Here is a 55,656-nt window from a genome sequence, read left to right on the forward strand (position 1 = left end):
AACGCATCAGCGGCGAACCTACTGGAGGGGTGACCCTCCGGAAAAATAGCTCGGTGCCAGACTCCACCACGCCCCCTGCTGGGGTTTTTGCTGGAAGAGAGGAGGCAGTTGCTGTCTCGTTAGGTAGAGGAGAGAGTCTATTCGGTTTCTACTCTACTGGACTCAAAAGCCGCACTTTGACTCAACCAAGCTTTAAGGCGATAGGTAGCTCGGCAATCGTCTTCGTTGTAGATGAGTGACTGCTCCAAGTAGCGGCGATCTCGTGTTTCCAGCCACTGGCTATACCAGTAGATGGAGTGAGCCCCATTGGCCTCGGGTAGTTGCCACTTGAACCCCAGCCAGCGGGCGATGTTTTTTAGGGAGTAGCTCTCAACGGGCAGCACTACCGACCGCCGAACCCAGGTGTGTAAATCCACAAAGCGCTCCAGCAGTTGCTGCACCTCTCGGGGATTTGTTTGGTACTGCTCGCCTAGTTGCCGGCAAGTCCGTACTTCAAAGCCATGGAAATGATAGATAGGCGCCTCAGGGTAACGTTGAACCAGCTCTAGAAACTGTTGCCAGGCCTGTCCTTCCTCCTGGGGCTCTGCAGCTAGGCAGCTGTAGTAGTTGACAACCTTGTTCCCTTCTGCTTGTTCTACCACGAGCAGGCCCAGCAGGTAAGCAACGTTGTGGCGGGGATCCGCCTCGATGTCGAAGTACAGCTCCACGGGCGCTGTCGGCAGAGCTGGGGGTGGGGATTGCAGCCAGAGGGGCTGGCGGCTGAGGGTGGCGCGGGCTTGGAGCTGTAGTTGCAGGGCCACGCGGGCTCCCAGCTGGGGAATGGCCTGCAGCGTTTCCAGGGGGGCGTTGGCTAAGGCTTCAATTGAGTCAATCCCCGCCTTTTGCAGAAGGGGATAGCGGGATCTAGTTACACCCGGTAGCAGGCTGAGGGGCTGGGTGGTGGCGCTTAGCTGCCGACAGTAGTTCCGCCAGTGGCAGAGATGACAGCGGCTGCGGGCCATTAACACCTGGGGCGGCTCGGGTCGACTAAGGGAGCGCAGGTAATCTTGCAGCAGGCGGCGCACCTGAGCACGTCGTCGATCTAGCTCGACGGGGTACCATTCCTTGTCTTTCAAAATTAGAAAGCCGTGCTTGGGCACCTGCCCCTGCAGGGATCCAAGCAACTCGGCCTGCAAAGCCAACAACAATTCGTACTCCGGCTTGGGGCGCTTGCCGAGGCGAATGTGCACCGGCAGGTAAACGGGCCGGCCTTGGCTGCGAAGGGCGGGATCCCGAATCAGGAGGTCCAGCGAGCTGCTTACCCAAACGGAACGAAACTCTGGAACAGCCTTAGTGGAGTCGTCCTCAGGGAGCTCAACCTCTGTCTCAGGGGAAGGATCGAGGGCAACTTCAGAGCTGGCAAGCTCCGCCTCAGCTTCCCAAAACAGCTCCGCTACAATCTGCCCGCCGTAGATCCGCTCCGCCCCTGCTGCCATAGCTGCCAGAAGGGCTTCATTGCCCGGCGCAACTTCTTCTCCCGGGAATTGCTCCAGCACAGCAGCTTGCAGAGTTTGGCGATCCCGACGCCATTGCTCCAGCAGGTTTTCCGTCGGCAGCTTGGCTTCTTGAGGCCCAAAGCGATCCAAGTAGGGCAGGCGACGACAGCGAAAAAAGGCCAGCAAATCTTCTGCGTCAACAGAACCCTGCTGGGCTGCTGCAACCTGGAACTCCAAGGGCGGATGACCTCAGCTCTGCTGTCATTGTGACATGCCTTAAGCCTTGGGCTGCTGAGCTAGCAAGAAGTGGGCAATGAGGCGCTCAACCGTTGCGGCCTGGCGCTGGGCGGTTTCAGCTTGCTGCTGGCAGACGGCCTTGAACTCCTCCAGCCACGCGCTGTGCTCTTGCGTCATCCGCGCCTGCTGCTGAACGATGTCTTTTAACTGGGACAAGTCGTCTTTGATAGAGCTGACGGCTTCAACTAGGGTCAACACAGCGCCGACTAGGCGATCCAGGCGGAAGTCAATCTGATCAAATCGGTCTCTAGTCTGCATAGCGCCTCGCCTGAATGGTTATAGCTTGGTGCTTCGGGTAGAGCTTTGGCCTAGCCCCGCTCCTCAGCTGGATGTCAATTATTTTACAAGGGCGAGGTGAAAGCTCCGAGTAAGGAGGATCACAGCCGCCCAGGAGAGAAGGCCAACCCAACTGGCGTATGCTAGGGAAGAAAGACTTCTTTACACTGCAGATGGAGCTGATTGCAACCCCTCTTTCGATGGCCCCGACTCTGCCCCAGACCCAGCCGGCGGCAGTGGAAATGCAGGGGGTGTGGAAGCGCTTTGGGCAGCAGGTGGCTGTTCAGGACTTGAGCCTGCGGATCTTTCAGGGGGAGGTATTTGCCCTGCTGGGGCCCAACGGCGCCGGCAAATCCACCACCATCCGCATGCTCACTAGCCTCACGCGACCCAGCCAGGGATCCATCCAAGTGGGGGGCTACGACGTGGTGCGGGATCCCTTAGCAGTGCGGCGGCAGATTGGGGTGGTGTTGCAGCCTATTACCCTAGAGGCGGAGCTGACGGTTTGGGAAAACCTGGAGTTCCACGGCCGCATGCACCACATTCCCAACCCGGAGCGGCAGCGGCGCATTGACGAGTGGCTGGAGTACGTGAAGCTGGCCGACCGGCGGCACGACAAGGTGAAGACCCTCTCCGGCGGCATGAAGCGGCGCCTGCAAGTGGCCAGAGCCCTGCTGCACCGGCCCCAAATCTTGTTCCTGGACGAGCCGACGGTTGGATTGGATCCCCAAGCGCGGCGGCTGTTGTGGGAGATCCTGCGGGATCTGAATCGACAGGGGATGACCTTGCTGATTACCACCCACTACATGGAGGAGGCCGAAGAGCTATGCGACCGCATCGGCATCATGGACGGCGGCAAGCTGATCGAGCTGGGCAGCCCTAGTCAGTTGCGGGCCAAGTACGGGGAAGCTCTGCTGGTGCGCTCCCGACCTGGACAGGAGGTGAGCTACACCTTTTTCCCCAGCTTGGCGGAGGCCCAGCGGCAGTTGGAAGCTGAATCCGACAAAACCGGCCTGATGGTGCGCCCTGCCAACCTAGAAGATATCTTTGTGCGCTTGACAGGCCGTCGTCTGGATTAGCGCGCTTTTACTCTCAACCTCTCTCTCTTTTATGGCTACTTGAATTCCTCTCCTCCCTCCTTTGGAGTGGGTGGCTCAAACTTGTAGCCAACGCCGCGCACGGTGCGGATTAGCTCTGGCTGACTGGCATCAGTCTTTAACTTCTTGCGAATTTGGCCAATGTGGACATCAACGACTCGCTCATCTCCTTCATAGTTAAAGTCCCACACCTCTCGGATCAGCTCAGCGCGTCGCCAAACCCGTCCAGGGTAGCGGGCCATGGTGTAGAGCAAGTCAAACTCCAGAGCCGTTAGGCTAATGGGGCGCTGGTCGCGAGTGACTTCCCGGGTTTCTGGGTTAATCACCAAGGAGGCAAAGGTTAGAACGGGGGCGCTCCCTCCCTGGGCTTTCGTCCGCCCCCGGCGCAGGATAGCCTGCACCCGTGCTTGTAGCTCCGGTAGGGTGAAGGGTTTGGTCAGGTAGTCATCTGCGCCTAGCTGAAATCCTTGCAGCTTGTCGGCAGGATTCACTCGGCTGGTTAGCATCAATACATACACGCCAGTCTCCTTTTGCATCTGCCGGCAGAGGCTGTAGCCGCTGACATCTGGCAAGTTCAAATCCAAAATCACCAAGTCCGGCTGAAAAGTACGTAACTGCTGCAGGCCCTCGGCACCGGTTGCAGCCACCTCGACCGTGTACCCTTGGCGCTGCAAATACCGCTTGAGCAGCGTGCAAATGCTGGGATCGTCGTCGACAATAAGGATGCGGAACATAGCGGGTTGACTAGGAGGGGGCAGGGCTGCAGAAGAGCTCTGCCAGCAGGACGTATCCGGGCTGCAGAAAGCGGCAAACCCAGGTAGTCTTTATTTATACAACAGACTGCTTCAGACTCTTATTGAATTGGCTGTTTGGCTTTCCTCGAGCCTCTGTCTCTGGGCAAATGAGTGGCAACCACTCGTTAGGCTGTCTGCAAAGGAGGGGAGTAACAACTTGCCGGCCAGGCCTTAGAGTGGCATGGTGGGGGTTCTTCCCAGAGGCTTATGTACTACGATCCCAACGCCGTCTTTCGCAAGGATATCCAGGTGGCCCTCTTCACCTGGGGAGTGCTAGAGCTGGTCTGTTTCGTCATCATGCCGTTCACGCGGGCCTACGAGTATGCGCAGGTAGCGGATTGGCTGTGGCCATCGCTGGTGCTGGGGCCAGCGGGGGCGGTGGTGGTAGCCTTTTGCTCAAAGCTCACGGTAGCTGCTAGTAACATCCCCGACCCGAAAAGGAAAAGGGCGCAGCGGCAAATTGCTCAGGTAATCAGTTTCTTCGGCTTCTTGGGTTTGGCCTTGCCCTTGCTCCTAGCCGGCTGGACCTTTGGCCACGAAATTCTCACCACTGACTGGGAGAATATGTTCACCAAGTAGAGGCTAAACGTGCTGCTGAGCTTGCCCCTTGGGAGATAGCTTCCCAAGCCAGCACCCAGAGGCGAAACTAGAAGTACTAGAGATGCTCTGGGGCTTGCAAGCGTTGGCAAGGCTCTTACTCTCAGCTTTTGGGAGCTGAGTTTTGGATGGCTAACTACCCGGTGCGAGGCCGTTCTTCTCCGGCGGTGGGGAGTTTTCCCTTCGGCACCCTAATGGCCCTGAGCCTCTCGGTTGGGGCCTTGGCTGCTCTGGGTTGGCAGGCGTGGCAGTTCATTGCTCCCCTGCTGGCTCCCCCTGCAGTGCCGCAGTTTCCTCGAGCGGTGCGGGTGGAGCCTTTGCCTAGACCGACAAGCTTGCCCTTTTCCCCCTCGGCTCGCCCTACTCAGAGGGAGTCTCCGCCGGCTGTAGGCAGCCTTGATTCCACTGCCTTTCCGCCTGGCAGCCGGGGGCGGGTGATCGAGCCTCTGGGTCTAGCCATCCGCAGCAAGCCCTCGGTGGAGGGAGCTTACCAAGGGGGAATTGGGGCGGGGGAAATAGTGACGGTGCTGGAGTACAGCGCCGATGGTCGCTGGCAACGGGTACGGCGAGAGCTGAACGGCCAGGAAGGCTGGGTACGCGCTGGCAACCTGGGCCCCGCGGAAGGAGCAGCAGTTGCCTCGGCTCCACTTTCTGCAACTTCTAGGGTTGAATCTACGCCTAACTCTACCCCCTCGCCAATTCGGCCACCGCTAGAAACCAGCCTTGCTCCAGGGGAACGGGGACGGGTAATTGAGCCGAGGGGCTTGGCCCTGCGGGCCACTCCTGACCGGGAAGGGGCTTACATCGGTGGTGTGCCCATGAACGAGGTGGTGGAAGTGCTGGAATACAGCGCTGATGGCCGCTGGCAGCGCATCCGGCGGCAGAACGGGCAGGAAGGTTGGGTGCGGGCCGGAAACTTGGCGCAGGAGTAGTTTCTGGGGGATGCCCCAGCAGGGGATTGTAAGGGTGAAGAAATCTGTGGTTCGGTAGAGCAGGACTGCCTGGGCCAAGCGACAAATGCCGGCGCTGGAGGGTCCGTCGAAGGGCTACTCTCTCTGGATCAAGGGTAGAGCCTGAACAGCAAAAAGGGAGGCGGAGGGGATCCCATGTGTGCTCAAGTTCAGTCCTGAGCTGGCCCTCGTCTGTGGCGAGTAGGTGGGAGAAGAGCACAAGGGTCTTGTCCGGGAGGCCAGGTGGCGGACTGGGAAGCCGCCTTCCACTTCGACCACCTGTTTGGGAATGACAGGCTGCCCTTCAAGGACGGCCTCAAAGGCAGCGCTGGGGTTCGCCTGATTGCCTCGGCAGGACAGGGTTCTTGACGTAGGTCTTTGCCCTCAAGTCCCGTTGGCTTTTGTTGTCCTCTATCCTTTGCTTAGCGATGAACCCAGTCTGGCCAAGTCGCGCCCCTTTCCACCCTTGCTGGCAATTGAGCTGGCTGGCTTTTGGCTTGCTTCTGGCTGCCCCGGCTTGGGGACACGGGGTGGAGGCCTCTTGGCGAGCAGTTCCCACGTTCGAGATCCAGGCCCGCTACGATTCGGGCGAGCCGATGCGTTCGGCGCAGGTAACGGTGTTTGCACCTAGCAATCCCAGCACTCCTTGGCAGGAGGGGCAGACGGACGCCCAGGGCCGGTTTTGGCTGCAGCCGGATCCGGAGCTCAAGGGCCTGTGGCAGGTGCACATTCGCCAGGCGGGGCACGGCGTAGTGGTGAAGGTGCCGGTTGGAGAGGGGCTAGGGATCCCCAGCCCCCCCTCTCCTGGCTTTGGGCCTCTGCAGCGGGGGGTCATGGCTGCCTGCGTTATCTGGGGCTGCTTAGGCACAGCGCTGTTTTTCTTGCGGCCCCCCCCTGCCGCCTCTGTGGGTGGAGAACGGCCAAGCTCCGAAGTCGGCGCTGCTACTCTAAAGCAGGACTAGCCATGCACATCAGTGAGGGCCTTTTGCCAGCGCCCCTGTGGTTGGGAGGCTATGGCCTCACCGCCTTGATCACCGGCTACAGCCTGGGCCGCCTGCAGCGGCTGGAAAGGGATCCCCGCCGCCCGCTCCCCAAGGCAGCGCTGCTGACAGCGGCTTTTTTTGTCGCCTCCTCCATTCACCTGCCCTTTCCTCCAGCCAGCCTGCACCTGCTGCTCAATGGCCTAATGGGCGTGCTCTTGGGGGTCTTGGCCTACCCGGCCATCCTGGTGGGCCTGTTCTTTCAGGCCGTGGCTTTCGGGCATGGAGGGCTGACCACCCTGGGGATCAACGCCGCCATCTTGGGGATCCCGGCGCTTCTGGCAGGAGGGATCTTTCAAGCCAGCCGGCGGCGGCTGGGAACGGGCTGGGCTGCCTTTTGGGCAGGAGCTGCAGGGGTGGTGCTGGCAGCGCTGCTATTTTACGGCGTGGTGCTGGCGGCGCTGTACAGCGAGGGGATCCCTTCCACGTCCGCAGAGCGCTTGGCCCTGGCCGGCTTGATGGCAGCTCATCTGCCGCTGGCAGGGGTGGAGGGGCTGTTTACCCGTTGGGTGGTGCTGTTCTTGCAGCGGGTACAGCCGCAGCTTTTGGGGGAGGATGAAAAGCTCTAAGGCTAATCTGCCCTGCCCGCCTCTCGCCTCCAGGAGTTTTTCCTCCCCTTGGCTCCACCGCTGGCGGCCTCTGCCCAAGGTGGTTGGCCTACTGGCATTGATGGCGGCTTTTGCCCAGGTGCAGCGCTTGGCCTTGCTACCCCTAGTTTGGGTGTTGGTGGCTCTTCTTTGGGCGCTCTCCGGCTTGCCCCTGCGCCGAGGGCTAAGACGGCTGGCCGCCCCAGGAGTTTTGTTGATAGCCTTCGTCCTCTTCTTGCCTTTTGCCGTTGGGGAGACCTTCCTCTGGCAGTGGGGCTCCTTGGCTTTGCGCTGGGAGGGGCTGGAGAGGGCCCTTTGCCTTGGCGGGCGCAGCCTGGCGCTGTTGGCCCTGGCAATGCTGCTGGGGGAGACCACCCCTCTGCCGGCCCTGTTGGCAGCCCTGCGGGCTTTGGGGATCCCCGACCTACTCCTGGAACTGGCTTGGCTAACCCAGCGCTATTTGCAGGAGGTGGCTACCCAGTGGCAGCGGATGCAGCGGGCAGCTCGGCTGAGGGGCTGGCGACCGCGGGGATCCCTGTGGCGTCCGGGCCCGGCCTTGCGACAAGACCTGCCCTTCCTGGCTGCGGCGGTGGGCACTCTCCTGGTGCGCAGCTACGAGCGCTCCGAGCGCGTCTATCAGGCGCTGCGCCTACGGGGCTATGGAAGAGCGCTTCTGCTCCCAGAAGAGAGGGCAGGAGATCCCTGGAGCTGGGCGGCCACTGGGCTGGCGGTGGCTGTGGCTCTCGGCTTGGTGTGGGTTCAATTTGGGGGTTATCCCGATTGAGCTGGTTGGCAGGGGAGTTAGACAAGGTGGACAGTCCTCCTCCCCGCCTTTAGAAGCGAAACCCAACTAGAACTAGAATAGGAAGGCCTCAATTTTCCCAATTCATTTGTTGTCTATTGTTGCCATTCTCTCGGCCTCTCCTGTGGCTATGAACCGGTTGGAAACCGCTCTGCCTACGCCCTCTCGCAGCCCTGCCGCCTCCCCAAAGGAAGCGCCGGCTGTTGCCGTTGTGCATCTGGGCTGTGAGAAAAACCGCGTGGACACGGAACACATGATGGGCCTGCTGGCCCAGGCGGGCTACCGGGTGGAGGGGGATGAAGAAAGCGCCGACTACGTCATCGTCAACACCTGCAGCTTCATCGAAGCGGCGCGGCGGGAGTCGGTCAGCACCTTGATGGAGCTGGCAGTGCAGGGCAAGAAGCTCATCATCGCTGGCTGCTTGGCGCAGCACTTCCAGGAGGAGCTGCTGCGGGAGATCCCAGAGGCGGTGGCCATTGTGGGCACGGGCGACTACCACCAAATCGTCCAAGTTATGGAGCGGGTGGAGCGGGGAGAGCGGGTTAATGCCGTCACCTCCAGCTTGGACTACATTGCTGATGAGACTGTCCCCCGCTATCGCACTACCCACGCGCCAGTGGCCTACCTGCGGGTGGCAGAGGGGTGTGACTATCGCTGCTCTTTCTGCATCATCCCCCACCTGCGGGGCAAGCAACGCTCTCGCCCCATCGAGTCCATCTTGCGGGAGGCCGAACAACTGGCTGCAGAAGGGGTGCAGGAGCTGATTCTCATTTCCCAGATCACCACCAACTACGGGATCGACCTCTACGGGGAGCCGCGGCTGGCTGAGCTCATCCGTGCTCTGGGCAAGATCCCTATTCCCTGGGTCCGCATGCTCTATGCCTACCCTACGGGCATTACTCCGGCAGTGGTAGAGGCCATTCAGGAGACCCCCAATTTCTTGCTCTATCTGGATCTGCCGCTGCAGCACAGCCACCCCGAGATCCTCAAGGCCATGAACCGCCCCTGGCAGGACCAGGTCAACGACCGGTTGATCGAGCGGCTGCGTCAGGCCCTACCCAAGGCCGTGCTGCGCACCAGCTTCATCGTCGGCTTTCCTGGCGAGACAGAGGAGCACTTCCAGCATCTGTTGGACTTTGTGCAGCGCCACCAATTTGACCATGTGGGGGTGTTTACCTTTTCTCCCGAAGAAGGCACGCCTGCCTACCACCTTCCTCACCAAGTGCCTGAGCGCGTCAAAAAAGAGCGCCGCGCCCGCCTGATGCAGCTGCAGCAGGAGATCGCCTTCCGCCGCAACCGCGAGCAGGTGGGGCAGGTGGTGCCTGTGCTCCTGGAGCAGGAAAACCCCCGCACGGGCGAGTGGATTGGCCGCTCCCCCCGCTTTGCCCCTGAGGTGGACGGGGTGGTGTATGTGCGCGGGCCGGGATCTCTGGGATCCCTGGTGCCGGTCCAGATTACGCGGGCCGAGCCCTACGATCTCTTCGGCCAGGTGGTGGAGGCGCCGCAGGGCTTTAGCTGGAGTGGGCGGTAGAATAGCAAGTTGGACTCCAGCGGGAATAGGATGACTAGTTCTGAGGAGCTGAAACAGGCGGCAGCCCAGGCAGCAGCCCAGCGGGTACAGTCAGGCATGGTGGTGGGCCTGGGGACGGGCTCCACAGCCGCCTTTGCAGTGAGCGCCCTAGCCCAGCGCATGCGAAAGGAGGGGCTGCAGTTCATCGGGGTGCCCACTTCCGAGCGCACGGCAGAACAGGCCCGCTCTCTAGGGATCCCGCTGGCCACGCTGGAAGAGCAGCCCCGCTTGGATCTGGCCATCGATGGAGCTGATGAAATTGAGGTGGGATCCCTCAATCTCATCAAGGGGGCAGGGGGAGCCCTGCTGCGGGAGAAACTGGTGGAGGCCAGCGCCGCCGAGCTAATCATCATTGCCGACGCCTCCAAGAAGGTGGCGCAGCTAGGCACGCGCTTCCCAGTGCCGGTGGAGGTGGTGCGCTTTGGCTGGAAGACTACCCTGGCGCGGGTGGAAGCCCTGGGCTGCCAGGCGGTGCTGCGGCGCACGGCCGACGGGGATCCCTACCTCACCGACGAGCAGCACTACATCCTCGACTGCCAGTTTGGCCCCATTGCCGATCCAGCCAAGCTAGCTGAGCAACTCAAAGCAACGGTGGGGGTAGTGGAGCACGGCCTGTTTATCGGCATGGCCACCGAGGCCATTATTGCTGGCCCTGGAGGGATCGAGACGCTGCGGCGGCCGTAGGGGCTAGTTCGGCTGCCAGCAGGATTGCCTGCTTGAGGCTCTCGGCGCGGGCCACCCCCTGTCCAGCTATGTCAAAGGCAGTGCCGTGGTCGGGGGAGGTGCGAATAAAGGGCAGCCGCAGGGTTAGGTTGACGGCTCGGTCAAACGCCAGCAGCTTCACCGGGATCAGGCCTTGGTCGTGGTAGAGGGCCAGGTAGGCATCGGCCACGGCGGGAGACCCTTGACCATACCAGGCTTGGGCGGGAGCTAGCCACATCGTATCGGGGGGGAGCGGCCCCCAGATTCTGGCGTGGGGATAGGTACCTAGCAGCTCCGCCAGCCACTCCTGTTCTTCTGAACCCAGTTGCCCCCGTTCGCCGGCATGGGGGTTGAGGCCAGCCACGGCAATTACGGGATCGCCAATCCCAAAGAGCTCGCGCAGGGATCCCGCCAGCAAGTCCAACTTCCTACGCACCAGCTCTGGGGTGAGGGTGAGGGGCACCTGGCTCAAGGGGATGTGGGTGGTGGCCAGTAGAACCCGCATCTGCCAGCCGCTGTGGGGAGAACGGGCCACAAACAGCATGCCGTAGTGCTCGCGCCCGCTGAGCTGGGCCAGTACCTCTGTTTGGCCGGGGAAGGGGTAGCCCGCTTGGTGCCAGAGGTATTTGGCAATGGGGGCGGTCACGATCCCCTGGAACTGGCCTTGCAGCGCCCCTTCAACAGCCGTTTTCAGGTAGACAAAGCTGGCCGCTCCGCTCTGGGCATCCCCCCGGCCCACACGAGAGAACTCTAGGTGGAAGCCGCTGCCGCACTCTAGGACGGGGATCCCTGCCGGGTCAGCTAAGGGATCTGCCACCCCTTTTGCCTTCAAGAGACGGTAGGTAGCCTGCAAAACCTGCCGCTCGCCCACCACCGTTATCTGGGCGCAGGCCTGCACCTGGGGATCCGCCAGCGCCTTGAGCACAATCTCCGGCCCAATCCCCGCTGGATCTCCCAACGTCAGGGCGAGCTTTGGCAGCACCAAGCTCACAGGGACGTTTCCGATTCCTTTCCAATTTTCATCCGCCCGAAGGGGGAGCTACAGCCAAGCCCCGCGCTTTGCCGGTACAACTTCTAGGGATCCTCCCGAAGGGAGAACGCGAGGCGGCCAAATGGCCGACCGGATCATTATCGAGTAGTTTCCAATTTCTAGGAATCCCCCCGAAGGGAGAACAGCCCTAGCTTTCGGGGCAGAGCCCCTAGCCAGCAGAGCCAGCACTAGGACTGCTCCTCGATTGAAGCCAAGCAGGGCAAGGGGTACAAGACCCATTTGCGAGGGGGTCGGTCAAAAGGGCAAAAAGTGGCCTTGGAGAGGGGCGGTGAGAGCCTGAAAGCCTTGTAGCGCAAGGCATCGAGCGGGTAACGAAAAAAATGGGCCTTTGCGGGATTTTTGGAGGCGCTCGCAAAGGCGTTGATACCGTTGTTTTGCAAACATCCCAAGCACAGGGATACGTAGGTCTGGGGGTTAGCCGCGCAGGCGACCGGAGCGGAGGATGCTCAGGATAAGCCACAGGCCCAACAGGCTGGCGGCGCTAAAAAGCAGCTCGCTCAGCCAGAAGACCTGAAAGCGGTGGGTTTGCGCCAAGAGGATGGCGGCACCGATAATCAGGGATCCAACCACGAGGAGAGGCAGTTGGCTGACTGATCCAGGCTGCTGCGCAGGCCTTCCAGATCCTGCACCGTCAGGTTCCAGCGTTGGGTTTCCGAAGTGTGATGCGGCTAAGCAGCACTTCCAATTGCCGCGGAGATTGCAGGGAGAGGTTTTTCAGATCCAGGGCCCTGCGCAGCAACGAAGGTAGGGGAGCTTTCCCCAGAACTGCTGCCGAAATACGTCTGCCATCAGGGCCCGCAAGCTGCCCCTGGGACTTTCCGGCAGGGCCAGTTCCAGAGTCAGCTCGGCACAGCGCTGGGCATCCAAGCTGACGATGGCCAAAATCAGCTCCAGCACAATCTGCTGTGTGCAGGGATCCAGCCGCCCGACCATGCCACAGTTCAAGAGAGCAACGCGACCAGAGCCCAACCGGATGGCTCGGCAAAATTCGTTGGCCAAGGCACCACGTCGGTCAGCCGGCCAAACTCTGTTTGCGCCACCAGCTCGGCAATGCTGCCGCTGGATCTTGAGGGCCACTGCTTCGCCGCTCACGAGGCGGGCGCGATGGACTTGGGCGATGGATCCCGCTGCCACCGCTTCCGTGTCAAGGCTGCTGAAGACCCGCTCCAGCGGCTGGCGCAGCAGGATCTCCACCGCGTTCCAGGGCACGGGGGGCACATTGCTCTGCAGGCTGCTGAGGGCTCGATGTACTCCCGCGGCAGCAGATCGAGGCGGGTGCTCAGCAACTGGCCTAGCTTCACGTAAACCGGCCCCAAATCCACTAGGATGTTGCGCAGCACCAGAGGCGGCGGCAGTTGCGGCTCTTCCGCCTTGCCCAAGGAGAGCAAGCGCCGCATGTAGTCCCAGGCATGGCGCAGGACTACTTCCAGGGCCTCCGCTTGCCGGGCGCTGTTCCGGGCCAGCCGCGCAAAGACCACCCCTTTTCCACCCTCTTCCAGGCTTGCCTAGAAACAGCAGCTTAGAAAAAGGGCACAGGAGCCACGCGACGAGTCCCGTCCCAGCCGCTGGTCAGCCCCTCCTGCAAGACCCGCAGCACTTCGTCGGTGCTGGCGTTGGGCTCGGCAAAGGAGAAGAGATGCTTATAGCGCAGCCTCCCCTCGCGATCGACAACAAACTGGCCCGGCAGGGGCGCCCCTAGGGCTTGGCCAACGCCGTAGAGCCGAAAAGTTTTGCACTCTGGATCCACCAACAGCGGATAGGGCAGTTGCAGGTCGGCTTGGATCTGTTGGCTTTGCACCGGGTCGGTGCTGGTAACCATCAGCAGCTCTGCTCCCAGCGCCCGGATCTCTTCGTAGCGGGCCTTCAGCTCCTGGATGTGGGGGTAGCAGAAGGGGCAGAAGAGCTTTTCCGTAAAGATGCGGGTAAAGGCCAGAACCACCGGCTTGTGGCCGCGGTAGTCTGACAGGCGCACGGGATCCCCTTGCACGTTAGGCAGCTCAAAGTCGGGGGCCAGCTCGCCAATCTGCAGAGAGTTGTTGGCTGGCTGGGGGATGAAGTTTTCGAAGAAGCGACGGTTGAACAAGCCGCTGTTGCTGGTCATAGCAGTTTTTTACGTTTCTTTACTCCCTGCCACCAGCCTAACCCAAAGCCTCGGCCACTGCCTTTAGCCGCCGCAGTTGCGCCCGCATGTCGTGCCGGGTCAGCTCTGCTGCCACGAGATGAAACCCTGCCGCTACCCAGGGGTTGGGGATGCAAAACTCAAAGCGGTTGACCAAGAGCGTCCCCGACGCTTGGGGGTGGCACTCCCAGCGGTCAGTGCCCTGAAAAAAACCCTCGAACTGCCACTCCACCAGGCCCTCGGCGCGCTCGACAATCACGCAGTCCAAGCTGGGGGAGACTAGAGGCAGGCGTAGGAAAAAGCGGTAGCGGCTACCCAATTGTCCCGTGGGGGATCCCAGGGCTTCACATCCCAAAAGGGGGTTAAGCCAGCGCCGCATCAGCTCGGGGTCGACTAGGCAGCGCTCCACCTGGGCCACGCCAGCGGCAATTTCAATTGCTTGGGTATAGACGGGCATGCTCTAAGGAGCAGCAGGCGGCGCTTCGCCAACAGGGGCAATGGTACTCAGCAAAATCAAGATATCGCGGTACTCCACCTGATCCGGCCCGCGGCGAGGGGATCCCAGCTGGATGACTGCCTGCTGGAGTGGTCTGTCGGGGCGGGCGGGAGACTCGAACACCAGCGTGCGGATGCCGTTGGCCTGCTCAACATCGGAGAGGAGATCCCAGCCCCGGCCCCAGAGGGTGCGGCGGTAGTAGGCGGCAATCTCCTCCAGAGGCTGAGAGGTCTCCAGGATCAAGGAAGCCAATCCCCCCTCCTGATCCCAAATCTGCCCGGAAGAGACGACGGTGGCGTTGGGCAGGCGCAACTGCTGCGGGAAGTGGGGAGGAAGGGCGCGGGTATCGCCCACAGAAGCCTCAAAGTGGGTGCCATCTTCACCGATGTGGCGCAGCACTGGATCCGGCTGGGCAGCGGCAGGAGGTTCTGTAGACGGCAGGAGTCGACAGGCGGTCAGCAACACCGGCGCCAGCCAAGCTAGAAGTTGCACCTGGGCTGGGCAAAAGTGTCCTCTCATCGGTCAGCCAGGGATCCCTCAGGTGGGTTATAGCGGATCCCTGTTCTTGCTCACAAGTTGTTGTCAGGGGGGTGGCTCCCCGGCTGCACAAAGGCAATTGCAGAGCCTAAGATAGGTAAGGCTGCAGATCCTTGCCAGGGATAGGGTGGAGAGGTGTCCGAGTGGTTTAAGGAAGCAGTCTTGAAAACTGCCGTGGCGCAAGCCACCGTGGGTTCGAATCCCACCCTCTCCGTTACCACGTAGTCCGATGACATCCACCCAGATCCAGCCAGCCCTTGTCTAGAAGGGCTTCCGGGCTTTTCAGTGTCCAAGATAGACTGACAGAATCCACTGTAATCCGGGCTGAAGTGGGACATGACCAGGGACACAAAAGCCAGGGCGGGACATTGCTCTTTCGGAGGTAGTCATCAGGAATGCCAAACCCAAGGACAAGCCCTACCAGTTGCCGGACAAAAGAAGGCTGTACTTGGAGGTGAAGCCCAACGGGTCGAAGCTCTAGCGGTTTCGCTACCGCTTCCGAGGCCAGGAAAGACGGCTCAGCCTTGGCGAATATCCGTACATCCCTCTGAGAGAGGGCCGCAGTACGCACGGGGGGCCCAGCAGTTGGCTGCTACCAACACGTTCACAAGCCTTTCGGGTTCCAGCTTCCTACTGCTCCAGGCTTTGCAACAAAATGTCCCGTATCTCGCCTGGGTGACGGGCCACCTTCCACTGCCAGCGACCGAACGCGCCATGCGTATTGACGGCTTGCACCCACTCCTCGAGATAGCGCCGCTTCACCCGGTCTAGTTCAGTGTCCTGTCCCTTCGTTTCCAGAATGAGCATGTCGCCATTGGCAAGCCGCACAAGAAAATCTGGCCGATACTTCCGCACCACGCCACGATAGACGTAAGGCACCTCGAAGCCCAGATGGTCGTTTTTTGCCCAGGCGCTCACGGCACTGCTATTGTCCAGGACGAAAGCGTCCGACGCCTCCCAGGTGCTGTCGTAGACACAGACGTTGATGTGTGACTTGCGCGTGCGTTGGCAGGGTTTGCTCGTGTACCAGGTACGCATTTGGCCCGTCGAGCGGATAGGGTGATCGCGGTCGAAGATTGGAGTAAGCCGCTCTGTGTTTTCCTGCCGCACCGCCTCGCACACATGTTGCACAATCCGTGACATGTTGAGGGTGATGATCAACCGACGGCGCAGTTCGTCCTGATAAAAAAGAGGTGGGGAGATCAGGATGCGGTCAGAGCGAATGAACTGCTCCACAATCCGCACCAACTGCGCCAGCAAGATTTCGCGACTGCCTTTCCAGCTTTGCTTGATTTGATCGAACACGTTCCGGGCAGTTTCGAAGATGATGCGCTGGGTGCGAAACTCCCGGGCCAACTGCTCCAGTTCGATGCGGCTGATTTGAGTTACGTCTGGCTTGCCTTCGAGAATTGGTGCCAGTTCGGCCACCTGCGGTGTCTGGGCCGCGTTCAGCTCCAAGGGCTGCACCTTCGACCAATCAAGAGTCAATACTGGCTGAAGTACGCGCTCGATACGCACCACATTCGGCCAGCGGATCTCAAACTCCGCTTTGGCTGGATCCGGCTCTACCGCAGTCTTGGGCGTTGGCGGCGGTGGCGGGCCATCTCCGCTACTCTCATGCGGCAAGAACGTGAAAGGCACGCCGAAGATGTTGACGTACTCGGGCTCAAGCAGCCCGGTCTGTGGGTTGATCTCGTAGGATGTGCGGCGCAGGCCCCGGCCTACAACCTGCTCGCACAGCAGTTGCGAGGTAAAGGCCCGCAGCCCCATAATGTGCGTCACCGTCTTGGCGTCCCAGCCCTCGCTCAGCATCCCGACGGAAATGACGTTTTGGATCTTCTCGCCTGGCTGCCCCACCTTGCCAACCGTATCTACGATCTTCCGCAAAAGTTCTGCCTGCTCTGCCTTGGTTAGCCTGCGCTCGACGGGTGCCTCTTCCTCCTCCCCCTCCTCGGTCTCGTTCGACGCCTCTACTGTTACCGCGGACTCTTCCTTTGCCTCAGCCTCTTCTAGCACCTTCGAGTCGATATGCAGGATTCGCTCCGGGTCGCATAGCTCGTCGATGTGAATGCTCCGCGAATCGAAGGCGTGCTTGACCCGCGCTGCTGTCTCAGTTCGGTTACAGACGGTGATCATCACAGGCGGCGTGGGCAGGCCAGCCGCTTTCCAGGCTCTCCATGTCTCACGCCAGTCGTAGCCCAGCAGGTAATAGGCGTTCAGCACCAGATCCGGCAGCGGCTCGTGGGGTTCGGCGCGGCGGTTGAGGTCGTCTTTGACTTCTGGGTCGTTGTAGATGTGGTAGAGACGGGATTTGTAGGTTTTGGCGTCCGGCACGGCGTCGTCGCGCACCACCACACGCGGCGTCTTGACTAAGCCGGATTCGATTGCGTCGTTGAGGCCAAAATCACTGACAATCCAGCCGAACAGGGTCTCCTCGCTGCTCTTTTTTCCCGATGGTGCAAAAGGGGTGGCGGAAAAGTCGTAGCAGGTCAGAATGCCTCGTGAGCGATGCAGACGATCCAGCCCGCCTACCCAGACTGTGGCTTCCGCAGCGCTGTCTTTCAGGTCGCGAGCGCGCAAGGACTTCCCTTCAGCTTCCTGGTTGACGCGCCAGGCATGGTGCGCCTCATCGTTGATGACTAGCAGATTGGAAGCATTTGCCATCTCGCCCAAAACTTCACGGGCATAGGCTTCGTCACTTTTGACGCCGCGCTTGTCCACGCTTTTGCGCGCCTTGATTTGCTCTTCGCTCTCCCAAGCCAGGGCGTGCCAGTTGCGCACCAATACCTTCCCTTGGCGAAGCTTATCGAGGAAGGCGGGGGGCACGATGGAAAACACCTCATAGTAGTTGCCCTCGGCGGCTGGCTCGAGGACAGCCAGTCTCTGCTTCACCGTCAGTCCCGGCGCGATGACCAGCACGTTTTTCGAAAAGCGCGCATCTTGGGGATTGGCCACCTTGTTGAGGATGTGCCAGGCAATCACCATCGCCATCACGATGGTCTTGCCCGTACCCGTTGCCATCTTGCAGCACCGACGCAAGAAGGCCCCGCCGTCACCTGGGATCTCAATGCCCACCCGCTCGGCAGGCGGCGCCTCGGTCAGCCAAATGAGCGTCTCTGCCGCCTCCAACTGGCAAAAGAAAAAGCGACGTCTGTCGAACTCCTCGGGGTCGTGCCAGTACTCCAAGAGCCGCCTGGTGATGGCGGTAACGCCGGGATAGCCCGCCTCGCGCCAGGCTTTGACGCGGGGTCGAATTTGGTTGACAAGCGGGATCTCGACGAAGATGCCCGGATCGTCGAAAGATTTTGAACCGGGAGTCGCCACCACGTAGCCCGCCGGGCGGCGGCCCTCCACCAGCTCGAAGGTGCGCGTCTGGCGGTCGTAGTGCCAGTGGTATTTCGGCTCTTCGTAGGGCGAGTTGATAATCAAGCGGTCAACCGTAGTCCGGGCCATCGCCTTTCTCCCGTTCCGTTGCTGCACTGACTTCTTCCGCTGCCCAACAGCGAATCTCTGTCAGCAGACTTGCCACCTCTTGTTGGGGAATAGGCGCAAATTCTGTGTCGTCGTAGCGAAAGGCAACAGCAAAGGGGTTGAGTTGACGGAGTTGATCTTCCCCAACCGGCAACGAAATGCCCCGGTCGTTGAGCAGACGCGCTAGCTTGACCAGGTCATGGGTGCGTGTGAATTCAATCTGTTGGGCAAACAAGACTGCCTTGAGAGATTTCTCTACCGCTTGCTGGGCATGGAAATAGAGGATAGCAGGGTGAACCTCGGGGTCTTTTTTCAACACTTCAAATGCCTTGAGGTCGCGATCCGCCAAGCGCAGGGATCGCCAGGCCTCTTCAAGATGGGGCTTCATAGAGGGCTCTTCCCTCCTTGCGTGCCCAGTACAGCACCGTGCCCGGCACCTGACTGCGCCGTTGGTATTCGGCCTCAGAATAAACCAGCAGATCGATCCCTGGGCCAAGCGAGCCTACAGCTTTGTGCAAGCGGATCATTTCGCTATACGGGTCGGGCACTTCTGGTTCGACCACTATGAGATCCACGTCAGAGCCAGCGTCGGCATCGCCACGGCCATAGGAACCAAACAAAAGTATGCGGCTGGGCTGCGCTACTGCCACGATTCGTTGAACAATTTCTTGCAGAGCTTGCTCGTCCATCATGGATCCACTTTTACGACCTTCAGGCTCTCAATGCCCCGGTCATCCACAATTTTGACGGCAATGCGTCGGTGCTCACCGAGCGCAAACGGCAGCGACACCGTGCCTCGGTAAGCTTCGATCCGCTCCTCATCGATTTCTGCCCTGAGATTGCGAGCCAGTTTTGCCCAGCCCTCCTTCTCGCCTGCCATCGGGAAGAACACCTGGCGCGGGTAGAGGCTGCGCCCGTCGTAGTCGGTGTCGAGCATCCAGAGGGCAATTCTATCTGCCCCGCCCGATTCAATCTGGCCGGTCTTGGTGTTGTAGTAATCGAAGCCGAGAACTGAAACGCGATACTTTCCCTTGTCCTCGCCGTCGGCAATGCGTTCCAGGTACACATCCGGTTGCCCAATAAGCCAGAAGGACTCGTTGCTGGCGCGCTTTTTCTTCAGGTCGTCGGTCAAAAGGTCAGCGTTCATTTGCACTTTGAGGAACTGCATTCCAGCCAGCTCCGGCTTCATCTCGTCAATGTCTTTCGCCGCTTCCGGGTCAAACTGAAAGGCGGCAAAGATCAGCAGTTTTGGCCGTGGGACGAGCATCCGCGCTTCTTCCCAGGCCTGCTCCACTTGCCGTTGCTCGAGCGGGCCATATTCCGGGCCAAAGGAGACCACCACGCGCAGGGGGTCGTAGGCAGGCGCCGACTCGCGCACGGTATTTGCCCCTTCGTCGCTGGGCCGCGTTTCCCCCACGGCATGGAGCCAACGACAGGCGGGCAGCGGTTCCAGCCGGGCAAAGCGGATGTATTGCCCGTTCTTCCCGCGGATACCCGTCTTGAGCAGCTCGTCGCGCCATTCCTCCTGACGCAGTGTTTCGCCGGAGCGGGCAATCGAGGCATCTGCCGGCTCGGGCTTGGGCTCCACAATCTCATCCACCGATTTCACCGCTGGGGCTGGCACTGCTTCCACGGTGAACGGGCCTGTCACCCGCACCTTCTTCCTGTCCACGAAGGGCTGGTCGTAAAGCGTCTCCTGCGGCGCGTGGCGGGCAATGGCCTCATCGATGGCTGCTCGCAGGGCACGGCGGGCTTGATGGAATCGCTCGAATGGCGTCCGGGCAGCTTCCGGCCAGTCGGCGGGAAACTCAAAGGGCACCTCCCATTCCACCAGCTCGTTGACCTTAACCACCTGGCCAGCGGGCATGGTGAAGGTTTCTGTGTCGGGCGCAGCAAAGTCCACAAAGTGGCCAGCCCGGCCACCTTGGGTCACCTTAAACTTCACCGCCTGGCCCTTTAGCGCCGCGTTGAGCTCAGCCAGGGCCTCCTCCACCGCCGGGTGCAGGCGCGCGTAGATGTCGTCGATTTCCGGATTATTGGCGATGGACTTGAGCGTGATGTGCGGCACCGTCTTGTACTTAAAGCCGCTGCCGACGCCCTCCTGCGGGTGCGCGAGTTCATAGTAATCGAAGACGGCGGTCATCAGCCGCTGACGGGCAAGGGTAATCGCCACGCGCGAGGTGTCGCAGGTGATCCAGCGTCTGCCCCACTTCTCAGCCACATAGGCCGTAGTGCCGCTGCCGCAAGTGGGGTCGAAGACCAGATCACCCGGATCGGTGGTCATGAGGAGGCAGCGTTGAACCACCTTCACCGAGGTTTGTACGACGAAGAGCTTCTCATCGCCAAAGCTAGATAAACGTGTGTCCCGCCAGTTATTGGTGAATTCAGATACGGCATAGTCGTCCAGATAGTGAACAAATCGAGGCCTATTACCAGCCTTCACGATTCGCCCGGCTATGACAAGTCTTTGGAGACCTTCTAGGCCAGTTTTCCAGTGTTGTCCTGCACCAGGGCGGAAAGTCTCCCCCATGAGTTCGAAGACCTCCCCATCGGCTGTGGCTTCGCCAGCAGAAATCAGCGAGGTAAGCTCGAATATCTTGCTGTCTTTAGGTAGCGATTGGGGGCTTGCTTGCTCCTCTGGCCGTAGGAGGCGACGTTCGCCGGATGGTAGCTCTACGTGAGTGTAACCTACTGCTCCAGTTAGGCCAGGCTCCTTCTCGAAGAAAAGCGGTCTACGTTTTACCCTTTCTTTGTCCCTTGCATACCAAAGGAGCAAGTCGAAGGTCTTTTGGATAATCTCGGAAGTCTTGAACGAAGTCTTTTCAAACACAATCGTGGCTACGTAGTTTTGGTTTCCGAAGACTTCATCCATCACTGCCCTAACTAAGTGAGCATTCTCATCCCCAATCTGCACAAAGATGCTGCCGCTCTCAGTGAGGAGTTCCCGCGCCAAGAGCAGCCGGTCGCGCAGGTAGGTGAGGTAAGAGTGGATGCCCAGCTCCCAGGTGTCGCGGAAGGCTTTGATCTGCTCCGGCTCTGAGGTCAAATCCTCGTCCTCGCCGTCTTTGACGTCGCGCTTATTCACAAAGGGCTGGAAGTTGGAGCCGTACTTGATGCCGTAGGGCGGGTCAAAGTAGATCATCTGCACCTTGCCGGCCATGCCCTCTTTTTCCAGGAGCGAGTTCATCACCAGGAGCGAATCGCCGGCAATTAGGCGGTTCGTCCAGCCATGCTTGTGCTGGTAAAATTCGATGGCCTGGCGCAGGGGCTCCTTGCGTTCTTCCTCAAACAACCCCAGTTGTACCGGGCCAGCTTGGTCGTTTTTCTTGCGCACAGCCTCGATGATGGTGCGCGGGTCAATCCGCTCGTGGACGTGGAGCGAAACCGTGGGCACCTCGAACGAAGTGTGCTCGGCCTTGCCAGCCCAGACAAGCTGCGGATCCAGGTGCGGGTCGTAGGCGTAGGTCTTCTTCTTCTGCCCCGCGTCCCGGTCGTTCTCAGGCGTCACCAGTCCCACAGGCGGGTTGTTGAGCCGCTGTTTGTCCCGGTGCTCGTAGGATTCGATTGAGCGTTGGGTGTTGGTCTTCTTGCCTGCCATCCAGTCCTGCCTGTTGGTTGCGTCGTGGGCTTACTAGGAAGGCTAGCTTGAGACCAAACCGCTCTGAAAGACCTACAAGAGGCTAACAAACACTCCTACTTGTGGGTAGCGCAGCGTCTGTCGGGTTTCTGCTCTCTTCCTGCTAAGGTCTACGGCCCGCTAGCGCCCCTCTCCAGAGGCATGCCGTTGTTAGCCCCTGAATCACAAACTCAAAAATTCTGCTAAGGGGAGCTAGCCCCGCCCCCGATCCTGTTCCCGTATCCCCTTTCCGTTTATTTGCCTAATAGGCGGGTCAAAGCTGTTTCCATGTCGGGGACTGGGAAGCGAACCCAGTCGGGATCCTGAGGCTTTGAGTGTCCACAGCTACCTCCCCTCCCTCAGAATCAACAGCAAAGTACCAGCAATGACCGTAACAGCAGCGCTGGCGATGAGCGTGTTGGCGCGGTTGGCGGTGTCTTTGGCGAACTCGAAGAAGCGCTCATCCCACCGTCGCACCTCATCCCTCAGTTCTTGCCGGGTGGCAGCGAGGTCTGAGCGGATCTCTTGCAGCTCCTTATCAAGCCGCTCCACCGCTGCCAAAACGTCGGCCAGAGTTGGCTGTTGGTTGTTGCTCTCACTCATAGCTGAGTCCACCTACCAAAACTGAGCCAGGCCGGCTTCTATTTGCTTCCAGGGGACAAGGACTAGCCACTCCCCGCTGAAGGGATCCTGCAGCAGCACTACCTCTTCCGGATCTAGCCCCAGCTTGCGGGCTTCCTCCTGCTGCAGCCGCAAACACTCCTCTGCGTCTTCGCGGCTGGCGTGGCGAATGTCGTGGTAGTTGGGCGGCTCAATCTTGCCAGCTACCAGATCCTCTATCCAGCGCTCAAAGTCTTCAACTGAGTCGAAGTGCATATTGGCTACTACGCGCAAGTGGACGGACTTGACTGGGTGGAGGCTAGGCAGCCATCGCGCTCAGCCTGTTTGATACAGGTGCTCATCGGAGGGGAGAGGCTAGCTGGATTCTAGCCTGCCACTGGGAAGAGGCCATTCGCTTAGGCCTTAACCCGGACAGGGTGGTAGTGAAAGTCACTGCCGCGCAAGGGCTTATGATCCCACCCTCGCCAAAGTGCTGCTAGATCAGCTCGCTCACCGGGAAGCGATCCAGCATTTTTTGGGCTTCGCGGGCATTTTCCCGCAGCTCCGCTGGCAAATGAGGAATGTGGGGGATCTGAGAGAGCAAATCCAAGGTGCGGCGAATCAGGCGCACAATATCCCCAGCATCCAGGTTGGTGCTGGCCTCCAGCTTTTCCCAGGGGATCCCTTGGGCCCAGTGTTCCACGATCCCGGCCAGATCGGGCTCAAACCCAATTGGCACATGAAACACCTGGTGTTGACGTTGGCTGCGGAACAGTTGCCGCCGCAGGCCTCGCAAGCCATGCAGCACATCCTCAACTAGCCCAGAAGTCCGCAGCCGGCTGTAGGTACCTGAACGGGGAGGCTCGGCCACCAGAGCAGCAATGACCCCAGCCAAGTGATGGGGGGCACAGCCTAGACATTCGCCAGAGAGCAGAGCTAGACCCAGCCAGAGCTCGTTATCTCCTCGCAGAGCAGCCACCACTTCCCCACTAACTGTTGGCTGATACCCTTGCAGACAGTCGAACTCCTGCAGCACGCCCACCAGGGCCATAAATTGCTGCCAGCGCAACTCCTGCACAGACTCACTCTGGCGCTCCAAGTGCTGGAGGCGCTTGAGCAGGCGCTGGCGCTTTTCCTGTAAACCCAGCAGCTTTTTCCCGACCCTGTGGGCAGGGTTGGCGCGGATGCGGGCTTCTAGGGCGCGGATTTTCTCCTCTTGGGCTTGGATGTGGGGAAAGGCCAATAGGCGCAGGGTGGGATCCGGTTCTGCTTCCTGCTGTTTGAGCAGATAGCGCAAAAGGCGCCGCTCTTCCCGCCGTTGCGCCTGCATTTTCTCGTAGCGGGCGATATCTTCGTCGGAAATCCCCTCCAGGAGGCGGTCAATTTCCTCCAGCTCGGCGCGAGTGCGCTGGAGCTCCTGTTGTTCGGGCAACCTTTGCAGCGAGAGCAAATACTGGCCAAAGCTGCGGTTGATGAGATCCCGGGCCGCCTCCAGAGAGTGCTTCTGCAGCAAGTTCAGCACCATGCCATAGGTGGGGGTAAACTGGCTCACCAGGGGATCCGCTCCTGCCGTGGCCAGCCGCGCTGCCTCCTGCGCCCCCTCAAAGGGAGATTGCAAGGTCACCACATGCCCAATCACATCTTTGCCCCGCCGTCCAGCCCGCCCTGACATTTGCATAAACTCAGAGGCAGTGAGAAGGCGATGGCCGTTGTCGGTGCGCTTGGAGAGGGAGGAAATCACCGTCGTGCGGGCGGGCATGTTGATCCCGGCAGCCAGCGTCTCGGTGGCAAAAACTAGCTTCACCAGCCCCTGCTGAAACAGGTGCTCGACCAGGCCCTTCCAGGCGGGCAACAGGCCGGCATGGTGGGCGGCAATGCCCCGGTAGAGGGCATCCAGTTGATCCCGGCGCACTGCCTCTGGCATTTCCTGGCAGAAACGGTCGATCTGCTCGGCCAACTGCCGCCGCTCTTCTTCAGAGCTAATTAAGTCCAAGTTTCCCAAACTGGCCACCGCCAGGTCACAGCCCTTGCGGCTGAAGATGAAATAGATGGCCGGCAGCATATCCCGTCGGCGCAGGTTTTCCACCACCTGGGCCATATCCGGTACTTCTCCGTAGGGAGCCTGGCCTGACTTGGAGGGCTTGCTTCTCAGGCGGCGATTGCAAACCCACTGGCCTGACTCGGTTTGCTCCAGCAGGGGGAACAGCCCTTTGCGATTGGCAAAGTGAAATTGCAGCGGCACTGGGCGATGGCTGGAATCGACAAGTCGCGTGGGGCCATGCACCTGGTTCATCCAGTCGGTAAGCTGGTCGCTGTTGGCCAGGGTGGCCGAGAGGGCAACAAGCTGGATGTGGGCAGGGCAGTAGATAATTGCCTCTTCCCAGACAGTGCCCCGCTGTTGGTCGTTCATGTAGTGGCATTCGTCCAGGATCACCGCCTGCACGTCCCGCAAGGGATCCCGGCTTAGAGCCTCCGCCTCTTCCCACGCATCCCTCTCGCTGCCGTAGGGCCCGCGCTGGACAGCCAGAGAGAGCGGCGTGCCGTAGAGCATATTGCGGAAGATCTCGGTGGTCATCACCAAGATCGGCGCTTCCCGGTTGATGGAGATGTCGCCGGTGAGGAGGCCAACCCGCTCCGGGCCGAATTGCTGGCTGAAATCGCGAAACTTTTGGTTGGAAAGAGCCTTCAGAGGGGTTGTGTAGAAAACCCGCTTGCCTTGGGACAAGGCCCGGTGGATGGCATACTCTCCAATCAGGGTCTTGCCGGATCCTGTAGGCGCACAGACCACCACCGATTCCCCAGCGGCCAGAGCTTGAATCGCTTGGATCTGAAACTCATCCAGCTCAAAAGGGAAAAGCCTGCGCAACTCGTCCAGCAGGTCGGTCGCCGGAGAGAGAAGCAAGTTCATGGGATCTGAAAAATCAAAAACAACCTAAAAGCTAGCCACCTTGCTGCTGCTTGTGTGCTATACCTCCCAGGATACAAGCTGGATTTGGGTGTTGGCTCCGGGTTGCGGGCCCTGAAGCCTGGGCAATGCTAAAATGGGGTGCCGTTGCCGGGTGCCATCGTGCTGGTTGTTATCGACAACTACGACAGCTTCACCTACAACCTGGTGCAATACCTGGGGGAGCTAGGCGCAGGGGTACGAGTTTTTCGCAATGACGAGATTTCAGTGGCCCAGCTGCGCCAGATGCGTCCCCAGGCGGTTGTCATTTCTCCAGGGCCAGGACGGCCCGAAGATGCCGGCATCTCGCTGGAGTTGATCCGCGAGCTGGGGCCGGAGCTGCCGATTTTGGGCGTCTGTCTGGGTCACCAGTGCATTGGACAGGTCTACGGCGGTCGGATCGTGCGCGCACCTGAGCTGATGCACGGCAAGACTTCCCTCATCTATCATCGAGGGGTGGGAGTGTTTGAGGGGCTGAGCCAGCCTTTTGTTGCAACCCGCTACCACAGCTTGGTGATTGAGGCTTCCACCTGTCCTGACGAACTAGAGGTGACGGCCCAAACTCAGGACGGCATCATTATGGGGATCCGCCACCGCCGCTATCTTCATGTGCAGGGCGTGCAGTTCCACCCGGAGAGCATTTTGACCGCGGAGGGCAAACGCCTGCTGAGCAACTTCCTGCGCTTGGCCCAGATCCCTACCTCGGGATTGCTCCAGCCGGCGGCTGCCGGGGTTGTGTCAAGGATCCCCACCCGATGAAGCGTCGCCAACTTTTGCAAGCCAGCGCCAGCTTGCTGGGATCCCTTGCCGCAGGGGGTCAGTGGGCAAGGGCGCAAACTGATCCTTCTCCAGGGGGATCCCTGGAGTTTACCCCCGGCTCCAGCGCCCAGGGCCTGCAGCTGACCTGGCTGCACCACAGTTGCGTTTTGTTTGAGGGGGAGGGCAAGCGCTTTCTGGTTAACCCCTTTCGGCCAGCCGGTTGTACAGCCGGCTACCCTCCCCCCCGCGTCGCTGCCGATCTGGTGCTCCTCAGCAGCCGCCTTTTGGACGAGGGAGCTTTGGACGTGGTGCCCGGCAACCCCAAAGTGCTGTTTCAGCCAGGCGACTACCTCATCGACGGGATCCGCGTGCAGGGGGTGCGCATGCCACGTGGCCCCCGCTTTGGCCTCAACGTAGGCTGGCGCTGGCGCATGGGCGGGATCGACATTGTCCACCTGGGAGGGGCACTGCAGCCCATTGGCCGGGAGCAGTCCATCTTGCTCTCTCGCCCTGACCTGTTGTTGGTGCCGGTGGGAGGTGGGCCGAAGAATTACGATCCCAAGGCAGCCAAGGCAGCCATCGAAGCGCTGCAGCCCAAGTTGGTCATCCCCACCATGTATCGCACCGCCGCCGCCGAGGAGTCCCAATGCGAGCTGTTGCCTCTGGAGGCGTTTTTGCGCCTATTTCCCCCCGCTGCCGCGCAACCTGCCCTCAGCAACCCATTGCTACTTTCGGCTCAAGCCCTGCCCAGGCAAGGGATGGCCATCCTGTACTTTGAGCAGTAGGGCCACGCAGCGCAGGCGATGGGCTGTAGGCGTCAGCCTGGGAGTTTTACCACCCCAACACCCAGGCAAAGATTAAAGGCGCCACGATGGTGGCATCCGACTCGATGACGAACTTGGGTGTGTCGACCCCCAACTTGCCCCAGGTGATCTTCTCGTTGGGCGCCGCCCCCGAGTAGGAGCCGTAGCTGGTGGTAGAGTCGCTGATCTGGCAGAAATAGCCCCACAGGGGGATCCCCTTGCGGCCTAGGTCTTGGTGCAGCATGGGCACTACACAGATGGGAAAATCTCCGGCAATGCCACCGCCAATCTGGAAGAAGCCGACGGAGCACTCCGCTGAGGTGCGTGTGTACCAATCGGCCAGGTGGATCATGTACTCAATGCCCGTGCGGACGGTGTGGACATTGCGGATCTCGCCGGTGATGCAGTGGGCAGCGTACATGTTGCCGGTGGTGGAGTCCTCCCAGCCCGGCACGTAGAGGGGCAAGTCAGCCTCCATGGCCGCGTAAACCCAGGAATCCCGGGGATTAATTTGGTAGTAGGGCTCCAGCCTGCCGCTGCGCAGGATGCGGTAGATGAACTCGTGCGGGAAGTAGCGCTCCCCCGCCTGGTCGGCAGCTATCCACTCTTCCAGCAGAGCTTTTTCTAGGCGCCGCATCGCCTCCTCTTCCGGGATGCAGGTATCCGTTACCCGGTTCAGGTGCCGCTCCAGCAGCTCCTGCTCCTGCTGCGGGCTGAGATCCCGGTAGTTGGGCACCCGCTCGTAGAAGTCGTGGGCAATGAGGTTAAAGATGTCTTCCTCAAGGTTGGCGCCAGTGCAGGAGATGGCGTGCACCTTGCCCTGCCGAATCATCTCCGCCAGGGAAAGGCCCAGCTCCGCCGTGCTCATGGCACCCGCCAAGGTCACCATCATCTTGCCGCCCTTTTCCAAGTGGGCAGAGTAGCCCTTGGCCGCTTCTACCAGGGCGGCGGCGTTGAAGTGGCGAAAGTGATGCTCGATAAATTGGCTGACAGGGCCGCGGGTCACGGTTTGAGTTTCCGGCAATCTGGATTTGCTTTTGCAAAGCACAATCTCTAATTTTACCAACTCTTGCTGCCGGTGAAACGGTGCGTCGGCAACACCACTGCGAGCAACCTCCCCAGGCGTCACTTCTCCGCGAGCCGACGGAAGAGGCATAGTTCTTTGCACTTGGGCTCGGGATTCTTTGCGGAAGATTTAGCCTTCTCTCAGCCCTGGTCGGAACCCATGTCAGAATGGTGGCGACAGTGTTCTCCAGGGTTGCTATTGGATCCATGCCTCCTGTCAGCACTGCCGAGCCGGCTGAGCCGGTTGCCGCAACTGCTGAGGCCGCTTCTCCAGAGCCAGTGCCTCCTGCCCCGGCCACCTCAGAGCCAGCCCAAGTGGAATCTCCCCTGGGATCCCTGCGGCGCTGGTGGGCGCGCTGGAAATACAAGCTGCGCTTGGAGACCCAGTTGCTCTTTGTGGCCACGCTGGTGGTCTCGCTGGTGGTGAGCAGCTTCACCTTCTGGGCCGTCAGCACCGTGCAGCAAGATGCCCGCTTTAACGAGGCCCGCTTTGGCCGGGATCTAGGGTTGCTATTGGCAGCCAATGTTGCTCCCCTCATTGCTGAAGAGCGCCTTGGTGAAGTGGCCCAACTGTCGCGGCAATACTTTGAGAGCACCAGCAGCATCCGCTATTTGCTCTACGCCGACCCCGAGGGGAACATCTACTACGGGATCCCGTTTTCCAACCAGGAGGTGAAAACCTCTCTCAGCCTTACCCGTCGCATGCAACTGCCGGGCAACCGTCCGCCTGCTGAGGGCCAGCCCCTGGTGCGCGCCCACCTCACCCCTGCCGGGCGGGTGACGGACATTTTTGTTGGCATCTACCATCAGGGCCGCTTTTTGGGCACCCTGGCCCTGGGCATCAACCCCAACCCTGCCCTGGTGCGCTCTACGCAACTGGCGCGCGAGGTCTCGATTGGGGTGTTTTTGGCGGTGTGGGTTCTGGCCATCCTGGGAGCCGTGGTCAACGCTCTCACCATCACCTACCCCATCAAGGAGCTGGTCAAAGGCGTCCAGGAAATCACCAAGGGTAACTTCAAACAGCGCATCGACCTGCCCTTTGGGGGGGAGCTGGCCCAACTCATCGACAGCTTTAACAAGATGGCAGAGCGGCTGCAGAGCTACGAGGAGCAGAACATTGAGGAACTGGCTGCTGCCAAGGCTAAGCTGGAGACGCTGGTGTTTTCCATCGTCGATGCGGCCATCTTGCTGGATGCCGAGTTTCGGGTCCTGCTGATCAACCCAGCTGCCTCGCGCATGTTTGGCTGGGAAGGCGAGCCTGTCCTGGGCAAACCCTTGCTGGAGCTCTTGCCCGAGGATCTGCGGCAGCAACTGGCCCGCCCGCTCACGCAAATTGCCCGCGGGGATCAAGAGGCAGAGGAAATTCGCGTCAACCTCACCAGCCCTACCAAGCGGGTTATCCGCATCCTGCTTTCGCCAGTGTCCGACCCGCGGCGGCAAAACCTCAAGGGGATTGTCATCACCGTGCAGGATATTACCCGCGAGGCAGAGCTCAACGAGGCCAAAGCCCAGTTCATCAGCAACATCAGCCACGAACTGCGCACTCCTCTATTTAGCATCAAGTCCTTCATCGAGACCCTCTACGAGTATGGCGAGCAAATGTCGCCGCAGGAGCGGCTGGACTACCTGGAAATTGCCAACCGCGAAACAGATCGCCTCACTCGTTTGGTCAATGACGTATTGGATTTGTCGCGCCTAGAGTCGGGCAAGCAGTATCACTTTGAGGCTGTTGACATCTCCGCCGTTATCGAGCAAACCCTGCGCACCCATCACCTGCAAGCCCGCGACAAGGGGATCCTGCTGCGCCAGTTTCTCGATCCGGATCTGCCGCCGGTGTGGGGCAACTACGATCTCCTCTTGCAGGTCATGACCAACCTCTTGAGCAATGCCATCAAGTTCACCCCCTCCGGAGGCACAGTGACGGTGCATGCCCACCTGGTGGTTCGGCCGGATGGAGCCCCACAGGCAGTGCGGGTGGCGGTGGCCGACACTGGCATTGGCATCGCCCCGGAGGATCAGGAGCGGATTTTCGAGCGCTTTTTCCGAGTGGAGAACCGGGTACATACCCTGGAGGGCACTGGCCTGGGCCTAGCCATCGTGCGCAACATCCTGGAGAAGCACCGAACCCGCATCTGCCTAGAAAGCAAGCTGGAACAGGGCTCCACCTTTTGGTTTGACCTGCACCTGTACACTGAGGAGGGCCCCTTGGAGTTTGAGGACCAGCCAGCCGAGACGGATCCCCCCAGTTGCCGCTGGCGGCAGTGACCTTGAGGAGCAAAAGGCTGGGGTTGGGATGTTCTACACTGGAGAAAGTTTTAACTAGACGGTTTTGCCATGCCGCCGCGCTGGCCCCGCAAACCCTCCCGTCGGGATCCCGAGTTTCGCAAGCTGGATGACCGCTACACCTACGCAACTCATCTGGCTGTTTTTCTCTGCAGCGCCTCGGGGCTAGTGTTTTTCCAACAGCTGTATCGGGCCGATTGGCCGTGGCTGCTACCTCTACTAGGCTGGTGGGGCCTAGGCTTGGGGATCCACAGCTTTTGGCTCTTTTTTGTGGCCCGCTACCCCGACGACCCAAGCTTTCGGGATCCCGCCAACGAAGACTCTGCAAGTTAGCTAGAGGCGGAGCGCTGCCGTTGTTGCCGCCGCGAAAGCAGGGGAGAGAGGTCGCTCTCGTCGTAGATCTCCCCCACCAGCTCCTCCAAGATGTCCTCCAGCGTGATGAGGCCACTGGTGCCGCCAAATTCATCCACCACAATCCCCAGGTGTTGGCGGGAGCGCAGCATCTCTTTAAGCAGTAGGCTGACGCGCTTGGTCTCGGGGACAAAAAAGGGCGGCGACATCGCCTTGGTTACCTCGACATTGCCTTCTTGCTCCAGGTGGCGCAGGGCCTGCTTGAGGTGGATGACGCCCACAATCTCGTCTTTGGATTCCCCTTGGACGGGGATGCGGGAGTAGCCTGTCTCCAGGCAGAGTTTCACCACATCCTGCAGCGTTTTATCGTGGGAGATGGTTTCCATTTTTACTCTAGGCTTGGCCACATCCCGGGCCCGCAGCCCATCTAAAGCTAGGGCACCGCGGAACAGACGCCGCTTCTGCCAGTCCAGCAGCCCCCGCTGCCCCAACACATCAATCAACAGTTCCAAATCCTTGAGAGAAGTAGTGGACGTCAAGGGAGAAAGCTCCAGGAGATGAGAAAGTCTGCCAACAAGCCACTCAAAGGCATGGGTCAAAGGGCGCAGCAGCACCGCTAGGGCATAGACAGGCCGCACCACCCAGCGGAAAACTGCCAGCGGATGGCTGACCGCCAAGGACTTGGGAGCCACTTCGCCTATCAAGAGCACCAGGATCGTGGTGGGCAGGGTGGCAACCAAGCCCCCCAGCGGGGATCCCAGCAGCTCGATGGAGATGGTTGTAGCCAGGGCAGCAATGCCAATGTTGACAAAGTTGTTCACCAGCAGCAAGCTCGTGATGAGTTGTGACCGCTGCTGTTGAACCAGCCGGTAGAACCCCTGCGGATCCCCCTCGTCCTCGATGAGGGACTCCAGGCGCAGGTTGTCCATGGCGGTAATGGCTGTCTCCGCACCGGAGCAAAACGCTGAGACAAGGAGTAAAACGGCAAGGAGAAGCAGACTACCCATAGCGTTCCCGACTACCCAGAGCCGGAGAGAAGGCGTTTGCGTTGGGGAGGCACTTCCCTTATCCCGCTACCTCACTTCGCGGCTTAGCCTTTTGCATCGGGCTGCTCTGAGCCGGCCTTCTCCAAAAGCTGCCGGTACAACGTCACAATTTTGTTCTCCACCTCGGCCTGGCTTAGGTGATCCGTATCGATCAAAATGGCATCGGGAGCAGGCCGCAAGGGCGCAATCTGACGCTCACTGTCGTAGCGATCCCGCTGCTCGAGCTGGGCTTTTAGTTCTTCCAAGGACACTACCTGCCCTTGCGCCTGCAGCTGATGTTGCCGACGCTGCGCCCGCTCTCCCAGCGAGGCCGTTAAGAAGACTTTTAGCTCAGCATCGGGAAAGACATGGGTACCAATATCGCGTCCTTCCAGAACGGCCCCTCCATCTCGACCTAGGAGGCGCTGCTGCTTCACCAACTCCTGTCGCACCCCTGGCACTGCCGCCACTTGGGAAACCCAGCGGGTTACTTCAGGAGAGCGAATGGCCTGGGTAATTTCTTGGCCATTGGCCCAGATGCGGGTTGGTTCGTCAGGGGAGGGGCCGCTTTGCAGCCTCAGTTGAGTTTGGGCAGCCAGTTGGGTGAGCTGCTCGGCGTCGTCCAACGGGATCCCCCGCTGCAGGGCTAGCCAGGTAATAGCCCGATACATGGCCCCTGTGTCCAGGTACAGCAACTGCAGCTGAGCGGCCACCGCTCGGGCTACACTGGACTTACCCGCTCCTGCAGGGCCATCAATGGCAATCAGGGGACGGCGCCCTCTCTTTGGAGAAGGCAGCAGGGCCCCCTCTTCCTTTGGAGGCAGCAAATCGCTTTTCTCCCTTGCCAAAAGTAAGTTGTCGATGAGGCGCGTTTGCCCGACGTAGGCTGCAATAGCTAGGAGCCCCTTGTCTTTTACTTCCGAGAGGGGCTGGAGGCTTTGCGGATCCACCAGCTCCAAGTATTGCAGGCGCAGCTCAGGGGTGTGCTCCAGCTCGGCACGCGCCGCCGCTAGGATCCCTTCAGCAGAGGAATCTCCGGCCTGCCAGTGCTCATAGCCCCGGCGCAAAGCGCGGTAGAGGCCCGCTGCCACCTGCCGTTCCTCTGCCGAGAGGTAGCGGTTGCGGGAACTGTAGGCCAGGCCATCCGCCTCTCGAACGGTGGGGCAGGGGACAATGGTGGTGGGAATCTTCAGGTCTTGAACCAGCCGCTGGATGATGGCCAGTTGCTGGGCATCCTTTTGGCCAAAGTAAGCCCGCTGGGGCTGGACCAGGTTTAGCAGTTGTACCACAATGGTGGCTACACCGCGGAAGTGGCCTGGCCGGTGGGGAGCACAGAGGGTTTGCAAGAGGGAGGGCGGGGGATCGACCCAAGTGCGATCTCTAGCAGATGCCGGGTCCGCTCCCATTTCTTGCAGGTCGGGGGCAAAAACCACATCCACGCCTGCGGCTTCACACAGAGCTCGATCTCCCTCCTCATCGCGGGGGTAGCGCTCCCAGTCCTCATTGGGGCCAAATTGCAGCGGGTTGACGAAAATACTGACCACCGTGTGGTCACACTCCTGGCGGCAGCGGCGAATCAAGCTAAGATGCCCCTCGTGCAGGGATCCCATCGTTGGCACCAGGCCGATGGTGGATCCCCGCCACTTGGCCACTTGCTCCCGCAACGCCGCCACCGTGCGCAGCCACTGCATGGCTTTGCCGCCTTACCCCCTTGGCCAGTTTCCTAGCTGCCGGCCAGGACCAGTTGGCTGGGCTACCTGCCTTTACAGACCCATCTTATTGCTACGCTGATACTGCCGGTAGGCCGACACAAACAAGCCTGCTAGGGTAACTAGAACCATCCCCAAAACGATCCCCAGCAAAATGGGCTCGATCACAAACCCCACCTCCTACTCCAAACCTAGATCATGATAAGCCATGCTCCAAAAACTGCCGAGCTGGCTTGTAGGTACCCGCTGGCCTTTGACTGCCGTGGCGTGTAGGCTGAGGATCCCCCGGCCATGATGGCCTCTAACTCTTCTTGCTCTCCCAGCTTGAAGGAGCGCCTGTCTAACCTGGAAGGACACCTACGTCCTTTGGCAGAAAAGGCTGTGCCTCTGCTGGTGGCAGACTCGGATCCGCTGCAGGTGTGGGCTTTGGTTTTGGCCTGCCAGCGCTTGGGGATCCCCCTCTTCTTGGCCAATCCCCGCTGGGGAGAACGGGAGTGGAGCCAGGCTTTGGCTGGCCTGGGATCCGCTTGGCGCTGGCGGCAAGGGCAGTTACAGGGGGATCCCACCTCCTCCACCTCCCCTCTGGGGCACTGGCAGCGGATCTTGCCCAGCGCTGATTGGCCAGTGATTGGGATCCCTACTGGTGGCTCCAGCGGCCAGGTGAGATGGGCGGTGCACTCCTGGCGTACCCTCAGCGCCTCCGCCAGAGCCCACCAACAGCACTTTGGCGTGGAGTGTGTCCATAGCTATTGCATGCTGCCCTTGTACCACGTCAGCGGCCTCATGCAGGCCGTTCGCTCCTGGCTGAGCAACGGGCAGTGGGTTGTCTGGGATTGGAAACGCCAGCAGCAAGCCGAGGCCTGGGATCCGCCTTTGCCGGGTAGCTTCCTGTCCCTGGTGCCCACCCAGTTGCAACGGCTGCTACTGGATGCCCGGCCGAGAGTGCTAGAAAGCCTGCGCCAATTCCAGGCCATTTTGGTTGGCGGCGGCCCTACCTGGCCCAGCTTGCGACAACAGGCCCGGCAGTTGTACCTGCCCCTGGCCCTCACCTACGGCATGACCGAAACCGCCTCCCAGGTATGTACGCTGCTGCCGCAAGCCTTCTTACAAGGGAGCGACAGCTTGGGTCGACCCCTACCCCATGCCCGCCTGGAGATCCGGGGCGAAGCCGGGGATCCCCTACCCGTCCAGACAGTGGGCTCTATCCACGTCTGGGCCGAATCCCTGGCCCTCGGCTACTACCCCTTGGCAGGGGAGGCTGATGGCCTAGGCAAGTGGCAACAGCAGGGTTTGGCCCCTGGGGATTGGGGCTACCTCGACTCCCAAGGTCACCTCCACTGGCTGGGCCGCGCCGACGACCTAATCCTAACGGGAGGGGAAAAAGTGATGGCGGCTGAGGTGGAAGGGGAAATCCGCGCCAGCGGCTGGGTGGAAGATGTCTGTGTGCTGGGCCTGCCTGACCAGGAGTGGGGGCAGCAGCTGGTGGCGGTGGCTGTGCCCAAGGTTGGGATCCCTCTGACCGCCGACGAGCTGGAGGAACACCTAAAGCGGCACCTCGCGCAACAACTAAGCCCCTTCAAACACCCCAAGCGGTGGCTATGGTGTAGCGGGATCCCGCGCAACCCTCAGGGCAAAGTCAACCGCCAACAACTCCGGCAGTGGGCAGCTCAGACGTTGGGGATCCCAACGCAGGCAAGTTAGCGGGATCCCTCCCGAATGCCCAGACGGGCTAAATCTCGCTTGATTTCAAAGGCCAATTCTCGGTTGTGCGGCTCCGTGGCCAAAGCTTTTCTCAAGTAGGCTTCCGCCTGCTGATAGCGCCCCTCGTAGATCAAATGGTTGCCGAAGCGCTGGTAGGCCAACGCCAAGATGTGGATGGCCTCGCTGGAGTTGGGAAACCGTTTCAGCAGCGCCTCCGCCTGGGCCACCGCCGTGGGCAACTTCCGCTCCCGCCAGGCTGCCTTGACGCGGGCAATCCCCTCCTTGAGCCCTTCCGGATTGGGCTGCTCTGCCGATGAGGGGCCTATGCTGCGAATGACCACCCGCCTTTCGCCGGCAGCAGGAGAGCTGGGTGGAGATTGACGTTGTGCAGATTGACGTTGTGCATCGTAGCGCCGCCGCTGCTCAGGGTCGCTCAGCACTTGGTAGGCTTGGAGGATTTGTTGGAAACGCTCTCGGGATCCCTCCCCTGCCACATCAGGGTGAAACTGCCGCGCCAACCGTCGAAACGCCTGTTTAATCTCTTCAAGGTCCGCTGCAGGAGATAGGTTCAGGATCGCGTAGTAATCCATAAACGGTGGCGCAACTAAGGGATCGGGAAAAGACCTGGCCAAAAACCAGCTCTAGTCTATCGCTGCGGCCCCGGCTTGACCAAGGGATCCCACCAAGCGCTTGGTTCTCCCGCTTCCCTCAGCAGCAGGGATCCAGTGTTAGACTTTGCCCAAGTTGTTTGGAGCCTCCATTCCGGCCTATCGAGGATCCCTTCCTGTTGCCCAACTTCATTGCAACTTGGCTTTTTTGTTATGAGTGAAGCGCTTCATCAAGCTCTTGCCAATCGAGATCTAAAACAATTATTGGCCCATTTGCAGCGGGGGGAAGATGTGAATGCTGTCGATGCTCAGGGAATGACTTTGCTTCATAAAGCGACACTCCTTGGCGATTTGGAACTGTTGGATTTGCTCTTGGCCCATGGCGCTTCTGTCCACGCTCTGGATCCTACAGGGGCAACTCCACTCCATTTGGCTGCCGCCAGCGGCCAGGTGGAAGTGGTGGAGCGGCTTCTGAAAGCAGGCAGCGATATCAACTTGCCAGACCGCCATGGGTACACTCCTCTGCATCGGGCTGTCTTGGCCGATCGAGCAGAAGTCATCAGCCTGCTGATTCAACAAGGGGCAGATGTCTGTAGGGTTCTTCACTGGGCTGTGGCCACGGGTCGGAAAAGTGCTCTGGCCCGCCTACTTTCTAAAGGAGCCCCTGTGGATGCAGTCGACGAAGCAGGGCGAACCCCTTTACACGAGGCAGCGGCCCAAGGACATCTAGGTATTGCTCGCTTTCTGATCCTGTACGGGGCTAACGTCAATGCCCGCAGCCGCTTTGGAGCAACGCCCCTGCACTGGGCTGCCTGGGGAGGACATGTCCCGATGCTGGAGCTTTTGCTGGAGCATGGGGCCGAACTAAACCCTCGCAATCAGGATGGATACACTCCCTTAGCCTATGCGCAAAAACGCCAGCACAGGCTAGCTGTCCAGTGGCTACAGGAACGAGGTGCAACTCTCTGAACTTCTCCCACCCCCCCAATCCCCTCAAAAAACCCTGCCCCTGTTAACAGCCTAGAACCTCGACCAGGAGGAAAAGGGATCCCTTGGCTGGTTCCGCCGGTGCGGGATCCCCTGCTTCGCCCAAGACAAGAGAGGAAGACGAACACCCAACTGGGTGACAGCATAGCACTATTGAGATTAAATTGCAATATCTTACCCAGCTAGCTGGGGGTCTCCTTGATAAAGACTTGCATCAGCACGGGAGGTTCTGGTAGAGTTCCTGCCTAGAGGGTAGTTGGCAAAGATTTGCAGCTAGACTCCGCCGGAGAAGAGGCTTAGAGTGGCAGGTATGGAAGGGCAGCAAGTTCAGGCAGACGTATGGTGTCGGCCGTTGGGACAACTGGCGCCTCAGTGGTGGCTGGGATGGAGTCCTGAGCAGGGCTTTCGGCTCTACCGCAAAGAGTTTCTGCCTTCTCCTTGTGCTTTGCGGATTAGCTACCGAGAGCAAGACGGCTGGCTGGATGTGTATCTGGGGGAAGCCGAGCAGCATCCCCAGCGGCGGTGCAGCCTCTTAGAGGCAACAGCGCGGGTGGCTTTGCACTACTTGCCAGAGGATTTGCCCCAGGTTCGCCTTCTTCAGTGCCCGCATGAGCGCATTCCTCTGCGGCTTTGGCAGCGGCTAACGCAGCAGCATAGCTGAGAACAGTTCAGAATTTGGGTAGCTCCGCGGGCTCTCCTCTAGTCCTTGATTCACTGGACAATTGGCCACTTTGTTGCATAACCAACCTTCTGCCTTGACGGAGATGGGCTGAGCTAGTAGGCTTGCGAGTACATCCTTTCTGGTAGGCATTTTGCCTAGGCTAAGGTTGGCTCCGTCTTTAGCCGGTGTGCCTTATGGGGGCTCGTAGCACCTACCTGCAGCAAGGCCTACGGCCCGCTATCGCGATCGCGGGGAAGTCACGCCTGTGGAGATCCCTCTGGCGGGGTGGTAGGGGTGGACTCTGCCACTAGCTACGGGTCGTGGAAGCAGGAAGAAAGCGTCAACCTGGAGCAAAAGTCCGCTTTTAAGTCTTTCAGAGCGGTCAGCCAAAGTTACCCAGAAGCCGGTCTCCTTCTTTGGGGAGCGGGGAGTGCCATGATGGACTGGAGCCACCCAAGGACCTGCCCGTATGACCACCGCTGCTTTACCTCGTCGTCGCTCTCACTTGTCCCTGGCCGGCACTTTGGCTGCCGTTGGGGGGGCACTGCTGTGTGGGATCCTGGTAGTGCAGCTCCAGTTGCCCATGTTGGAGCGGATCAACCTGGAGGCCATAGAAAATGCCGAGGTCCGCAAAAACCGCAACATTGCCCTGGCCAATACCTTGGGCTGGCTGGGCTACCGCAATCTGGGAGCTTCCTGGCTGTGGTTAGAGCTGATCCAGTACTACGGCGACGCCCGCGCCCGCGCCCAGACCGGCTACGGCCTTGCCTACGAGTACTTTGACCACATGCTGCGGCTGGATCCCTCTTTCTTCCAGGGCTACCGACTGTCTAGCTTGGTGTTGGCCTATTGGGCCGGTCAGCCGGAAAAAGCTATCGAGATTTTGGATCGCGGCCTACAGCAGTTCAACCCCCAGAACAATCCCGATGCCTGGCGGCTCTACGTGGATCGCGCCCTGATCAATTTCATGTTTCTGGGGGATGCGGAAGCAGGTCGCAATGACTACTACCAAGCCGCGGCCTGGCGGGAGCAGGTGGGCTTGCCCGGCGACGACTTTCGCCAGTTGGGGGACAACATTGCCCGCAGCCCTCTCAGCCGCCGTTCTCGCTTCGATGTCTGGCTGAGCGTGTTTAACGCCACCAGCGACCGGGACACCCGCTTGTTTGCCCTAAAGCAACTGGCCCAACTGGGCACGGTTTTGCGGACGCTGCCCACAGGTGAAGTGGAAATTCTCCCGCCTCCCCTGCCTGATGGGATCGAGGGAGAGCCCTATCGCCTCCGTCTGTAATTTCACTGCCAGCGCAAAGATTGTGCTCCAGGAGCAGGCTCTGCTGAGCTGAACTCTAGCCCGAATGCTGCTGTTTGCTTGAGGTGGTTGGCCAAAAGCCGTGTCTTTTGGCTAGGAAAGTTAGCTTTCCTTGTGCGAAAGGTGGCAGCCACCGTCCCAGGGAGCAGCAGCTACCCTTGTAGAAGCCTCTAGGGACGCTCTAGGGCTTGGGTTTGTTCCCAGAGTTTTTCTTGACTTCACCTTAGGAGTGACCCCTATGAGCTCAAAAACTTCCCTCCCGATGACGGCGGCTGTCCTTGCCAGCCATTGGGTTATCCTGCCTGCAGCAGCCCAATCTTTCGAGACAGTGCGAGTGCGGCCGGTGGTCGATGGGGACACCTTCTGGGCAGACCTAAACGGCAGGCCAACCCGTTTTCGCCTTGCCTATGTAGATGCGCCGGAGCTGACGCAGGGACAGTGGGGACGGCTCTCGCAGGAGGCTTTGCAAAAGCTGCTGCCACCGGGATCCCTGGTGCAGGCCGACACTCTTTACATCACCCCAGAGGGGCTGCACATTGTCGAGGTGTACAACGCCGATGGCCTGGTGAATTTGGAGATGCTGCGCCAAGGACAGGCGGTGGTCTACGAGCGCTTTTTGCACGAGGCCAACCGGGAGCGCTACCTAGAAGCTCAAGGGGTCGCGCAGGCGGCACACCGTGGTTTTTGGCAGCAACCCAAGCCGGTGATGCCGTGGGAGTTTCGAGAAACAGCGCTGCAAACTGTAGCTTTTGCAGGGCCTTACGCTTTGGAGGGGTCTTTCCTGCAGGAAAACCCAGCCGCAGCAGCAGGTGTGGGTATTGCCACGGCGGTGGTGATGGTGGGGCTAGGCAAACTGCTGGGGAAAAAGTCCAGCCAGCAGGGGGTAGGCATCCGGCAGCTGGAGCGGGATCTCAAACACCTGCAGCGCAGCCTGACCACAACCCTGGCCAGCCGTAAGCAACTGGAACGGAAGTACACTCAACTCCTGCAAAAGGCCGAGGATTGGTTGGTCAGAGCCCAAAGGGTTCTCCTCTAGTCCTTGATTCACCGGACCTAACCAACCTTCTTCCTTGACGTAGATGGGCTGAGCTAGTAGGCTAGCAGGTACATCTTCTTGGGTAGGCGTTTTGCCTAGGCTAAAGTTGGCTCCGTATGAGCCGGTGTGCCTTATGGGGGCAGGGAGCACCTACCTGCAGCAAGGCCTACGGCCCGCTATCGCGATCGCGGGGAAGTGACGCCTGTGGAGATCCCTCTGGCGGGGTGGTAGGGGTGGACTCTGCAACTAGCTATGGGTCGCTGAAGCAGGAAGAAAGGCTCAACGCCGAGTGAAAGTCTGCTTTCACCCGGGGTTGTATAAGTAGTCTTTCAGAGCGGCTATCCAGCATAACCAGGACGAGCTGGCACGCCAGGCTTTGGTGCAGCGAGACCAACATCTCAGGGCGGCAGAGATCGTTCGCCGCTCCCTAGAGGAGGTGGAAGCCCAGGCAGTTGCCCTTCGCGAGGGCATTTCCCACCTAGAAAGCCAGATTGCAATGGCCAAGCTGGAACAGGAGAGGAACACCTAAGCTTCTCCGTAAGTAGGGGTGCCCCAGTGGGAGCCCCCGGAGGAAGGGGTCTCAAGGCAGTTTCTGCAGCATGGCCGGCCCTGGCGCAGGGTTGCAGCAGGAGGTTGACCTGCAGATCACCCCGTGTCCAGCCGACTACCTTCGGTTTTGCCTCCTGTCTGGGCAGCGCTGCGCTTCAGCCCCCTAGGTTTCGCGAGGAGTTCTCACGCCTGAAGAAAGGATCTCTCCCCCCGAAGAGGGTAGAGGGCTTGGATCTGCGCATTGGCGAAACGGTTGTTAGGGATCCCCGTAGCCAGAGACTCAAGTTGCAGCCTAGTGGGGGGAGGCAGGGGTTGCCTAGATTGGGATCAAGGCGGCTGGGGCTCGAGGCAGGGGCAGGGTTATAGACTGGGAAAGGATTCGGTGAGAGAAAGCTGCTGCTGCGGGCTCTTGTTCTAGCTTTAGCGCAGCGTGGAGTACAACGTGGGAGCAATGGCCTTCTTAGCTTGCGGTTCTTCTTTCCCTCGGCGTTGGGGGAGAGCGCTACAAAGCTGGGGGAGCTGGACAGGACTGTTGCTCCTGGCTCTGCAACTGGGGCAGTCTGCTGGGGCTCAAGAGACCCAAGTCTGGATTGGCACTGGCCAGATCCTGAGCGGCCAAGGACAGGGGGCAACGGTGCAACTGGTTCTGGAAACAGGAGGCGGACGGATTTGGAGCCAGTCGGGGCCAGCTTTGGATGCGCCCTTTTCTGGCGAACAGATTTCGGTTACCAGCGGCGATGGCACCTGGCAAATCCAACCCCAAGGGGATCAGTTGGTGGTGACCTTTTACCGCGGTGAGCAGATCATCCGCTGGCAACTACGCCCTGTGGGCAAGGTGCCAACTTCTTCTTCCCCTCTGCCACCTGCCTCTTGGAGGGGCGAGACCCCCCAGCCCCTGGCTTTGCCTAAGCGAGAGCTAGTTCTTCCTGTCCTCAATCTGCTACGCCATCCCTAAAGGATGGGGGTGTTCTTGCTTTGCTTGCTGCCAAAGCGCCTCTAGCTCTTGAGGGCTGCGGCCTTCGAGAGGGGAGTCTTGTTCTGCCTGTTGCCGCGCCAGCTCTTCCAGGCGCAAAAAGCGGCGAGCAAGGCGCAGGTTAGTCTGGGTCAGAGCCTGGACAGCATCCAGCCCATACCAGCAGCCCAAGGCGACCAGGGCAAACAGCAGATCCCCCAGCTCAGCTTCCTGTCGCGCCCGGTCGGGGGGATCTCGTTCCAGCTCTTGGCGCAGTTCGGCCTCCTCCTCGCGGATCTTGGCCCAGATCCTTTCTCCTGTTGGCCACTCCAACCCCGAGCTCACCACCTTTTGGGAGATTTTCAAGGCGGCCAGCAGGGGGGGTAAAGTTTCAGCGTAGTGCAGCAGTTTTTGACCCAGAGTTTGCTGCGGCTGCTCTTGCTGCTTGATGTCTTCCCAAAAGCGGTGCAACTCGGACAGGTCAGAACTCTCTGGCTGGGGGCTATCCCCAAACACATGGGGGTGGCGACGGATGAGCTTGTCGGCAATCCGCGCTGCCACGGTTTCCAGGTTGAAGTGGTTGCGCTCAGCAAAAATCTGGGATTGCAACACCACCTGCAACAACAAGTCCCCCAGCTCTTCGGCAATAGCCGCCGGATCCCCGGATCGAATGGCCGCCACTGTCTCGTAGGCTTCTTCAAGGATGTAGGGAGTGAGGGATTCGGGCGTTTGGGCGCGATCCCAAGGACAACCCCTGGGGGAACGTAGCTGGGCCACGATTGCTGCAAGGCGGCTGAGGTGCTGGGCAGACTCGGCGCGCTCCAGGTAGAGATGGGCAAAAGCACCCGTTTTTTCAGGCTCCCAGCTTTGCAGCGTCAGGGGGCCAGCCACCACTTGCAAGTCTGCTGTCAGCAGCGTCAAAGATTGAGCAGGGGCACAGACCTGCCGTAAACAACGATCCAGCTCTGCCAGTTCCTTGCTCCCGCAATTTTTCAGCAGCAGGGATCCCTGCCCCGCCGCCGACCAGTGGGCCAGCTCCTCTTGCCAGTTAGGCTGTAGGCTGTCCAGCGTTTGCAGCATGGTCGTAGGTGCGGCCCAGATCTAGAAGACGCCTGAGCTGCTCGAGGTCAATGAAACTCAGCTCCAAAAGGATCATCAGCAGCGGTCCTTGCTGGCGGCGCTGCAGTTTCTTGGCCAAGCTCAGTTGCGAGCGGTCGATGATGCCCGCTTGCAAGAGGTATTCTTCCAAAGCCGGAGGAGGAATGGGATCTACCATGGTCGTTTCCAATCCTGAAAAGAACCGCTGAAAAAACTGAGAAAGTAGCCGGCTGACGTAACTATTCTTAACACTCCTACAGGGTTTGCGCAAAGAGGCGGCAAGCAGGCCAAGGGTGAGCAAGGGGAATGAGGTCGAGTGGTTGCCACCCAGAGCACGGGAAATCAAGGCCCTGAGGTCAGAGTATAATAGCAAGTCTGCTGGCGATTGACAGCGGCTTAGGAAGCCGAAGCACTTTCCTTAAGCTGACTGGGAGCTGCTGTTTTTAGCGCCGCGCTTCTGGCGGCAGGGAGCTAGCGCAAGCTCCGCTGAGCTGAAAGCAGGTGTTCTCGTCACCCCTTGGGGGATTCTTGCTATGGCTGAACCTCAAGATTTGCTGCCGGTGGGGGCAAGGGTTGAGGTAGTGGAGATGCCTCCTTATCTAAAGACGGCCGATCCAATCCCAATGTTGCGCCCGGCCCATCTGATTCGGCTGCACGAGCAAGGGGTGATTCGGCAGCGGCGGATGTTGGGCACTTATTGTGTGCAGTTTGCCAATGGCCTCTTTTTGATCGACGGCAAATATCTTGCCCCCGTGGGATCCCGCTGAGATGAAGCTACAGGCCTTGAGAGGGCCGGCAGACTTTCGCGGTAGATTAAAGGTGCTTGCTGGAGTCGGGTCAACATTCAGCACCGCGGCGGGAGTCAGGCTGGCTTGCGGCATTGGCAATTTAGGCTAGCGTTGCGTATGCCCAGAGTTATCGTCACCGATCCCATTGACCAGGCGGGAATTGACATCCTCTCCCAGGTAGCTCAGGTGGATGTGCGCACCAACCTCACCCTCGAGGAGCTGATCGCAGTTATCCCCAACTACGATGCCATTATGGTGCGCTCCGGCACGCGGGTTACCCGTGAGGTCATTGAGGCCGGGAAGAACTTGAAAATCATTGGCCGGGCAGGGGTAGGTGTGGACAACATCGACGTGGCTGCTGCCACCAAAGCAGGGATCCTGGTGGTCAACTCCCCTGAGGGCAATACTATCGCTGCCGCCGAGCACGCTATTGCACTGATGATGGCCCTCTCGCGCCACATTGCCGATGCCAATGCCTCCCTGAAAGCAGGCCAGTGGAAGCGAGAGGAGTTTGTGGGGGTAGAGGTTTACAAAAAGACCCTGGGTATCGTTGGCCTGGGCCGGATTGGCTCCCATGTAGCCCAGATTGCCAAAGCGATGGGGATGCGGCTTTTGGCCTACGATCCCTACATTTCCGTAGAGCGGGCGGAGCAACTGGGGGTGCGCCTGGTGGATTTCACAACCCTGGTGCAGGAATCGGACTACATCACCCTGCATGTTCCCAAGACCCCCGAGACCACTAACCTATTTAACGCTGAAACCTTTCGCCTAATGAAGCCGACCGCCCGCCTGATTAACTGTGCCCGTGGCGGCCTAGTAGACGAGCAGGCCCTTTACGAAGCCCTCAAATCCGGCCAGATTGCCGGGGCGGCCCTGGACGTCTTTGCCGAAGAGCCCCTCAGCAAAGATTCACCTCTTCTTTCCTTGGGCAAGGAGCTCCTGCTGACACCGCACCTGGGGGCTTCTACCGAGGAGGCGCAGGTCAATGTAGCCATCGATGTAGCCGAGCAGATCCGCGATGTGTTGCTGGGGCTGCCCGCTCGCTCGGCTGTGAACATTCCCGGCCTGCAGGCAGAGGTGCTGCAAAGCCTCAAGCCCTACCTCGAGTTGGCCGAAACGCTGGGCAACCTGGTGGGTCAGTTGGCGGGGGATCGGGTTAGCCAGTTGGAGATCCGCCTGCAGGGATCCCTGGCAGAGAAAGACAGCCGGCCAATTGTCATCGCTGCCCTCAAGGGGCTTTTGACGCTGGCCTTGCGGGAGCGGGTCAACTACGTCAACGCTTCCATTGAGGCCAAGGAGCGGGGCATCCGCGTAGTGGAAACGCGGGATCCCTCGGTGAAGGACTATTCCGGCTCCCTGACCTTGATTGCCCACGGCCCCAATGGGGTGCGTTCCGTCTCGGGGGCGCTGATTGGGGAGCGGGAGGTGCGCATTACCCAGATCGACGAGTTCCCGGTCAATGTGCCGCCTTCGGCCAACATGCTGATGACCTTGCACCGGGATATGCCGGGGATCATCGGGCGGATTGGCACCCTGCTGGGGGCCTACAACGTCAACATCGCCAGCATGCAGGTGGGGCGCAAGATCATCCGCGGCGATGCGGTGATGGTGCTCAGCCTAGATGATCCCCTGCCAGATGGAATCCTAGAAGAGGTGCTCAAGCAGCCGGGCATTCGCGACGCTTTTGTGGTGAACCTTTGACAGCTTTTGGCGCCAGTGAGGAAGTGCTGAGTTGAGGTGAAGCTGGAGCCCGAATAACCTGTCGCCAATGGGTGGGATCTCAACCTGGGATTGGCCTGGGTTTCTGGAGTCGCTGGGCCACTTTGGCGTCGATCTCAGCCTGGATCGCATGCAGGTTCTGCTGCAGCGCCTGGGCCAGCCGCAGGCGGGGATCCCAGCCATCCACGTCGCTGGCACCAACGGCAAGGGATCCGTCTGCGCCTGGGTTAGCCACGTGCTGTGGGCGGCGGGCTACCGGGTGGGCCGCTACACCTCCCCCCATTTGGTAGATTGGCGCGAGCGGATCTGGCTCAATGGGGAGTATATTTCCGCCACCGACTGGAGCCAAGCGTTGGCCCAAGTGCGGGACTGTCTACAAACTTACGCTCCTGGCGAGGCTTCTCCGACGCAGTTTGAGGCCCTCACTGCTGCTGCCTGGCTATACTTCCGCCAGCAAAAGGTGGAGGTGGCTGTAATGGAAGTGGGCTTAGGGGGTCGGCTAGATGCCACCAATGCCGGAATCGAGCCGGTGGTGACCGCCATCACCTCCATCGGCTGGGATCACTGGCAACGCCTAGGCAATAGCCTGGAGCAAATTGCCGCCGAAAAGGCCGGCATCCTTAAGCCAGGGATCCCCGTGGTATGCGCGCCCCAACCCCCTGAGGTGATGGCCGTGCTCCAAGCCAAGGCAGAGCAGGTGGGCAGTCCCCTGCGGGTAGTGGAGCCTCTGCACTGGTCGGGTCCCCAGACTGTCCGCTGGCGGGATCAGGTGCTTACCCTGCCCCTGGCCGGTGAGGTGCAACTGGTCAATGGGGCGGTAGCTCTGGCCGTTGTGGAAACTCTTCAGGAACAAGGTTGGCAAATCCCAGATGTTGCTGTTGCCAAAGGATTTGCTCTCACCCGTTGGCCGGGCCGCCTACAGAGAGTGCAGATGGGATCCCGCCAGCTGCTGCTGGATGGAGCCCATAACTTGCCGGCTGCCCAAGCTCTGCGCCGCTACCTCGACCAGCACCAGCCCGGACCCCTCACCTGGTACATGGGCATCCTCACTACCAAGGATGTCAAGGGTATTCTGGCTACCCTACTGCGACCGGGGGATCGCTTCCTGGCCCTGCCCATCCTCGGCCATGCGGGAACGGATCCGCAAGAATTGGCCCACCTAGCTCGAAGCCTCCAGCCCCATCTCTGCCTTGCCCAGGCCCTGCCAGATCTTGACGCTCTGCGGGCCCAACTGCAGCAGCCTCCTGATCCCGACGAGCCACCCGGGGTGGTCTGTGGATCCCTATACCTGCTGGGCCAGGTGATGCAGGCTTGCCTAGGATGGGATCTGGCCTGCTGAGAATCCTGCCGCTAGTCTGACCAAGCGCCTCCTTTTGCCGCCTTATCGGGATGACAGGATTTGAACCTGCGGCCCTCTGCTCCCAAAGCAGATGCGCTACCAAGCTGCGCTACATCCCGTCGCTACTAAATTATGGCAGAAAATTGCCCCAGATCTCTACCTGCAAGCGCCAAACTCCTGCCCCCTCTTCTCGCCTCACAGGTAGTGGCTGATGTCGTCCCCCCGCTCCGCTAGGAAGGACAGAGCTCGCAAGCGCAGCCTTACCAACTGCTCATAAAAGGGGTTGAGCTTGCATAGTGCTGGGATGTGCATTACCCTATAGCCAAACAAGATGATGTCTCGCTCAAAGGGGCAGCGGGCGGGAATCCGCCGGCACAGAAAGTGGGCAAGGCGGGGATCCCGCACTTCTACAGCATCGATGGCTGCTCGAATAAGCTCCAGAGGGGTCTGTAGCCAGTTGCCTAGACGAGCTGCAGACTTGAGATACATAGAAGCCATAGGACAGTTTTCTCTCTCCTAACCGTTAGTTTGACTTTCCCGGCGGAAAGCTTGCCTTCGGGAATAAGGATCTCTGCTCAACCTTGCAGAGCTACATGTTTTGCATACAAAAGTTGATTTGTAAATAAAGCTACATTCTTACCCTCTCTCCAGTTCCTCCGATATACTCCTACCTAACCCATCATAGGTATCTATACCCATCAGTGGATCTGGAGAAACCCCCTGGGGGAGGAGGGGGATCCCTGTACCTATAGGTGCCTTCTAGCCCTAGGTTAACCCTAGCTTTTCCCTGGCAAAAGCCTCCTGAAAACTCCTGGAAGTCGACCTCCCTAGCGTAAGAAACGGGCCAACAGCAGCAGGCCGAGGCCGCCGAAGAGGAGGTTGAAGCTCCAGGCTGCTGCCCAGGGGGGAAGAGCTCCTGCTTCCCCAAGGCTGCGAGACACGCTCAGCACCACGTAGTAGGCGAACACCAAGAGGATCCCCAAGACGACGCCCCCGTAGCGGCCTACGCTTCGCGCGGTGGTGGAGCCTAAGGGGAGGGAAATGAGCACGGCAAAAAAGCTGGCCAAGGGCAGGGAAAAGCGCATGTGGAACTCGGTGCGCAGAGGTTGAGTATTGAGGTTGGAGCGGGCAAGGTGGGCAATGCGCTCCGCCAGCTCCGGCAGGCTCAGCTCGTTGGGGGGAACTGGCGGCTGCATCAGGGTGGCCAGATCTTGGGAGACTTCTAGCGGCTTGTAGTCGAAGGGTTCCTCGGCCAGGCTGAGGCCGTCGGGGCCGTAGCGGTGGGTTACGCCTTCCCTGAGAGTCCAGCCCAGGCCATTCCACACTGCCTGAGCTGCCAGGGTCACCTCCACCAACTGGTACTTGCCCCCCGGCAAGGGATCCACCCGCAAGATGGTGACATCCTGCATGGTGTTGAGGCGGGGATCCACCTGGCGGATAAAAAACCAGAGGTTGTCTTCGGTTTTGAAAAAGACGTCGTATTGCACCAAACTGGTGGCCTGGGTCAGAAGTGCCTGCTGGTCGATACGGCGGATTTCCCGCTTGCTAGCTGGCAAGAGCACGTTGCTCATCACAAAAGCGGCTAGGCTCAAAAGCAGCCCCACTAGAAGTAGAGGTCGAAAAATGCGCGTAAACGGAATCCCCGCCGCCCGCATGGCGGTTATTTCACTGTTGCCGCTCAGCTTGCCCAAGGTCAGTAGGGTGGCAAAAAAAGCGGCGATGGGCATGCCCAGCACCACCATCTCCGGCAGATCCAAAATGAGAAGGCGCAACACCCCTAGGGGTGGCACGGATCCCTCGACCAGCCGCTCGGCCAGAGTAAAGAGCCGGCCCGCCAAGAGCAGCAGGGTTCCCCCCGCCAGGCCAGCCAAAAGGGGGGCGAGCATCTGGCCAAAGAGGTAGCGCTCCAGCAGCCAAAACTTGGTGAACAAGCGGGCCATCTCTAGCTAGCTTGAACGGTTCCCCGGCAGGCCCTCACCCCTCGCCCCTTTTCCCTGCGGAGGCTCGGGATCGAGCTTAGCTCCCCAGGCGGCTAGGTAAGCTCTCTGTTCGGGGGAAAGGCGACGCACCCGGCGAAAGTCTGCCCCCGCCACGATGGCGCCGGCGTAGGCTCCCGTTTTGAAATCGGGCTTTTGCCCCGGCTGGACAGGGGAAGCTGTCTGGAGGGATCCCACAAACAGCAAAGCGCGGTAAAGATCGGCCCCACGGAGGTCAGCATTGCGCAGGTTGGCCCCGCAGAGGTTGGTGTGGCTAAGATCGCAATCCCGCAGGTCAGCTCCTTCTAGGCTGGCATCACTGAAGTCTACCCCCCGCAACGAGGTGCCATGGAGATCGGCTCCTTCCAGCATCGTGCCCAGGTTAACCACGCGGATGCCATTCACGCGATCCCGCTGGTAGCCGCCTTTGCCGTCCAAAATGGGCCGGCCCAGGTGTTCGTCGCGGCGCAGGGGGCTGAGCAAGTTGGCGGTGGAGAGGAAGCGCAGGATCTTGGCTTTGCCAAAGCGATCCACCCCGTTCAAGATGGCTGCTGTGCGCCCAGCCGCAATGGCCCGCTCCAGGGGCCAGTCGTCCAACTGCCCGTCAGGGGAGAGAACCAGGTTGGAGATGCCCTCGAAGTAGGCGTCGATGGTCTGCTGCTGGGTGATGATGTTCTGCTGGATGGTAAGATCCCGGGAGATAACATACTGCCGCCAGGCGATGTAGGCAGCTAGAAGGGCGATCAGGATCTGGCCTGTAGCCCCGAACACCTCGCCCAGGGCCCCAATGGCCTCCCAACTCAGGGATCTCAGGGTCGAGAAGACCCCACTCCCGGCCAATCCTCCCACCCCAGCCAAGCCAAGGGCAGCCACCGCCCATCCCAGGGTGGGCCAAGTAGTCAGCCACTGCCAGAGGTCGCGCCCAATCTGCACCCAGAGCGGACGCCCCCACCAACTCGCCAGGCCCAGCCAGGTCAGCACCGCCCCCCAGCCCAAGGCTGGCTGCTTTGCCCAGTGGCCCAAGAGCAGCAGGAGGGCCGGGATCCCCAACAGCAGCAGCTTGAGCAGAGGCGGCCACGGCGAGGCCGCGAAGGGCGGGGTTTCGGCTTCTGCCAAGGGCAACTCTTTGGGCAAGCCTTCGTCGGTCATGGCAGGGGGACACTCTAGGGGTAGTGTCAGGTATTCCAAGTCGGCGTTAATCCGTACCTAGAAGTGGGGGCTAAGGCAGGATCTTGCCGGTTAGGTTTGGTAGGATAACCTCGACCCTCCTTCTCTAGCGCAGCCTGGTGTGGGGATGAGCACTATGATCCCTTGCCTATCGTCTATCCACCCTCAGAAATCCAGCGAACACCAATCTACAGCAGCTTTGCCTGCCTTGCGGCGGCAGCAGGGCGCTCCAGGCCTGAGGCGGCTAGCGGTCTCTTTTCTCCTCAGCACCAGCTTACTGGTGGCCGCGAAGTTGGATCCCGGTTGGGCGCAAACTTCTCTAGACGCCAGCCTTCTGGAGAAGCAAGCCCTGCCCCAAGCGCCACCGCTGCCGGACGATCGCCCGGTCATCTTTGTGGATGCTGCCAATGGCAGCGATACCCAAGGGGATGGATCCCGCAGCAACCCCTTTAAGACCATCACCTATGCCATCAGCCGGGCCCCAGCCGGCAGCATTATCCAGCTTCTGCCGGGGGTCTACAGCGCAGAAAGCGGCGAAGTCTTCCCCATCCGCCTCAAGGCCGGCCTCATCTTGCGCGGAGATGAGTCCACCCTGGGAGAAGGCTACCTTATCGATGGCGGCGGCACCTACATAAGCCCAACCTTGGCTCGGCAAAATGTTGCCCTGCTGGCAGAGACCGGCTCAGAAGTTCGGGGGGTTACCCTGCGCAACCAGGGGCGCCGCGGCTATGCCCTCTGGGTAGAATCGGCCTCTCCCCGCATTCTCAACAACAGCTTTGTGGGCAGCATCCACGACGGCATTTTCATTGCCGGCGCCTCCAACCCCTGGATAGAGGGCAACCGCTTCTACAAAAATGGGGCCAACGGCATCTCCGTCTTGGGCACCTCCCAGCCCACCATTGTCAACAACCTCTTCCAAGAAACTGGCTTTGGCCTCACCATCGACCAGCGCTCGGCCCCTATTGTCCGCCACAACCGCATCCTGCAAAACCGCACAGGCGTTGTTGTCGGCGGCAGCGCCCGTCCCATCCTGCGCAACAATCTCATCGCCCGCAACTTAGAAACCGGTCTCACGGCCATCGCCAACGCCCAGCCAGACTTGGGCACGGCCTCAGATCCGGGCAACAACATTTTTGAGGGCAACGGCCAGTACGACATCCTCAACGCCACCCGCGGTCTGCGCCTCAACGCCAACGGCAACCAACTGGCAGGCAAAACCAAGGGGGAACTGGATCTGGCTGGCCAGACTACCGTGGCTGCCTTGCCCAGCAACGCTCCTCCACCCATTGCTGCAAATGGCTTGACGCTGCCCAGCGCTCCTCAGGCCAAGCCTCCAGCTTCCAGCAGGGATCCCCAGCCGGCGGCGGCCTCTCCCACCCTGCCGGTGGTGACGGTGCCCCAATCGACTGCCCCCCTTCCCCCTCCTCCAACGGTATCGGGAGGGCGGATTCTGCCCAGTGCCCCCAGCCAGCCGGCAGGGGCTCAACCCCAGGCCCAGGAGTTTGTTGCCGTTCCCTTTACCCCCGATGGCTCCACCACCCCCGCCCAGCCGGTTGAGCCTGCTGCTGTCGCTCCTGCCCGCCGGGCCTCTGCAGCTCCCCTCACCGACATCACCACCCTGCTGCCGCCACCGGCCCGCCGCCAAGCCAGAGAAAATCCCACTACCCCAGCCGCACCTTCAAACTCGGCCCCAGCTTCGCCCACCCGCTTTCGCGTCTTGGTGACCCCCAAGGGCAGCGACGACCTCAATCGCCTGCGGCAGCTTGTTCCCGAGGCGGTGGAAACAGTGTTCAACGGCAGAACCGTGCTGCAGGCCGGCCTCTACGACAGCCGCAGCCAAGCCCAGTCGGTGTTGGAGCGCCTGTTGGACGCTGGCTTTGACGCGGTGGCCGAGATGCTTTTCCGCTAGGCTCTCTGAACGGGATCCAGGCCACAATACGGGTGACCTGCCCAACCAAGAGGGATCCCTTTGCCGCCTCCTCAACTTGCCAACTTCCCTTTTGCTCGCCTCCCTGCTTCCTGTCGCTTGCTGCTGTTTAGCGGCAAGGGGGGAGTGGGCAAAACCACTCTCACCTGTGCCCTGGCCCGTCACCTGGCCCAGACAGAACCAAAGCGACGTCTGTTGTTGCTGTCCACCGATCCGGCTCACTCCCTGGGGGATGTGCTGGGGATCCCGGTGGCGGACGTTCCCCAACCCCTGCCGGATTGGCCCAACTTGCAGGTGCGGGCCTTGCACGCTGAGGTGTTGCTGCAGGATTTTAAGCGGACCTACGGCCCGGCTCTGGAGCTCATTGCCGAGCGGGGTAGTTGGCTGGGCAGGGAAGATCTCCTGCCCCTGTGGGATCTGAGCTGGCCGGGGGTGGACGAGCTGATGGCCATCCTGGAGGTCAATCGCCTGCTGGCAGGCCAAGAGGTGGATACGGTGATCCTGGACACGGCCCCCACTGGCCACACCCTGCGGCTCTTGGAACTGCCCGACTTTCTCGACCAGTTGCTGGCGGTGTTTGCCACCTTCCAGGCCAAGCACCGCGAAGTTGTCCGATCCCTAACAGGCACCTATCGACCCGATGAGGCCGATGCCTTCCTGGCGCGCTTGCAGAGCGAGCTGGAGGGGGGCAAAGCCAGACTGACCGACCCGGAGAGCACTGCCGCCTGGCTGGTGCTGGTCCCGGAGCTGTTGAGCGTGGCGGAGACCCGCCGCTTCTGTTGCCAGTTGCAGAACCGCCGAGTGCCCCTTGGCGGCCTGTTGGTCAACCAGGTTCTCCTGGAAGGGATCTACCTGGCCCGCCAGCAGGAGCAGCGGCTCTGGCTAAAAACGCTCCAAGAGGAGTTGCCTGGCTACCCCATCTGGGTCTGTCCCTACCAACTGGAAGAGCCGATTGGGCCGGCGGCGCTGGACAAGCTGGTGCAGCAGCTTCGTCCCTTGCAGGAGGTGCTGCCGCGGTTGGAAGGGATCCCTGCCCCGAGAGAACTCTCCCCTTCGCCCCAGCAGGACAGAGTCCTTGGGATGGCTTCTGGGCAGAGCCAGGCTTTGGGCCTGCCAGATTTTTTGGCCCAAGGGATCCGCCTGCTCTTGGTAGGGGGCAAGGGCGGGGTGGGCAAGACCACGGTGGCTGGGGCCCTGGCCTGGAACTTGGCCAAACGCCATCCCGACAAGCAGCTCTTGCTGGTCTCTATCGACCCGGCCCACTCCTTGGGAGATCTGTTCCAAGTGACCTTGGGACAGGAGCCGCTCCCTCTCTTGCCCAACCTGCTGGGCCAGGAGATTGAGGCGGCGGCGGTGCTGGAGCGCTTCCGGCAGGCGTACCTGGAAGAGGTGGCGGCCATGTTGGCAGGAGAGGGGATGGCAGGCGTAGAAATCCAGTACGACCCACAGGCTTGGCGGCAGCTTTTGCACATGGCTCCACCGGGCCTGGACGAGGTGATGGCCCTGCTGACGGTGCTGCAACAGGAGTCAAGCGGCCAGTTTGACCTGGTGGTGGTGGATACAGCCCCCACCGGCCATCTCCTGCGCTTTTTGCAGATGCCGCAGGCCCTGGAAGGCTGGGTAAGCCTGGCCCTCAAGCTGTGGCTGAAGTACCGCGACCTGGTGGGCCGGCCGGAATGGGCGCAGCGGCTGCGGGATCTCTTGGCCCAGGTGCGGCAGCTCCAAAAGCGGCTGCGGGATCCCCAGTTTGCTAGCTTTATCCCCGTCTTCAACCCCGAACAGGCAGTTCTGGCGGAAACTGAGCGCCTTCTGGCAGAACTGGATGCCCTGGGGATCCCTCATCCCTATGCCGTTCTCAACCGCGTGTGGCCGGAGGATTCCACCCCCTTTGGTGCAGCTCTTCGGCGCCGCCACCAGGCCATCCTGGCCCAGTTGCCCCAGCGCTTTCCCCAGCAGGCCATTGTCACCGTCCCTTTTCTGCACCCACCCAGCTTAGAGGCCATCGGGGCTTACCTGCTGGCTTCCTCTAGCCCGATGTTGCCAGAAACCTCCACCTAGCGCCTGGCAGAGCCGCTAGCCTGGAAAAGGTGCCAGTGCGGCTTTTCCCCCTCACCTTGCTGCTTTTGCCTATGGTGTTCAACCTCCCCCTGCAAGCCATTCCTCTGTTCTCCATCGCAGCGGCCATCCTGTTGGTGTACCTGCCTATGGGCGTGGTGGGCTATGCCCGCGCCCGCGTCGGCTACGATCCCCATGCGCCCCGGGCAATGTTCGACCGGCTGCCTCCCTACGGCCAGCGGGCTACCTGGGCCCACGCCAATGGCTTCGAGGCCCTGGGCACCTTTGCGCCCTCAGCTCTAGTAGCCTACGTCACCGGCCCCCACCCGGATCCCTGGCTGTTTGGTCTCAGCGGCGATGAAGGGGTGGCCGTGCTCTGCGGCGTGTTTCTGCTGGCGCGGCTGCTCTACAACTTCTTCTACATTGGCGACATTCCCATCGGGCGCTCCCTCTCCTTCTTGGTCGGGTCGCTGGCCACGCTGGGCCTGCTGCTCATCAGTCTCTTGCCGTTTCTGGGCCAAAACCTGGCCTAGACCTGCAGTCTTAGGGAAGATAGTGCCACCCCAGCCCGGTGGGCCACCACCACGCCAATGGCCTCTAGGTAGGAGCTAACTGCCACATGGGGGATCCCCAACTGGCGAGGGTGGACCTGCATCACCGTGGCGTTTTCTTCGACAGCGATAAACAATGGCGGGCGGGGGCGGCTAGCTAGGTAAAGCAGGCCGGGGCCGCCAAAGGCAGTGGCCGGGGCAATGACGCTATCCACCCGCTCGGCCGTCAGGTCGCCCGGCTGGAGGGGATCCCCCCTTCTGATAAACTGGGGGGCGTAGCTCAGCCCCGCCAAAACCGAGGGCAGGAAGGTAAACCCCACCTCTTCAGCGGCAGCCCGGGGGTGAACCGGCTTAGGGTCAGGATCAGGGTAGAAGGCAGGAGCGTGGGCGCAAGGGATCCCTAGCTCCCGCACCACCAGGTGGCTGAGGATGGCCTCGGCTCCGGCCAGGGGATCTACCCCCTGCCCCTGCTCGTACTGGCTAAAGTCAAGGTCGTCCGGGAAGCGGGCCACCACGGCAAGGGCTTCAGCTCCCAAGCGGACGAGCTCTTGGGCAGTTTCCAAAAGCGCATCCGGCTGGGCCAGGGATCCCTGGCTGGCCCCGGCAGGGGAAAAGCTGACGGAAACGCCTAAGGGTCGAGGGGTCAAGCGCCAGGGGCCAATGTCCAGCCCCAGGGTGGCCTGGGCGGCCTGCAAAACCTGCAGGTGGCGTTGGCGGAGGTCCTCTGGGATCCCGGCATCCAGGATGACGCCGACGCGGTTTTGCCGCACTGGCCTGAGGTGCCACTCCCCAGCGCAGAAGCGATCCAGGCCGTACCCTTCCACGTAGAGGACGTTCTTCAGGGGCCAAAACAGGGTGGCGCCGTTGAGCACATTGGGATGAGTGATGAGGCAGTCGACAGCAGCCGCCAAAGCGCGGGCCACCGGCAGGGCATCGCCGGCAAAGCCACCCACGCGGGCGCCGATGCCCGTGGGAACCAAAAGCAGCGCCGTGTAGGGGCGATCCATCGGCCACTAGCGGAGGACTAGGCCTGGGGCAGAAGCTGCTGCGCCAGGGCCTCAGCTCGCCGCACGCAATCGCCCAGAGCTACGCCATCCAGGTAGTTGGCACACACCCAGATCCCCGGCGTCAGAGAGGCCAGGTAGGCCTGCACTTGGACTATGCGCTGCCGGTGGCCGAGGGTGTACTGGGGGATGGCGCGGGGCCATAGGCGTTCCCCTAGGTAGATGGGCTCGACGCGGCGGGTGAGCAGAACCTGGCTAAGCTCGGCGTGGGCAATTTGCGCTCGCTCCTCAGGAGACAGCGCGGGGATGGGTGGGATCCCTTGCCGGCGGGCCAAGGCAGCATCGGTGGCGCCGCCGAGGAAGCTGAGGAAGCTGTGGTAGCCCTGGGGAGCGCGCTCGGGAAAAAGGCAGGAAGCCCAGATGGTGCCCAGGGTGCGCAGGCCCTGGGAGCGAGGGATGAGGTGGCCAAAGCCCCGCAGCGGCTGGGGCAGGGCCTCTTGGGGATAGGCCAGAGCCACTACTGCCACCGGCGGATAGGGGATCTCCGCCAAGAGTTGGCTGGCTGGGGGGTTGAGCTCCTGCAGCAGCGCAGCAGCCTCATAGGCGGGGAGAGCCAGCACCACCTGGCGGGCAGCCGCCCAGCGGGATCCCTCTGGCGTTTCAAAGCCCACCCAATAGAGCTCTCCCTCCCGCTTAAGCTGCACGGCTCGCCAGCCCAGCCGCAGGCTGTCGCCCAGCTTTTGGGCTAGGGCCTCTGGCAACTGCTGCAGCCCCTGCCTGAGATTGCCCAGTTGGCCGCGTTTGGGCGGGGGTTGGATGGCTACGGGAGAAGGCTGGGGTCGTTGGCGCAGAGCCTGCAGGGCGCCAGCAAAGAGGCTGCCGTAGCGCTCCTCTAGGCCAGCTACCCGCGGGAAAGCCGCCACAGCGCTGAGTTGATCTGGGTCGCCGGCATAGACTCCTGAGGTGAAGGGCTCCACTAGGCGCTCGGCCACTTCGGATCCCAGTTGTCGCCGGAAGAACTGCCGCACGGTTTCCTCGTGCCCTGGCGGCGGCGGGACAAACCCCAGCAGGCCCTGTAGAGCCCGCAGCTTGCCGCCCACACTGAGCAGCCGGGAGCTCAGGGCTGCCGCGGGGCTAAGCGGCACCGGCAGCAGCTCTTTCTCCCAGTAGATGTAGCGGGGCAGCTTGGCATCGGCCAGCACCAGTTGGTCGGCCA

At 60.7% G+C, this 55,656-nt stretch carries 53 protein-coding genes, 2 tRNA genes and 1 pseudogene (1 of these 56 only partly in view); 27 read left to right on the plus strand and 29 right to left on the minus strand.

Annotation, left to right across the window (positions count from 1 at the left end; genetic code table 11):
• Positions 1-137 precede the first annotated feature (137 nt).
• A complete protein-coding gene (locus tag NW833_RS07255) occupies positions 138-1,712 on the minus strand; it encodes a TM0106 family RecB-like putative nuclease (RefSeq protein WP_414412025.1) in 1,575 nt (524 codons plus the stop codon).
• A gap of 39 nt (positions 1,713-1,751) precedes the next feature.
• Positions 1,752-2,030 (minus strand): hypothetical protein, encoded by a 279-nt coding sequence (locus NW833_RS07260; RefSeq protein ID WP_414412026.1) that lies wholly within the window; start codon positions 2,028-2,030, stop codon positions 1,752-1,754.
• A gap of 218 nt (positions 2,031-2,248) precedes the next feature.
• Here NW833_RS07260 and NW833_RS07265 point away from each other — a divergent pair, with 218 nt between their 5' ends.
• Positions 2,249-3,127: an ABC transporter ATP-binding protein gene (locus tag NW833_RS07265; protein ID WP_414412027.1), complete on the plus strand. Its 879-nt coding sequence runs from the start codon at positions 2,249-2,251 to the stop codon at positions 3,125-3,127.
• A 35-nt stretch (positions 3,128-3,162) separates the two neighbouring features.
• Here NW833_RS07265 and NW833_RS07270 read toward each other — a convergent pair whose 3' ends face one another.
• On the minus strand, positions 3,163-3,879 hold the full coding sequence (locus NW833_RS07270) for a response regulator transcription factor (RefSeq protein WP_414412028.1): 717 nt from the start codon (positions 3,877-3,879) through the stop codon (positions 3,163-3,165).
• A 267-nt stretch (positions 3,880-4,146) separates the two neighbouring features.
• Here NW833_RS07270 and NW833_RS07275 point away from each other — a divergent pair, with 267 nt between their 5' ends.
• The 8 genes from NW833_RS07275 to rpiA all read left to right on the plus strand — a co-directional run bounded on the left by NW833_RS07275 (position 4,147) and on the right by rpiA (position 10,169).
• Entirely contained in the window at positions 4,147-4,518 is a 372-nt protein-coding gene (locus NW833_RS07275) for a hypothetical protein (protein WP_414396293.1), read from the plus strand.
• A 146-nt stretch (positions 4,519-4,664) separates the two neighbouring features.
• A complete protein-coding gene (locus NW833_RS07280; protein ID WP_414412029.1) occupies positions 4,665-5,468 on the plus strand; it encodes an SH3 domain-containing protein in 804 nt (267 codons plus the stop codon).
• Positions 5,469-5,729: 261 nt separating this feature from the next.
• Positions 5,730-5,855 carry a hypothetical protein gene (locus NW833_RS07285; RefSeq protein ID WP_414412030.1) on the plus strand — a complete coding sequence of 42 codons (126 nt, stop codon included), beginning with the start codon at positions 5,730-5,732 and terminating at the stop codon, positions 5,853-5,855.
• A gap of 59 nt (positions 5,856-5,914) precedes the next feature.
• On the plus strand, positions 5,915-6,448 hold the full coding sequence (locus NW833_RS07290; RefSeq protein WP_414412031.1) for a carboxypeptidase-like regulatory domain-containing protein: 534 nt from the start codon (positions 5,915-5,917) through the stop codon (positions 6,446-6,448).
• 2 nt (positions 6,449-6,450) lie between these two features.
• Positions 6,451-7,095, plus strand: coding sequence for a cobalt transporter CbiM (gene cbiM, locus NW833_RS07295; protein ID WP_414412032.1), 645 nt, complete (start codon positions 6,451-6,453; stop codon positions 7,093-7,095).
• Complete coding sequence (gene cbiQ, locus NW833_RS07300; RefSeq protein ID WP_414412033.1) at positions 7,082-7,897, plus strand: cobalt ECF transporter T component CbiQ; 816 nt, start codon at positions 7,082-7,084, stop codon at positions 7,895-7,897. The genes cbiM and cbiQ overlap by 14 nt, the downstream gene beginning before the upstream one ends.
• 229 nt (positions 7,898-8,126) lie before the next feature.
• Positions 8,127-9,446 carry a 30S ribosomal protein S12 methylthiotransferase RimO gene (gene rimO, locus NW833_RS07305; protein ID WP_414412073.1) on the plus strand — a complete coding sequence of 440 codons (1,320 nt, stop codon included), beginning with the start codon at positions 8,127-8,129 and terminating at the stop codon, positions 9,444-9,446.
• Between the two features lie 30 nt (positions 9,447-9,476).
• The gene (rpiA, locus tag NW833_RS07310; protein WP_414396308.1) at positions 9,477-10,169 is read left to right on the plus strand and encodes a ribose-5-phosphate isomerase RpiA; all 693 of its coding nucleotides are present in this window, start codon (positions 9,477-9,479) and stop codon (positions 10,167-10,169) included.
• Here the strand turns inward: rpiA and pdxA are convergent.
• The 6 genes and pseudogenes from pdxA to NW833_RS07340 all read right to left on the minus strand — a co-directional run bounded on the left by pdxA (position 10,126) and on the right by NW833_RS07340 (position 14,372).
• Positions 10,126-11,178: a 4-hydroxythreonine-4-phosphate dehydrogenase PdxA gene (gene pdxA / locus NW833_RS07315; RefSeq protein WP_414412034.1), complete on the minus strand. Its 1,053-nt coding sequence runs from the start codon at positions 11,176-11,178 to the stop codon at positions 10,126-10,128. The two genes, rpiA and pdxA, sit on opposite strands and share 44 nt — an antisense overlap.
• A gap of 474 nt (positions 11,179-11,652) precedes the next feature.
• Positions 11,653-11,808 carry a hypothetical protein gene (locus NW833_RS07320; protein WP_414412035.1) on the minus strand — a complete coding sequence of 52 codons (156 nt, stop codon included), beginning with the start codon at positions 11,806-11,808 and terminating at the stop codon, positions 11,653-11,655.
• A 255-nt stretch (positions 11,809-12,063) separates the two neighbouring features.
• Positions 12,064-12,716 (minus strand): annotated as a pseudogene (locus NW833_RS07325) (AarF/UbiB family protein); the annotation flags it as partial.
• A 41-nt stretch (positions 12,717-12,757) separates the two neighbouring features.
• On the minus strand, positions 12,758-13,339 hold the full coding sequence (locus NW833_RS07330; protein ID WP_414406106.1) for a peroxiredoxin family protein: 582 nt from the start codon (positions 13,337-13,339) through the stop codon (positions 12,758-12,760).
• 37 nt (positions 13,340-13,376) lie between these two features.
• Positions 13,377-13,814, minus strand: coding sequence for an SRPBCC family protein (locus NW833_RS07335; protein ID WP_414396317.1), 438 nt, complete (start codon positions 13,812-13,814; stop codon positions 13,377-13,379).
• A gap of 3 nt (positions 13,815-13,817) precedes the next feature.
• Entirely contained in the window at positions 13,818-14,372 is a 555-nt protein-coding gene (locus tag NW833_RS07340; protein WP_414412036.1) for a hypothetical protein, read from the minus strand.
• Positions 14,373-14,519: 147 nt separating this feature from the next.
• On the opposite strand from NW833_RS07340, the gene NW833_RS07345 reads away from it, so the two are divergent.
• Positions 14,520-14,604, plus strand: a tRNA-Ser gene (locus NW833_RS07345).
• 416 nt (positions 14,605-15,020) lie between these two features.
• Here the strand turns inward: NW833_RS07345 and NW833_RS07350 are convergent.
• The 7 genes from NW833_RS07350 to NW833_RS07380 all read right to left on the minus strand — a co-directional run bounded on the left by NW833_RS07350 (position 15,021) and on the right by NW833_RS07380 (position 24,985).
• A complete protein-coding gene (locus tag NW833_RS07350; RefSeq protein ID WP_414412037.1) occupies positions 15,021-17,843 on the minus strand; it encodes a BPTD_3080 family restriction endonuclease in 2,823 nt (940 codons plus the stop codon).
• Positions 17,824-18,249, minus strand: a complete 426-nt coding sequence (locus NW833_RS07355; RefSeq protein ID WP_414412038.1) for a HEPN domain-containing protein — start codon at positions 18,247-18,249, stop codon at positions 17,824-17,826. Before NW833_RS07355 ends, NW833_RS07350 begins: the two co-directional genes overlap by 20 nt.
• Positions 18,233-18,550, minus strand: a complete 318-nt coding sequence (locus NW833_RS07360; protein WP_414406111.1) for a nucleotidyltransferase domain-containing protein — start codon at positions 18,548-18,550, stop codon at positions 18,233-18,235. Before NW833_RS07360 ends, NW833_RS07355 begins: the two co-directional genes overlap by 17 nt.
• Complete coding sequence (locus NW833_RS07365; protein ID WP_414412039.1) at positions 18,550-21,459, minus strand: site-specific DNA-methyltransferase; 2,910 nt, start codon at positions 21,457-21,459, stop codon at positions 18,550-18,552. The genes NW833_RS07360 and NW833_RS07365 overlap by 1 nt, the downstream gene beginning before the upstream one ends.
• A gap of 363 nt (positions 21,460-21,822) precedes the next feature.
• Positions 21,823-22,080, minus strand: a complete 258-nt coding sequence (locus tag NW833_RS07370) for a hypothetical protein (RefSeq protein ID WP_414396330.1) — start codon at positions 22,078-22,080, stop codon at positions 21,823-21,825.
• Between the two features lie 12 nt (positions 22,081-22,092).
• Positions 22,093-22,353 (minus strand): hypothetical protein, encoded by a 261-nt coding sequence (locus NW833_RS07375; RefSeq protein ID WP_414396333.1) that lies wholly within the window; start codon positions 22,351-22,353, stop codon positions 22,093-22,095.
• Positions 22,354-22,573: 220 nt separating this feature from the next.
• Positions 22,574-24,985: a DEAD/DEAH box helicase gene (locus tag NW833_RS07380; protein ID WP_414412040.1), complete on the minus strand. Its 2,412-nt coding sequence runs from the start codon at positions 24,983-24,985 to the stop codon at positions 22,574-22,576.
• Between the two features lie 159 nt (positions 24,986-25,144).
• On the opposite strand from NW833_RS07380, the gene NW833_RS07385 reads away from it, so the two are divergent.
• Positions 25,145-25,780: an anthranilate synthase component II gene (locus NW833_RS07385; protein ID WP_099813308.1), complete on the plus strand. Its 636-nt coding sequence runs from the start codon at positions 25,145-25,147 to the stop codon at positions 25,778-25,780.
• Positions 25,777-26,565, plus strand: coding sequence for an MBL fold metallo-hydrolase (locus NW833_RS07390; protein ID WP_414396338.1), 789 nt, complete (start codon positions 25,777-25,779; stop codon positions 26,563-26,565). Before NW833_RS07385 ends, NW833_RS07390 begins: the two co-directional genes overlap by 4 nt.
• 46 nt (positions 26,566-26,611) lie before the next feature.
• Here NW833_RS07390 and NW833_RS07395 read toward each other — a convergent pair whose 3' ends face one another.
• Positions 26,612-27,607, minus strand: a complete 996-nt coding sequence (locus NW833_RS07395) for a deoxyhypusine synthase family protein (RefSeq protein WP_414412041.1) — start codon at positions 27,605-27,607, stop codon at positions 26,612-26,614.
• Positions 27,608-27,855: 248 nt separating this feature from the next.
• Here NW833_RS07395 and NW833_RS07400 point away from each other — a divergent pair, with 248 nt between their 5' ends.
• Both NW833_RS07400 and NW833_RS07405 read left to right on the plus strand, forming a co-directional pair.
• Positions 27,856-29,913: an ATP-binding protein gene (locus NW833_RS07400; protein WP_414412042.1), complete on the plus strand. Its 2,058-nt coding sequence runs from the start codon at positions 27,856-27,858 to the stop codon at positions 29,911-29,913.
• 69 nt (positions 29,914-29,982) lie between these two features.
• Complete coding sequence (locus NW833_RS07405; protein WP_414396344.1) at positions 29,983-30,264, plus strand: 2TM domain-containing protein; 282 nt, start codon at positions 29,983-29,985, stop codon at positions 30,262-30,264.
• On the opposite strand, the gene NW833_RS07410 is transcribed toward NW833_RS07405, so the two are convergent.
• The 3 genes from NW833_RS07410 to petG form a co-directional block, all read right to left on the minus strand.
• The gene (locus NW833_RS07410; protein ID WP_414412043.1) at positions 30,261-31,289 is read right to left on the minus strand and encodes a hemolysin family protein; all 1,029 of its coding nucleotides are present in this window, start codon (positions 31,287-31,289) and stop codon (positions 30,261-30,263) included. The genes NW833_RS07405 and NW833_RS07410 overlap by 4 nt on opposite strands.
• Positions 31,290-31,372: 83 nt before the next feature.
• Positions 31,373-32,998, minus strand: a complete 1,626-nt coding sequence (locus NW833_RS07415; protein ID WP_414412044.1) for a bifunctional pantoate--beta-alanine ligase/(d)CMP kinase — start codon at positions 32,996-32,998, stop codon at positions 31,373-31,375.
• 72 nt (positions 32,999-33,070) lie between these two features.
• A complete protein-coding gene (gene petG, locus NW833_RS07420; RefSeq protein WP_414361271.1) occupies positions 33,071-33,184 on the minus strand; it encodes a cytochrome b6-f complex subunit V in 114 nt (37 codons plus the stop codon).
• A 126-nt stretch (positions 33,185-33,310) separates the two neighbouring features.
• Between petG and NW833_RS07425 the strand changes: the two genes are divergently transcribed.
• Positions 33,311-34,717, plus strand: coding sequence for a 2-succinylbenzoate--CoA ligase (locus NW833_RS07425; RefSeq protein ID WP_414412045.1), 1,407 nt, complete (start codon positions 33,311-33,313; stop codon positions 34,715-34,717).
• Here NW833_RS07425 and NW833_RS07430 read toward each other — a convergent pair.
• Entirely contained in the window at positions 34,714-35,307 is a 594-nt protein-coding gene (locus NW833_RS07430; RefSeq protein WP_414412046.1) for a DnaJ domain-containing protein, read from the minus strand. The two genes, NW833_RS07425 and NW833_RS07430, sit on opposite strands and share 4 nt — an antisense overlap.
• A gap of 231 nt (positions 35,308-35,538) precedes the next feature.
• On the opposite strand from NW833_RS07430, the gene NW833_RS07435 reads away from it, so the two are divergent.
• The 6 genes from NW833_RS07435 to NW833_RS07460 all read left to right on the plus strand — a co-directional run bounded on the left by NW833_RS07435 (position 35,539) and on the right by NW833_RS07460 (position 40,819).
• Positions 35,539-36,294 carry an ankyrin repeat domain-containing protein gene (locus NW833_RS07435; protein ID WP_414412047.1) on the plus strand — a complete coding sequence of 252 codons (756 nt, stop codon included), beginning with the start codon at positions 35,539-35,541 and terminating at the stop codon, positions 36,292-36,294.
• A gap of 328 nt (positions 36,295-36,622) precedes the next feature.
• Positions 36,623-36,973 (plus strand): hypothetical protein, encoded by a 351-nt coding sequence (locus NW833_RS07440; protein ID WP_414396358.1) that lies wholly within the window; start codon positions 36,623-36,625, stop codon positions 36,971-36,973.
• Between the two features lie 469 nt (positions 36,974-37,442).
• A complete protein-coding gene (locus NW833_RS07445) occupies positions 37,443-38,261 on the plus strand; it encodes a hypothetical protein (RefSeq protein ID WP_414396361.1) in 819 nt (272 codons plus the stop codon).
• A 256-nt stretch (positions 38,262-38,517) separates the two neighbouring features.
• Positions 38,518-39,315: a thermonuclease family protein gene (locus tag NW833_RS07450; protein WP_414412048.1), complete on the plus strand. Its 798-nt coding sequence runs from the start codon at positions 38,518-38,520 to the stop codon at positions 39,313-39,315.
• A gap of 379 nt (positions 39,316-39,694) precedes the next feature.
• Positions 39,695-39,844, plus strand: coding sequence for a hypothetical protein (locus NW833_RS07455; protein ID WP_414396365.1), 150 nt, complete (start codon positions 39,695-39,697; stop codon positions 39,842-39,844).
• A gap of 552 nt (positions 39,845-40,396) precedes the next feature.
• The gene (locus tag NW833_RS07460; protein ID WP_414396367.1) at positions 40,397-40,819 is read left to right on the plus strand and encodes a hypothetical protein; all 423 of its coding nucleotides are present in this window, start codon (positions 40,397-40,399) and stop codon (positions 40,817-40,819) included.
• Here the strand turns inward: NW833_RS07460 and mazG are convergent.
• Both mazG and NW833_RS07470 read right to left on the minus strand, forming a co-directional pair.
• The gene (mazG, locus tag NW833_RS07465) at positions 40,805-41,896 is read right to left on the minus strand and encodes a nucleoside triphosphate pyrophosphohydrolase (protein ID WP_414412049.1); all 1,092 of its coding nucleotides are present in this window, start codon (positions 41,894-41,896) and stop codon (positions 40,805-40,807) included. The two genes, NW833_RS07460 and mazG, sit on opposite strands and share 15 nt — an antisense overlap.
• Positions 41,865-42,092: a DUF2949 domain-containing protein gene (locus NW833_RS07470; protein WP_414396373.1), complete on the minus strand. Its 228-nt coding sequence runs from the start codon at positions 42,090-42,092 to the stop codon at positions 41,865-41,867. The genes mazG and NW833_RS07470 overlap by 32 nt, the downstream gene beginning before the upstream one ends.
• A gap of 355 nt (positions 42,093-42,447) precedes the next feature.
• Here NW833_RS07470 and NW833_RS07475 point away from each other — a divergent pair, with 355 nt between their 5' ends.
• From NW833_RS07475 to NW833_RS07485, 3 genes are all read left to right on the plus strand, one after another.
• Positions 42,448-42,681, plus strand: a complete 234-nt coding sequence (locus tag NW833_RS07475; RefSeq protein ID WP_414396374.1) for a DUF3148 domain-containing protein — start codon at positions 42,448-42,450, stop codon at positions 42,679-42,681.
• Positions 42,682-42,819: 138 nt separating this feature from the next.
• Positions 42,820-44,403 carry a phosphoglycerate dehydrogenase gene (gene serA / locus NW833_RS07480; protein WP_414412050.1) on the plus strand — a complete coding sequence of 528 codons (1,584 nt, stop codon included), beginning with the start codon at positions 42,820-42,822 and terminating at the stop codon, positions 44,401-44,403.
• A 67-nt stretch (positions 44,404-44,470) separates the two neighbouring features.
• On the plus strand, positions 44,471-45,760 hold the full coding sequence (locus NW833_RS07485) for a bifunctional folylpolyglutamate synthase/dihydrofolate synthase (RefSeq protein ID WP_414412051.1): 1,290 nt from the start codon (positions 44,471-44,473) through the stop codon (positions 45,758-45,760).
• Between the two features lie 45 nt (positions 45,761-45,805).
• Here the strand turns inward: NW833_RS07485 and NW833_RS07490 are convergent.
• The 4 genes from NW833_RS07490 to NW833_RS07505 all read right to left on the minus strand — a co-directional run bounded on the left by NW833_RS07490 (position 45,806) and on the right by NW833_RS07505 (position 48,885).
• Positions 45,806-45,879: transfer RNA gene (locus tag NW833_RS07490), tRNA-Pro, on the minus strand.
• A gap of 76 nt (positions 45,880-45,955) precedes the next feature.
• Positions 45,956-46,258: a Mo-dependent nitrogenase C-terminal domain-containing protein gene (locus tag NW833_RS07495; protein WP_414412052.1), complete on the minus strand. Its 303-nt coding sequence runs from the start codon at positions 46,256-46,258 to the stop codon at positions 45,956-45,958.
• A 329-nt stretch (positions 46,259-46,587) separates the two neighbouring features.
• The gene (locus NW833_RS07500; RefSeq protein WP_414410952.1) at positions 46,588-47,700 is read right to left on the minus strand and encodes an LptF/LptG family permease; all 1,113 of its coding nucleotides are present in this window, start codon (positions 47,698-47,700) and stop codon (positions 46,588-46,590) included.
• Between the two features lie 6 nt (positions 47,701-47,706).
• A complete protein-coding gene (locus NW833_RS07505; protein WP_414412053.1) occupies positions 47,707-48,885 on the minus strand; it encodes a pentapeptide repeat-containing protein in 1,179 nt (392 codons plus the stop codon).
• A 145-nt stretch (positions 48,886-49,030) separates the two neighbouring features.
• Between NW833_RS07505 and NW833_RS07510 the strand changes: the two genes are divergently transcribed.
• The 3 genes from NW833_RS07510 to NW833_RS07520 all read left to right on the plus strand — a co-directional run bounded on the left by NW833_RS07510 (position 49,031) and on the right by NW833_RS07520 (position 53,418).
• Positions 49,031-50,812 carry a DUF1565 domain-containing protein gene (locus NW833_RS07510; RefSeq protein ID WP_414396388.1) on the plus strand — a complete coding sequence of 594 codons (1,782 nt, stop codon included), beginning with the start codon at positions 49,031-49,033 and terminating at the stop codon, positions 50,810-50,812.
• Positions 50,813-50,872: 60 nt separating this feature from the next.
• Complete coding sequence (locus NW833_RS07515; protein ID WP_414412054.1) at positions 50,873-52,888, plus strand: ArsA family ATPase; 2,016 nt, start codon at positions 50,873-50,875, stop codon at positions 52,886-52,888.
• 71 nt (positions 52,889-52,959) lie between these two features.
• Positions 52,960-53,418 carry an MAPEG family protein gene (locus NW833_RS07520; protein WP_414412055.1) on the plus strand — a complete coding sequence of 153 codons (459 nt, stop codon included), beginning with the start codon at positions 52,960-52,962 and terminating at the stop codon, positions 53,416-53,418.
• On the opposite strand, the gene NW833_RS07525 is transcribed toward NW833_RS07520, so the two are convergent.
• Positions 53,415-54,443 carry a DUF3326 domain-containing protein gene (locus NW833_RS07525; RefSeq protein WP_414412056.1) on the minus strand — a complete coding sequence of 343 codons (1,029 nt, stop codon included), beginning with the start codon at positions 54,441-54,443 and terminating at the stop codon, positions 53,415-53,417. The two genes, NW833_RS07520 and NW833_RS07525, sit on opposite strands and share 4 nt — an antisense overlap.
• Positions 54,444-54,460: 17 nt before the next feature.
• Positions 54,461-55,656: the 3' portion of a protoporphyrinogen oxidase gene (gene hemG / locus NW833_RS07530; protein ID WP_414412057.1), read on the minus strand. It continues 274 nt past the right edge of the window; 1,196 of the gene's 1,470 nt are visible here — the last part of the coding sequence; the start codon falls outside the window, past its right edge; its stop codon occupies positions 54,461-54,463.

The organism is Synechococcus sp. O70.1 (assembly GCF_047462215.1).
In the GTDB taxonomy this organism is placed as follows: Bacteria; Cyanobacteriota; Cyanobacteriia; order Thermostichales; family Thermostichaceae; genus Thermostichus.

Coding starts and splice junctions, on each gene's coding strand:
- NW833_RS07375 (WP_414396333.1), bottom strand. CDS start 22,353: ATGCACTTCGACTCAGTTGAAGACTTTGAGCGCTGGATAGAGGATCTG.
- NW833_RS07280 (WP_414412029.1), top strand. CDS start 4,665: ATGGCTAACTACCCGGTGCGAGGCCGTTCTTCTCCGGCGGTGGGGAGT.
- NW833_RS07400 (WP_414412042.1), top strand. CDS start 27,856: ATGCCTCCTGTCAGCACTGCCGAGCCGGCTGAGCCGGTTGCCGCAACT.
- NW833_RS07355 (WP_414412038.1), bottom strand. CDS start 18,249: ATGAAGCCCCATCTTGAAGAGGCCTGGCGATCCCTGCGCTTGGCGGAT.
- NW833_RS07430 (WP_414412046.1), bottom strand. CDS start 35,307: ATGGATTACTACGCGATCCTGAACCTATCTCCTGCAGCGGACCTTGAA.
- NW833_RS07415 (WP_414412044.1), bottom strand. CDS start 32,998: ATGCAGTGGCTGCGCACGGTGGCGGCGTTGCGGGAGCAAGTGGCCAAG.
- NW833_RS07495 (WP_414412052.1), bottom strand. CDS start 46,258: ATGGCTTCTATGTATCTCAAGTCTGCAGCTCGTCTAGGCAACTGGCTA.
- NW833_RS07445 (WP_414396361.1), top strand. CDS start 37,443: ATGACCACCGCTGCTTTACCTCGTCGTCGCTCTCACTTGTCCCTGGCC.
- NW833_RS07440 (WP_414396358.1), top strand. CDS start 36,623: ATGGAAGGGCAGCAAGTTCAGGCAGACGTATGGTGTCGGCCGTTGGGA.
- NW833_RS07510 (WP_414396388.1), top strand. CDS start 49,031: ATGAGCACTATGATCCCTTGCCTATCGTCTATCCACCCTCAGAAATCC.
- NW833_RS07435 (WP_414412047.1), top strand. CDS start 35,539: ATGAGTGAAGCGCTTCATCAAGCTCTTGCCAATCGAGATCTAAAACAA.
- NW833_RS07470 (WP_414396373.1), bottom strand. CDS start 42,092: ATGGTAGATCCCATTCCTCCTCCGGCTTTGGAAGAATACCTCTTGCAA.
- NW833_RS07525 (WP_414412056.1), bottom strand. CDS start 54,443: ATGGATCGCCCCTACACGGCGCTGCTTTTGGTTCCCACGGGCATCGGC.
- NW833_RS07500 (WP_414410952.1), bottom strand. CDS start 47,700: ATGGCCCGCTTGTTCACCAAGTTTTGGCTGCTGGAGCGCTACCTCTTT.
- NW833_RS07330 (WP_414406106.1), bottom strand. CDS start 13,339: ATGACCAGCAACAGCGGCTTGTTCAACCGTCGCTTCTTCGAAAACTTC.
- NW833_RS07410 (WP_414412043.1), bottom strand. CDS start 31,289: ATGGGTAGTCTGCTTCTCCTTGCCGTTTTACTCCTTGTCTCAGCGTTT.
- serA (WP_414412050.1), top strand. CDS start 42,820: ATGCCCAGAGTTATCGTCACCGATCCCATTGACCAGGCGGGAATTGAC.
- NW833_RS07260 (WP_414412026.1), bottom strand. CDS start 2,030: ATGCAGACTAGAGACCGATTTGATCAGATTGACTTCCGCCTGGATCGC.
- NW833_RS07380 (WP_414412040.1), bottom strand. CDS start 24,985: ATGAACTTGCTTCTCTCTCCGGCGACCGACCTGCTGGACGAGTTGCGC.
- NW833_RS07340 (WP_414412036.1), bottom strand. CDS start 14,372: ATGAGAGGACACTTTTGCCCAGCCCAGGTGCAACTTCTAGCTTGGCTG.
- NW833_RS07270 (WP_414412028.1), bottom strand. CDS start 3,879: ATGTTCCGCATCCTTATTGTCGACGACGATCCCAGCATTTGCACGCTG.
- NW833_RS07505 (WP_414412053.1), bottom strand. CDS start 48,885: ATGACCGACGAAGGCTTGCCCAAAGAGTTGCCCTTGGCAGAAGCCGAA.
- NW833_RS07405 (WP_414396344.1), top strand. CDS start 29,983: ATGCCGCCGCGCTGGCCCCGCAAACCCTCCCGTCGGGATCCCGAGTTT.
- NW833_RS07425 (WP_414412045.1), top strand. CDS start 33,311: ATGGCCTCTAACTCTTCTTGCTCTCCCAGCTTGAAGGAGCGCCTGTCT.
- mazG (WP_414412049.1), bottom strand. CDS start 41,896: ATGCTGCAAACGCTGGACAGCCTACAGCCTAACTGGCAAGAGGAGCTG.
- NW833_RS07350 (WP_414412037.1), bottom strand. CDS start 17,843: ATGGCCCGGACTACGGTTGACCGCTTGATTATCAACTCGCCCTACGAA.
- NW833_RS07450 (WP_414412048.1), top strand. CDS start 38,518: ATGAGCTCAAAAACTTCCCTCCCGATGACGGCGGCTGTCCTTGCCAGC.
- rpiA (WP_414396308.1), top strand. CDS start 9,477: ATGACTAGTTCTGAGGAGCTGAAACAGGCGGCAGCCCAGGCAGCAGCC.
- NW833_RS07520 (WP_414412055.1), top strand. CDS start 52,960: ATGGTGTTCAACCTCCCCCTGCAAGCCATTCCTCTGTTCTCCATCGCA.
- NW833_RS07390 (WP_414396338.1), top strand. CDS start 25,777: ATGAAGCGTCGCCAACTTTTGCAAGCCAGCGCCAGCTTGCTGGGATCC.
- NW833_RS07275 (WP_414396293.1), top strand. CDS start 4,147: ATGTACTACGATCCCAACGCCGTCTTTCGCAAGGATATCCAGGTGGCC.
- NW833_RS07475 (WP_414396374.1), top strand. CDS start 42,448: ATGGCTGAACCTCAAGATTTGCTGCCGGTGGGGGCAAGGGTTGAGGTA.
- cbiM (WP_414412032.1), top strand. CDS start 6,451: ATGCACATCAGTGAGGGCCTTTTGCCAGCGCCCCTGTGGTTGGGAGGC.
- NW833_RS07265 (WP_414412027.1), top strand. CDS start 2,249: ATGGCCCCGACTCTGCCCCAGACCCAGCCGGCGGCAGTGGAAATGCAG.
- NW833_RS07290 (WP_414412031.1), top strand. CDS start 5,915: ATGAACCCAGTCTGGCCAAGTCGCGCCCCTTTCCACCCTTGCTGGCAA.
- NW833_RS07335 (WP_414396317.1), bottom strand. CDS start 13,814: ATGCCCGTCTATACCCAAGCAATTGAAATTGCCGCTGGCGTGGCCCAG.
- NW833_RS07485 (WP_414412051.1), top strand. CDS start 44,471: ATGGGTGGGATCTCAACCTGGGATTGGCCTGGGTTTCTGGAGTCGCTG.
- cbiQ (WP_414412033.1), top strand. CDS start 7,082: ATGAAAAGCTCTAAGGCTAATCTGCCCTGCCCGCCTCTCGCCTCCAGG.
- NW833_RS07365 (WP_414412039.1), bottom strand. CDS start 21,459: ATGGCAGGCAAGAAGACCAACACCCAACGCTCAATCGAATCCTACGAG.
- NW833_RS07370 (WP_414396330.1), bottom strand. CDS start 22,080: ATGAGTGAGAGCAACAACCAACAGCCAACTCTGGCCGACGTTTTGGCA.
- NW833_RS07360 (WP_414406111.1), bottom strand. CDS start 18,550: ATGGACGAGCAAGCTCTGCAAGAAATTGTTCAACGAATCGTGGCAGTA.